Raw genomic sequence first — 53,975 nt, forward strand, 5'->3', positions numbered from 1 at the left:
GCCCGTAGCGGACGAGGACGGACGCGATGAGTGAGAACACGCTCTACGACAAGGTCTGGGACCGACACGAAGTGACCGAACTGCCGACCGGACAGTCCCAGCTGTTCGTCGGCCTCCACCTCATCCACGAGGTGACGAGCCCGCAGGCGTTCGGGATGCTCAAAGAGCGCGACCTCGACGTCGCGTACCCCGAGCGCACGTACGCGACCGTCGACCACATCGTGCCGACGGCCGACCAGTCGCGCCCGTACAGCGACGACGCGGCCGAGGAGATGATGAGCGAACTCGAAGAGAACGTGCACGCGGCGAACATCGACTTCGCCGACCCGACGACCGGCCGGCAGGGCATCGTGCACGTGGTCGGCCCGGAGCAGGGGCTCACCCAGCCCGGGATGACCATCGTCTGTGGGGACTCCCACACGGCGACCCACGGCGCGTTCGGCGCGCTCGCGTTCGGCATCGGGACGTCCCAGATTCGGGACGTGCTGGCGACCGGCTGCGTCGCCATGGAGAAACAGCAGGTGCGTCGCATCGAGGTCACCGGCGAACTCGACGACGGCGTGACGCCGAAGGACGTCATCCTCCAGGTCATCCGGAAGCTGGGCACCGACGGCGGCGTCGGCTACGTCTACGAGTACGGCGGCGAGGCCATCCGCGACATGGACATGGCGGGCCGCATGAGCATCTGCAACATGTCCATCGAGGGCGGTGCTCGCGCGGGCTACGTCAACCCCGACGAGACCACCTACGAGTACCTGGAAGGCCGCGACCGCGTCCCCGACGGCGAGGAGTTCGCGGAGCTCAAACGCTACTGGGAGTCCATCGCGTCGGACGCGGACGCCGAGTACGACGACGTCGTGGAAATCGACGGCGACGACCTCGAACCCACGGTCACGTGGGGGACGACGCCCGGCCAGGGCATCGGCATTTCCGAGGAAATTCCCGCGCCCGAGGACCTGCCCGCGGACAAGGAGGACAGCGCACGCGCCGCGCAGGAACACATGGACGTCGAGCCCGGCGACACGATGGCGGGCTACCCCATCGACGTGGCGTTCCTGGGGAGCTGTACGAACGCGCGCCTGCCGGACCTCCGGGAGGCCGCGGAGGTCGTGAAGGGCCACGAGGTCCACGACTCCGTGCGCGCGATGGTCGTCCCGGGCAGCCAGCGCGTCAAAGCCGCCGCCGAAGCCGAGGGCCTCGACGAAGTGTTCGAGGAAGCCGGCTTCGACTGGCGCAGCGCGGGCTGTTCGATGTGTCTGGGCATGAACGAGGACCAGTTGGTCGGCGACGAGCGGTGTGCGTCGTCGTCGAACCGGAACTTCGTCGGCCGGCAGGGCTCGAAGGACGGCCGCACCGTCCTGATGAGCCCGCCGATGGTCGCCGCAGCCGCCGTGACCGGCGAGGTCACGGACGTGCGTGAACTGGAGCGCTTCGAGGAGGTGCGCGCATGAGCGGCGATTCCGGGCCTGCCGATACCGTCAAGCACGTCTCCGGGACGGGCGTTCCCGTTCGCGGGAACGACATCGACACGGACCAGATTATCCCCGCGCGCTTCATGAAGGTCGTCACGTTCGACGGCCTCGGCGAGTTCGCGTTCTTCGACGTCAGGTTCGACAGCGCGACTCCGGAGGAGTCGCGAGACGGAGACGGCGGAGCCGTCGAAGCGGACAACCCCAAAGAGCACCCGTTCAACGAGGACCACTTCCAGGGCGCGTCCGTCCTGACGGTGAATTCGAACTTCGGCTGTGGCTCCTCCCGCGAGCACGCGCCGCAGGCGCTGATGCGCTGGGGCATCGACGCCATCGTCGGCGAGTCGTTCGCCGAGATTTTCGCGGGGAACTGCCTCGCGCTCGGCATCCCCACCGTCACCGCGTCTCAGGAGGACGTCGAAGCCCTCCAGGACTTCATCGACGAGCACCCCGACGAGGAAATCGAGGTCGACGTCGTGAACGAGGAAGTCCGGTACGGCGACACGGTCGTCGACGCGGAGGTCGACGACGCGCAGCGGCGCGCGCTCGTCGACGGCGTCTGGGACACGACCGCGCTGATGGGCGCGAACGCCGACACCGTGCGCGAAACCGCCGAAAGTCTCCCCTACACGGATGTCTGAGGAGATTGCGGTCATCCCCGGCGACGGTATCGGGCAGGAAGTCGTGCCCGTCGCCGTGGACGTCCTCGACGCAGTCGGGGACTTCGACTTCGTGCACGCCGACGCCGGCGACGCGGTGAAAGAGGAGACCGGGACCGCCCTCCCGGCGGAGACGCGAGCGGCCGTCGAAGCCGCGGACGCGACGCTGTTCGGCGCGGCCGGCGAGACGGCCGCGGACGTCATCCTGCCGCTGCGCTCGGCGGTCGAGTCGTTCGTCAACATCCGTCCCGCCCGCGCGTACCCCGGTGTGGACGCGCTCCGCCCGGAGACCGACGTGGTGTTCCTCCGGGAGAACACGGAGGGCGTCTACGCGGGCCACGAGGACGACCTCAACGACGACCTCTCGACGCTCACGCGCGTCGTCACGTCGTCGGCGTCCCGGCGGCTCGCGGAGTTCGCCTGCGACTTCGTCGAGGCGGGCCGCGGCCCCGACGGGACTGACGGTTTCACGGTCGTCCACAAGGCGAACGTGATGCGGAAGACGGACAGCCGCTTCCGCGACGGCGTGCTCTCCGTGGCCGACGAGCAGGGCGTCGCGACCGACGAGGAGCTGATGGACGCGTTCGCGACGCGGCTGCCGCTGTACCCCGACGACTACGACGTGGTCGTCTGTCCGAATCTCGCGGGCGACGTGCTCTCGGACCTCGCAGCCGGCCTCGTCGGCGGCCTCGGCCTGCTGCCCTCGGCGAACGTCGGCGAGGAGCGCGGGCTGTTCGAGCCCGTCCACGGCACCGCGCCGGACATCGCTGGCGAGGGCGTCGCCAACCCCGGCGCGACCGTGCTGTCGGCGGCGATGCTGCTGGAGTTCCTCGGCTACGACGCGGACGGCCAGCGCGTCCGCGACGCCGTCGAAGGCGTGCTCGCGGACGGTCCGCGGACGTCCGACCTCGGCGGCGACGCTACCACAGAACAGGTCGGCGACGCGATTCTCGACCGGCTGTAGCGGCTCCCTCTTTTCAGTAGACGAGTTCGCCGTCGATGAACTTCCGCGCGCGCTCGTCGCGGGGGTTCTCGAAGACGCGGTCGGTCGGCCCCGCCTCGATGACGCTGTCGTCGAGAAGGACGGCGACGCGGTCGGCGACGCGCTGGGCCTGATTCATGTCGTGCGTCGCCACGACGACGCCGATGTCGCGCTCGGCGGCCGCAGTCATGGCGTCCTCGATGACGGCAGTGTTCCGCGGGTCGAGGTCCGAGGTCGGCTCGTCGAGCAGCAGGAAGTCGGGGTCGTACGCCAGTGCGCGCGCGAACGCAACGCGCTGGGCCTCCCCGCCCGAGAGCGAGTCCACGTGCGTGTCCGCGTAGTCGGCGAGCCCGACCACGTCGAGCGCGTCGCGAACCGCGTCCGGCGGGTCGGTGGTGCCGACGAGCGCGCGGAGTTCGTCGCGGACGCGCTCGCGCCACGACCGCCGGACGCGCAGGCCGTACTCGACGTTGCGCGCGACCGAGGCGTCGAAGAGGCTCGCTTCCTGGAAGACGACGCCGACCCGTCGCCGGAGTGCGAGGCGCTCGTCGCCGGGCAGCGACCACGCGTCATCGCCGTCGACGGAGACGGTTCCCTCGTCGGGCGGCGTGAACAGCCCGAGCAGGCGCAGCAACGTCGACTTCCCGACGCCGGACGGTCCGATGACGGTGACGATGTCGCCCCGCGGGACGCGCAGGTCGACGTCCCGGAAGACCGCCGCGTCGTCCTCGTAGGCGTGCGTCACGCCGTCGGCGCGCAGCGTCATCGCATCTGCCCTCCGTCACCGAAGCGGACGACGACGGCGTTCACGGCGAGCACGAGCACGAGCAACACCGCGCCGAGCACGAGCGCGGTCTCGTAGCGGCCCTGCCGGGCTTCCAGTTGGACGGCGGTCGTGAGCGTGCGCGTCTTCGAGACGCCGTCCGAGCCGGCGATGTTCCCGCCGACGATGAGCACCGACCCGACCTCGCTGATGGCGCGCCCGAACCCCGCGAGCACGGCGGTGGCGATGCCGTAGCGGGCTTCCTTCACGACCGCGAGTGCGACGTCGACGCGCGTGCCGCCGAGCGCGAACGCGGCGTCCCGGACGTCCGCCTGGACGCCCGTGACGGCGGCGAGCGCGATGCCCGTGATGGGCGGCGTGGCGAGCACGAACTGCGACAGAATCATCGCTTCCTTGGTGAACACGAGTTCGAGTTCGCCGAGCGGCCCCTGGTTCGAGACCGCGAACAGCACGACTAGGCCGACGACAACGCTCGGGAACCCCATGCCGGTGTTGATGGCTGCCTTGACGAGGCGCTCGCCGGGGAAGTCGGTGAAGCCGACGACGAGCGCGACGGGGACGCTGAACAAAGTGCTGAGCGCGACTGCGGAGAGGCTGACGTACAGCGAGACGTAGATGATGCTGGTGACGTACTGGGATTCGAACGGGAACTCCACGAACAGCGGCCCGGCGGCCGCGTGCACGAACACGGAGAGGACGTCAGCCAGCGGCACGAGTCCAGCCAGCACCGCGACCATCTTCACTCGTTCGACTCGTCAGCGCTCCAGCCGTCGGGGACGTACTGCTGGAAGTTCGGGTCCTCGGAGAGCGCGCGCGGGAAGAACAGCTGTTCGCCGTTCGCGGTGTAGTCCGCGATGACTTGCTGGCCCTGCGGGCTCGTGATGTAGCCGATGTACGCCATCGCGAGGTCGTAGTTGGCGTCCTCGTGGCGCGCGGGGTTGGCGGCGAGCACGCCGTAGGGGTTCGCGAGCAGTTCCGGGCCGCCCTCGATGGGACCCTGGACGAGAATCGTGAGGTCGATTTCGGACTGCTGGGAGAGGTAGGTGCCGCGGTCAGCGAGCGTGTAGCCGCCCTGCTCGTTGGCGATGTTGAGCACCGCGCCCATCCCCTGGCCGGTCTCCTGATACCAGTCGCCGCCGGGCTCGACGCCCGCCGCCGACCAGATTGAGAGCTCTTTCGTGTGCGTCCCGGAGTTGTCCCCGCGGGAGACGAACTGGGCTTCGGATTCGGCGATGGTGGCGAACGCCTCGGTCGCGGAACTCATACCCTCGATGCCGGCGGGGTCCTCGGACGGGCCGACGATGACGAAGTCGTTGAACATCAGGTCGCGGCGGTTGACGCCGTGGCCCTGCCGCATGAACTCGTCTTCGAGCGAGCGCGCGTGGACCATGATGACGTCGGAGTTGCCGTTGCGCGCGGTCTCCAGCGCCGCCCCCGTCCCCTGCGCGACGGAGTCGACGGTGACGCCGTACATGTCCTCGAAGGGCGCGTTCAGCGCGTCCAGCAAGCCGGTGTCGTACGTGCTCGTGGTCGTGGTGAGCGTGAGCGTCTCGCCGACGACGCCCGCGCCGCCTTCGTCGCTGCCGAGCACGCTCGAACAGCCCGCGAGGCCGACTGTCGCCGCTGTGCCCACTGTCGCGAGGAACTTCCGTCGTTGTATTGGCATAGATACATCGCTGGACGCCACCCTCAAAAGTGTTGTCCGAACGGCGTGACGACTATTGGTTACGCTTCCGGACGAAGGTGAGTAGAAGTGAACGAGAGTCGGTACGCCAGCTCAGAAGATGGTCGCGCCGTCGCCGACGCGCGACCGGTACGCGGTCGCGTCGACGCCGTCGCGCTCGAAGCCGTCGACGAGCGCGCTGGCGACCTGTCGCTGGTCGTCGTCGCGGCAGACGGCGAGAATCGCCGGCCCCGCTCCACTGACCGTGACGCCCGTCGCGCCGGCCTCGCGGGCGGCCTCGCAGGCGGTGTCGTAGCCGTCGATGAGGTCCGCGCGAGCGGGCGTGACGAGGTGTTCTTCGAGGCCGCGGCCGACGCGCTCGGGGTCGTTGCGGCACATACCGATAGAGAGCGTCGCCGCCGACCCGACGGTGTCGACGAGGTCCTCGATGGCCGCCGACTCGGGGACGACGGCGCGGGCGTCCCGCGTCGAGACGACGATGTCCGGGAGGCAGACGACCAGCGAGAGGTCCGCGACGACGCGCTCGATGCCGTCGTCGCGGACGACCGTGAACCCGCCGAGGATGGCGGGGGCGACGTTGTCCGCGTGCGCGTCCCCGGAGACCGCAGCCTCCCCCTCCGCGGCGACCCGGACGAGTTCGCGCTGGCTGAGGTCGCGGTCGTACAGTTCCGCGAGCGCGACCGCGGCGCCCGCGGCGCTGGCGGCCGACGACCCGAGGCCCGACGACGGCCGGACGCCCTTGTCGATGGTGATGTGGGCGGGCGCGCCGAGCTCCGCGGCGACCACGCCGGCCGTGTTGTCCATCGGCTCCTCGGGGATGAAGTCCGCGCCCATTCCAGTCATCTCGATTGTCGTCTCCGATGCGCGCTCGACGTGGACGACGTCCGCGGGTCGGTCGAGCGCCACCCCGAAGACGTCGAAGCCGCTGCCGAGGTTCGCACTCGTCGCCGGCGCGCGGACGGTAACCATGCCCGTCCGTTACCGGGGGCCGCGCAAAAGCGTAGCGGACTCCGCACCCGGCGGGCGACCACAACGTTAACCCGGAGTCGCGCCCGACCTGCGTGCATGATTGCCATCGTTGGGGGCGGCATCGCGGGACTGGCGGCCGCGCGCCGACTCCAGGCCCACGGCCGCGACGTGCGCGTCTTCGAGGCGTCCGGGCAGGTCGGCGGCCTCGCGGCGACCACCGAGACGGCCGGCGACCCCATCGAGACGTTCTACCACCACCTCTCCGCCAGCGAGGAGACCATCGTCGAGTTGCTCGACGACCTCGGCCTTCGCGAGGACCTCCAGTGGCCCATCGGGAAGAACGCCTACTACGTCGACGGCACCGTCCACCCGATGGACAAGCCGTGGGAGATTCTGGCGTTCCCGCACTGGAGCCTCTACGACAAGTTCCGGCTCGGGATGCTCACGCTCGACGTCGACGTGCGCGGCGGCATCCCGTCCTTCGACACCTACGACGACCTCGAAGACTTCGAGGATATTCCGGTCAAGGAGTTTTGCATCGAGCACACCACCCGCAACGTCTACGAGACGTTCTTCGAACCCCTCCTCGAAGCGAAGTTCGGCGAGCGCATGGAGGACGTCTCGGCGGCGTGGCTACTCGGCCGCATCAAGTTCCGCGGCGAGCGCGACCTCCTCCGCGGGGAACCGCTGGGCTACCTCGACGGCGGCTTCGGCCGGCTGAACGACGCGCTCGTCGAGGACGTCGGCCGCGAGCACATCGACACGAACGCGCGCGTCACGAACGTCGGCACCGCCGACGGCGAACTCCAGACGGTGACCGTCGAGCACAGCGACCCCGCCGAGGACGGCTTCACGAACGTCGAGACCGTCGACGCGGACGCCGTCGTGGTCGCCGCGATGCCGAACGTCCTCGAAGCGCTCACCGGCTACGAGTGCGACATCACGTTCCAGGGGACGGTTTGCTCCATTATCAGCATGGACCGCCAGCTCACGGACACGTACTGGCTGAACATCGCCGACGACGCGCCGTTTGGTGCGCTCATCGAGCACACGAACTTCGTGCCGCCCGAGCGCTACGGCGGTCGCGAATCGGACGATTCGCGAGCACAGCAGAACAGTTCGGATTCTGCGGACGTTCACGGGACTCCTGGGGCGTCTCGTGCAGCCCATCAGGAATCTTCGATTCCTGAGGACGGCGAACACCTGCTGTACGTCCCGAAGTACATCCAGAGCCCCGACGACCCCGTCTGGCAGATGAGCGACGACGAGGTCGCCGACCACTGGCTCGACGGCATCGAGGCCCTCTTCCCCGAGTTCGACCGCGCGCACGTCAACTGGATTTCCACCGCGCGCAACCCCCGGACGGCACCCGTCTACGAGCGCGGCTACCTCGACATGGTGATTCCTTACCACCTCGACACCGAGGTCGCTGACGGCGTCTACTACGCGGGAATGGCCTCCCGCGCCCAGTACCCGGAGCGCTCGCTCAACGGCGGCATCGTCGCCGGATACGAGTGTGCCGACCGCATCGCCGGCGAGAAGTGAGTGCCACACCCGGTAGCCTGGTGGGCGCCGGGAGAGCTGTGCTCTCCCGAGACGCCGAACTCGCGGAGCGATTTTTCGGAAGAATCTCCGGGGGCGACGAGCGAGCGGAGCGAATTTCTACGGAATTGCCGGGAGAGACGAGCGGGCAAGAAGGTTTGTAGTCGGGGTCTACCCGCACCCGATTGTTTCACAGAGCGGAACAGTATTGGGTGTGTAGTGTTAGAACGGAACACGATGGACGAGCACGAGGCGGCCCAAGGGGACAGTCCGGTCGTCGACGCGACTGCGAAGTCGATGACAATCCTTCGGTCGTTAAAGACGGACGGGCCGGCGACGCTGACAGACCTGGCATCCCGGCTCGGGTACTCGAAGAGCACGGTCCACCGGCATCTGGCGACGCTGCAACGCGAGGGGTACGTCGCGGAGACCGACGGCGAGTACCGCGTGGGGTTGCTGTTTCTGGATTACGGGATTCACGCCAGAGAAGAGAGCGACCTCTTCCGGACCGCGAGAGAGCGCGTCGACGACCTATCCGACCGCCTCGACGAGAACGTCTGGCTGATGGTCGAGGAGAACGGGCACGGAGTGTTCATCTATCAGGGCGCGGGGAAGTCTCCGGTGCGGACGTTCACCCGGGAGGGGTACCGTGCGCACTTGCACACGTTCGCCGCTGGGAAGGTTGTACTGGCGCACATGGACGAGGAGCGCCGGGAGCAAGTGCTCGACCGCCACGGCCTCCCTGACCAGGCGCCGGAGTCGATTACGGACCGCGAGGAGCTGGCCGCGGAACTCGTGGATATTCGCGATCGGGGCGTCGGATTCAACCGCCAGGAATCGATTCGCGGCATCAACGCCGTCGCCGCGCCGGTGTTGGATGTCGACGGGCGACCGCTCGGTTCGATTTCGGTTGCGGGGCCAGCGAGCAGGCTCAAAGGCCAGTACCTCGAAGCAGAACTCCCCGAGCTGTTGTTGGGTGTGACGAACGAGATCGAAGTGAACCTGAGCTACGGATGACTAGTTCCGTTCTGTGAAACACGTCGCGAGCAGAGGCGGACCGGCAGACATCGATATTTTGATATGACCACATTTGGCCTAACGCCGCTCAGAGAGGTTCACGCGGCCCCTTGGAAGATATACGTGGTTCAACACGCAAACTGTTAATTATTTTGTGGGTTCTAAAGTCGGAGGCTTCCCCCCTTTCACTGATTAGAACATAACTTTTCCGATAGTTTAATTGTGGAGGATTTCTTGTGTAAGTCTGCCATGACACACGGTAGCAATCAAGTGTCCCGTCGGGGCGTGTTGAAAGCCAGCGGGGCGGCCGGACTGTTCGGGCTCGCTGGCTGCATCGATAGCGGGAGTAGCTCGGGAACAACGGTCGTCCACGGAACAACTCAGGGTGGAACGACCGGCGTCATCACGTCGGTGGTCGAGAACCAAGGATTCGACGCCGACCACGGCATCGACCTCGACCTCAAGCAGTTCACGGACCCACCACAGGTCCAGAATCAGCTCGCGTTGAGCGACGACGTCCCGACCGGCTACATGGGGTCGATTATCGCGACCCGGATGCACGCCGAGAACAACCCAATGAAACTCGTGGGGCCGTACATGTACTACCACGCGTACGTGCTCGCTCGCTCGGACAGCGACATCGACGGCCCGAGCGACCTCGCGGGCAAGAGAATCAGCTACGGGAACGAAGCCGCCGACGCGTGGCTGAAGTTCGCCGTGCTCCTCGCGGAGACGCACGGCATCACGCCCGACCAGTACGAGTTCGTCCAGTCGGCCCCACCCGCGGCACTCCCCCTGCTCGACCGCGGCGAGGTCGACGCAATCCTCTCCTTCGAGCCGATTCTCACCAAGGGCCTCACCCAGTACGACTTCGACGTCGTGTTCTCGCCGCGCGATGCATGGCGGGAGACCGAAGACCTCCCGTTGACTACCGTCGACCTCGCAGTCACGCAGTCCTGGTACGAGAACAACGCCGACACCACGTCCGACCTCGCGGCGACCCTACTGGACGCCCAGCGACACCTCTCCGAGAACATCGACTCCGTCATCGAGAACAACCCCAGCACCTTCGGCTTCGAGAGTGACGCCGCTATCAACCTCGGGAAGGAACGAATGGACCAAATCTACCCGACGGAGTGGAATGAAGATTCCTTCGTCGAATCGGAGCTACGGATGGTCGAGAAGGCCAACGAACTCGGGATGATAGACGCCGCACCGACCGAAGACATCTTCGAGTGGGTGATGTGACGTGGCGGAGAATGTGAGCGGTTCACGACTCGAACTGTCGGGTCGACTCTCCGGGCTCCTTCGGGAGTACCGACGATACGGATACTACACAGTTTCTCTGCTGTTGTTCCTGCTGGCGTGGGAGGTAGGGTCGCAGCTAATCCTTCAATCACTACTTCCCGGGGTGGTTCCTGTCGGCGAACGGATGGTCGCAATCGTCGCCAGCGGCGCGTTCTTCTCGCACCTCCTCGACACGCTCCGACGGGTCGCAGTTGGATTCCTGCTCGCGTACGGTGTCAGCGTTCCACTCGGTATCGCCATGGGTTTCGACGAGCGTTTCGAGTACTTCTTCGACATCCCCATCCTCATCGGCATCTCCGTTCCCGGGCTTGCAGTCGCCGTTATCGCTATCATCTGGTTCGGTCTCTCCGAGATGGCGGCGTTCGTCTCCGTGTTCATCCTCGCGACGCCGATGATCGTCTTCAACTTCTGGCAGGGCGCAAAGTCGATCGACGAGAACCTACTGCGGATGGGCGATTCCTTTGAGCTGTCGCGGACGGCGAAAGTCCGTCACATCGTCCTCCCGTCGCTGCTCCCGCAGTTGCTGGCGGCGGCGCGATTCGGGCTCGCGATGAGCTGGAAAATCGTCGTCATCGTGGAGCTACTTGGCTTGACCAGCGGCATCGGCTACATGATTAACAATCAGTTCCAGCTGTACTCCATCACGGGCGTACTGGCGTGGACGCTGACCTTCACGCTCGTGATGATGACTATTGAATTCGGCGTGCTGAAGAACGTTGAGCGCCGCGTCACGCAGTGGCGTGGCACCGGCAGTGTGAATGGAGGTCCAAGAGAATGACTCGAATAGACGTTAGCGGCGTCGAAAAGCAGTATCAACAGACGGACGCGGCGGCGCTCCGCGTGCTTGACGGCGTCCAATTCACGACCGACGAGAACGACTTCGTCTGCATCCTTGGGCCGTCCGGCTGTGGGAAGTCGACGCTGATGAACATCATCGCTGGATTGGAAACGCCGACGACGGGCGCCGTCACGGTCGGCGACGAAACCGAGAACACCGACGTCTGCTTCGTCTTTCAGGAGCCGCGGTTGCTCGACTGGCGCACCGTCAGGAAGAACGTCGAAATCGCCCTTGCCGGCAAGGGTGTCCCAGAGTCGGAGTGGGACGACCGCATCCAGCAGTACCTCGAACTCGTCGGCCTCGGCTCGTTCGCCGACGAGTACCCGCGTTCGCTATCCGGCGGGATGCAGCAGCGCGTGTCCATCGCTCGCGCGATGGCGGTCGAACCGGACGTCATCCTCATGGACGAACCGTTCTCCAGTGTGGACGAAATCACAGCGCGGCAGCTTCGGAGCGACCTCGTAGACATCTGGGAGGACCAGCAGCGGACCATCGTGTTCGTCACGCACGACGCGACCGAAGCGACGTACCTCGCAAACCGCGTGCTCGTGATGTCACACCGACCCTCGGAAGTGTTGGTGGACGAGAAGATCGATATCGACCGCCCACGGAGCGTCGACGACCCGACCCTCGTCGAACTCGCGGAGACGTTCGTCGGCGAACTCGAGACGCGAGCGGGTGCCCAGCACTGACCATGGAGGTGACGCTCCTCGGGACGGGCAGCCCCGTCCCAAACCTCGACCGTGCGGGGACCGCGTACACCGTCTCGGTGGATGGAACGACGTACATGATAGATTGTGGGCCGCGCGCGGTGTACGAGCTCATGGAGAACGGCATCGACCCGGCGTCGATTACGGACCTCCTGTTCACCCATCACCACGTCGACCACAACGCCGCATTCCCGCACTTCGCTATCGCGGGCTGGACGTCGGGACGCGAGTCGTTGACGGTCTACGGTCCAGATGGGACCGACAACCTCCTCGAAGCTCTCTACACAGTCTACGAGGACGACATCGCGTACCGGAAGGAGGTTGGGTATTCGGGGGAGGGAATCGAGGACATCGACTGCGTTCGCGTCGACGCCGGCTTCGAGCTCGAACGCGACGACCTGACCGTGACGGCAATGCCGGTCGACCACTCCATCGAGACGTACGCGTACCGGTTCGAACACGACGACTGCGCGGTCGTATTCTCGGGCGACACTCAACCGCTTGACCGCCTCGGAGAGTTTGCGAGCGGCGCGGACGTCCTGGTCCACGACGCACATCTCGCACCAGTCGGCGAACCGCCCGGAGACGGGTTCGTCTGGGAGCGGTACACGACCGCATACTCGGAGCAACTCAAGGACGGACTCCAGAAGACACACAGCACGCCGGAGCAAGCAGGGGAGGTCGCTGCAGCCGCCGGCGTCGAGGCGCTCGTCCTAACACACTTCCCGCCGTACCGCGATGAAGCGGAAGTCCGTGGAGCAGCGGCGGCGGAGTTCGACGGCACAGTCCACGTCGGTCGCGACGGACTGGCGCTCTCAATCGAGAAGTCGGCCGTTCGACACCGAGCGAACGTCTGAGTCTGGTCGCGCCGGGAGACAGCGTGGTCACGAACCCGTCAGACGGACCAGCGGGGACCACGTCGACGACGAGCAGGCCGCGGGGGTCGCTGAGGTCGTTCGCAGTGGCAATCTGCGGGGTGGCGTTCGCGAACGACGCGCCCACGCACGCGTGGTCGTAGTCACCGGACTGGACGAGTTCGGGGACGATGCGCTGGGTGAGCGCGGCGGAGGTGGCGAACGCGATGTTCTCGCCGCCGCCGAAGTTGCTGACCGCGAGCACCGACCCGGCGGGAGACATCAGCGGGCCGCCGCTGTTCCCGGGGTTGACGGCGGCGTCGGTCTGAATCGCGTCGGGAATCCGATACCCCGTCGGGAAGGGGATGAGACGGGCGACGCCGGTGGTCGCGGACCCGTTCAAGTTGTAGGGGTTGCCGATGGCGACGATCTCCTGCCCGACGACGGGGTTGGCGTCGGCGAACGGGAGCGGCGTCGCGGGGTCGGGGAGCGAGTCGATTTCGACGACAGCGAGGTCGCTGTGCGGGTCCGTACCGACGACGTCCCCGGTGCTCCAGTCGCCCTCGTTGAAGCGGATGGACGCCTCGCTCGCTCGGCCGACGACGTGGGCGTTCGTGACGACGTGCGAGGCGTCGTACACGAACCCGGTGCCCTGACTGTTACCCGCCCGCACCAGCACCACGGAGTCGATGGTCTCCCGGTAGATTTCCGCGTACGGGCTGTCTAGTCGGCTTCGGTCTGTTCGACTGTCGGCTGAGGCGCGTCGGTGGTCGTCGTAGCCCCGTCCTGTGGCGCGGACGACGAACAACCGGCGAGCGCTGCGAGTGTGCTCACGCCACACAGTTCGAGAAACCGACGGCGACCCACTGACGAGTCAGCCATGGCGTCCGAGAGAAGGGATTAGCAGCCTGTATGTTTGGTGGAGGCTACGTCCCGGGGCGCTTCGAAGGGTCGACGTCGTCGGGTTCCTCGACGTCGCCGCGCTGCACCTCGCCGTCCTCGGTCTCGACGTAGACGTCGTCGGCGTAGCCGCCTTCGGCGTGCTCGAAGTCGGCCTCGTCGAGGCGTTCCGGGGTCGCGGGGGCCTCCGCGACGCCGTCGGCGGGCCGGAACTCGCCGAGTGGGTCGTCGACGCTGATTCCGTGGGCGTCGAAGAACTCCGCGTAGCGCTCGTAGTGGTCGGTCAGCTCGCTCGGCGGGAACTCCATCATCTCCGCCCAGCCGTGGTTGTAGAAGTCGAAGTTCGCGACGATGTGCGTGGTCTCGCGGGCCTCGGCCTCCGAGTAGCCTTCCTGGAGGGCAGCGAGGTACATGTCCATCGTCGCGTCGAAGAAGTCTTCGAGGTGGTCGCGGCGCTCCTCGCGGCGGGCCTCGTCGGCTTTCCCCGAGAAGATGCGGACGTGGAGGTCGACCAAGCCCCTCTTGGCGACCGAGCGCACGCCGGGCAGTTCCAGCGCCTTCCGGGACGCGAAGTGCTTGGCGTTCTGGTGGAGTTTCACGTTCGCGGGTACGGACGCGGGCCTAAAGAACATCCCGACGCGGCACTGTCCGCGCTCGCTACGAATTCGGAAATCGCCTGCGTGCGCCGCGTTCGCGCGATGTTCTCGTCGCGCCGGAGAGATAGCAATCCACTTTAACCCGGAATGCCACAGTCCGACCATGAGCGAGTCCTACGTGATAATCGGCGACGGCATCGCGGGCAGCTCCGCCGCCGAAGCTATCCGCGAGGAGGCTCCCGACGCCGACGTCACCGTCGTCACAGACGAGGGCGAGGCCCTCTACAATCGAATTCTCATCAAGGAATTCGCGAAGGGGAAGCTCCCGGAAGCCCCCATCAGCATCCACGAACCGGACTGGTACGACGAGCGCGACATCGACCTCCAGTTGAACACGCTCGTCACGGGCGTCAACCCCGACGCCCACACCGTCGAAACCCACGAGGGCGAGGAAATTAGCTACGACAAGCTGCTGGTCGCGGCGGGCGGCACGCCCAACCAGCTCCCCGTCGAGAACTCCGACGCCGACGGCGTCCACCACTTCTGGACGTTCCAGGACGCGCGGAAGATTCGCGAGCACGCCGACGAAGCCGACACAGGCGTCGTCGTCGGCGCAGGCCTGCTCGGCATCGACCTCGCGGCCATCTGCGGCGGGCAGGGCGTCGACGCGAAGTACCTGATGCGCGGCGACCGCTGGTGGCGGTACGCGCTCAGCGCGGAGGGAGCCGAAATCATCCACGAGGGGCTCCGCGAGAAGGGCGTCGAGCCCGTCTTCGAGTCCGGCACGGACCACTTCGAGACGAACGACGACGGCGAAGTCGTCGCGACCATCGACGGGAACGGCGACCGCCACGACTCGGACTTCGTCGGGGTTGCCATCGGCCTCGACTTCAACGTCGAAATCCTCCAGGACACCGAAGCCACCATCGAGAACGGCGTCCACGTCGACGAGTACATGCGCACCGACGTCGAGGATGTCTACGCCGCCGGCGACATCACCCAGTACTGGGACACCATCATGGACGAGCGCGCGCAGAACGGCTCGTGGGGCTCCGCGAAACAGCAGGGCGCCCTCGCCGGGAAGACGATGCTCGCGGACGAAGGCTACGACGTCGACATCGAGCCGTTCCGCTGGGTGTCCTCGTACTCGATTACGCACTTCGACTTCCCGTTCCTCTCCTTCGGCTTCCCGACGATGGGCGACGAGTCCTGCGAGCGCAAGTACAGCGACACGGAGTGGCGTCGCCTGACGTTCAAGGACGGCAAGCTCATCGGCGGCGTGCTCATCGGGAACCTCGCGCCGCAGTCGAAGTACAAGAAGCTCATCAAGGACGAGGCCATCGTCGCCGACCAGCAGGACGTCCTCCTCCAGGACAACTTCGAAATCGACGAGCTCGCCATCCCGCAGGAACAGTAGCGCTCGCCTCTCGCTCTCGTTCGCCGCTCGTTTTAGATTCGTCACGTATCGCCCGTTCCCAGCCGACCTGCCGGTATCCTTATACCCCTTTGCGCCATACGTTGTCACGGCACACGGAACTGCCGGTGAGCACATGAACCCGATTCTGGAAGCAACCGAGACCGCGCCGACGACCGTCGAGGAGACCGTCCGCGACTACGACGAACTCCACGACCGAGCACAGGCCGCCCTCCCGGATGCCGTCGACGGCAACGGCGTAACAATCCCCGAGGAGGTCGCCGACGACCTCGCCGACGGCGAAGTCGTCCGCTTCACCGGCTACTATCGCCTCGACATCGCTCAGTAGCGCGGCCCGCGACCGAAGCCGTTTTTCCCGTTCGCGCCCGACGTTCCGCCATGAGCCAATCCGGCGGCAGCACGGACATGACCCTCGCGTTCGAGCTGTCCGCGCTCCAGGAACTCGCGAAACCCGGGACCGCGTTCGCGGGCGCGCGCCAGTGGACCGAGTACGTCGGCGTCGTCTCCGACGAACCCACGTACGTCGTCACCAACTTCACGCGCAAACGCCGCATCCGCCAGGACTTCTTCTCCGGCCCCAAGGGCCGCAAGGAGAGCCTCGAATCCGTCAAACGCCAGTTCGACACCGAACGCCACGTCTTCGTCGGCATCGACGACGACGACCGCGAGCTCGCCGAGGAAGTCGGCTGGGAGTACCTCCCGCTCGAAGACGCCGCCGAAAAGGCAGACTGGGAGCTCGCCAGCGAAACCGACGACGAACCCGACGAGGAAGCCGAAGTTCGCGACGACTGGCCCTAAGCAAGCACTTTTTGCGCTGCGTGAGGCGCGCTTCGCGCGCCTCACTCGGCAAAAACTTGCGGAAAAAGCACTCCTCCTTCGGTCCGTTCCGTCCCTCAGTCGTCGGCCCGAGCGCTCACTGCGTTCGCGCTCGGTGAACCGCGTCGCTCGGGCTTTTCAAGCCGCTCGCTCGCGGATGCTCGTCGGCGGTTGGTCGGTCTGCTGTCGTTAGTTCACGTCCTTCCGCCGGAAGTACAGTTGACTGCCAGCGACGAGCAGCAGTGTCGCGGCCACGAGGATGGCTGCACCGGCGACATCGTAGGTGCCGTCGACGAGAATCGCGGTCGGATCGAAGTACCGCATCGGCGCGACTGCGCCGGCCCACGCGTAGTCCGTACTCGTGAGCAGCGATTCGAGCAGGAACAACCCGAACACCGTCGCCATCGCCGCGCGCTGGGCGACGCTCTCGCGGTCCGCGAGGACGCTGAACGCCAGCCCGATTGCCGCGCACGCGAAGAGGTACGGGAGCGAGAGGAGGTGAACCGCGACGAGGTCGACGGTGCCGATTGGGTAGCCGATGGCGCGCGTCGCCACCCACGTCACCGCGGCGACGACGACGTTGATGAGGAGGACGCCGGGGACGAGGGAGAGGAATCGCTCGGCGACGAGGCGGGCGCGCGAGACGGGCAGCGAGAGCAACACGTCCATGCGGCCGCTTTCGACGTCGCCGGAGACGAGGGAGGCGGCGCTGTACGCGAGGTAGAGGCCGAGGAGGATGACCCACGCGAACTGGTAGAGTTCGGTCGCGAGGAACCCCTCGATGGTGTTGAACGCGCGCAGGCCGAACGCCTCCACGAACACCGGCGGGAGCGCCTCGATGTACTCCTCGAGGTCGAGGTTCCCGGTGAGCGACGGGAAGAACGCGGCGTACATCGCGCTGAATGCGGAGAGGCCGACCGAGAGCGCGAGCGCGCCCTTCACGCGCTTTCGAGCGCCGTAGGCAGCAATCTCAAACATCGTCGTCACCCCCGTAGAAGTCGAGGAAGACGTCTTCCAGTGGTGCCTCCTCGACGTCGAGTTCCTGCAGCGGATAACGGTCGAGTTCGTCCACGAGCGCGTCCACGTCGCCCGTGAACGTGAACGAGACGCGCGTCGCGCCAGCGAGAGGCCGGCGCGCGAGGTCCGAGACGCCGGGAATGTCGAAGGCCTCGGACGGCACGTCGCCGGCGACCCGAGTGCGGACGAGTTTGCCGCTGCGGTCGAGCAAGGTCTCGACGTCCTCGACGGCGACGAGTTCCCCGTCCCGGAGGACGGCCACGCGGTCACAGATGCGTCGCACCTCGCTGAGGACGTGACTGGAGAACAGGACGGTGACGCCGCGCTCGCGCTCGTCGCGCACGAGCTCGTTGAAGCGGTCCTGCAGGAGCGGGTCCAGTCCGGACGTCGGCTCGTCGAGGACGACGACGTCGGGGTCGTGCATGAACGCCTGTACGATGCCGAGCTTCTGGACGTTCCCCGTGGAGTACTCGCGCACGGGACGGTCCAGCGGCGGTTCGAACCGGTCGCGGAGGTCGGCGCGGCGGGAGCCTCCTTTCAGCGACTCGTGGAGGTCCAGCACTTCGCGTCCGGTCGCTTGCTCGTCGAATTGGGGGTTGCTCGGGAGGAAGCCCGTGTCCGCGAGCGCGTCGAGGCGCTGGCTCTCGACGGTGGTGTCGTGCCCGAGAATCGAGACGGTCCCCGAGGTGGGTGCCTGCATCCCGAGGAGCGTGCGGAGGGTCGTCGTCTTGCCGGCGCCGTTCGGCCCGAGGAAGCCGAACACTTCGCCGGCTTCGACCTCGAAGGAGACGTCGTCGACGGCGACGAGGTCCCCGTAGCGCTTGGTGAGGTCGCGGAGTTCGATGGCGGCCATAGCGGACAGACGCACACCCCGACCAAGAAGATTCGGCCCGAGAACAGCCAACAGCGACCCGACCAGCCGGCAACGGGTGGACTGAGCGAACGCTGCGCGTTCGCGAGGGTCGGAAGACGAACGCAGTGAGTCTTCCGGGACTGAAAGGGGCGGCTGGCTACGCGAACCCCGACGACGCAAGCACTGGACCGAACGAGTGTAGCGAGTGAGGGAAGCGCGCAGCGAGGCGCGGGAGCGTAGCCAGCCGGGGCTTTCTGGACGTTCCCGACGTGGAGCTCCGAGGAACGAACACGACGCCAATCCCCAGGCGGCGTTCGCGGGGCTTAACCGGTCGGCGGGCCAACCGCGTGGTAATGACCGAGCCGCGCGTACCGGGCGCCGAGGACGACGACGCGTGGGTGGACCTCCCGTGCGGGGAGCAGGCTCACGTGAAGGACTTCGACTTGGGGATGCGGGAGTACGAGTGCTCGTGCGGGGAGACGCACGCGGTCGTGATGGACATGCATCCGCCGTCGCGGTTCGTGCCCGAAGACATCGTCGCGGTGTTGAAGGAGGCAGTGACGCCCGCGCCCGACGACGAGTTCGAGGAGTTCGGCACGGCGCACTTGATGGGCGCGGTGATGGAGCAGCTCCCCGAGGACATCGTCGCCGTGGACGAGAGCGAGAACGGGAGCGTCGGCTACGCGCTGCTGTGGGTGACGGACCTCGAAGCGCGAGAACTCCACGAGGTCGTCGTGGAACTGGTCGTGGAACTGATGGACCACGCGGTGAGCCACGCCGACGACAGCGGCACCGAGAGCGAGTTCGAGCAGCAGATGCAGGAGTTCGACGTCAGCGAGTTCGTGGACGCCTACCGCGCACAACGGGACTTCGAGGACGAGTACGACACGCCCGCGTAAGTGTCGTCATCGAAGTCCCAGCGGGAGTCCCGCGAGTAACGCGAGCGGGACGTTGGCGGACTCGTCCGCCAGAACTTCGAGGACGAGTACGACACGCCCGCGTAGACAGCCATCGTCGGAGTCTCAGCAGTGTTCGCGTAGCGGATGTGGGCGTCGGTTTTGCTCTGTGTGTCCCGTAGCGACGTTCAACCGGTCGTGTCGCCGATGCGCCCGCAACGCTTCGATTTTCGCAATTCGACTTCGAACTTCTGTCCATTCCGCGGGGCTTATTACGATGGGCGAACTCCGAACGAGTAGAAATGAGCGAGCACGACGACCGCACGGTACTGCTCATCGGGAGCGGCCCCATCCAGATCGGACAAGCGGCTGAGTTCGACTACTCCGGCGCGCAGGCGTGCCGGGCACTGCAGGAGGAGGGCGTGCGAGTCGTGCTCGTCAACTCCAACCCCGCGACCATCATGACGGACCCCGAGATGGCCGACGCGGTGTACATCGAGCCCATCACGACCGACGCCATCTCCGAGGTCATCGCCCAGGAGAACCCCGACGGCGTCATCGCCGGACTGGGCGGCCAGACCGGGCTGAACGTCACCGCGGAACTCGCCGAGGAGGGCGTCCTCGACGAGTACGACGTCGACATCATGGGGACGCCGCTGGACACCATCTACGCGACCGAGGACCGCGACCTGTTCCGCCAGCGCATGGAGGACCTCGGCGAGCCCGTCCCGGCGTCGACGACCATCACGCTCGACGAGGGCGAGTCCGTCGAGGACTTCGACGAGGACGCGCTGCGCGAGCGCGTCGAGGCCGCCGCCGACGAAGTCGGCGGGCTGCCGGTCATCGCGCGCACGACGTACACGCTCGGCGGGAGCGGCTCCGGCGTCGTCGACGACATGGACGAACTCGTCGCTCGCGCGCGGAAGGGCCTGCGCCTCTCCCGGAACGACGAAGTGCTCGTCACCGAGTCCATCGAGGGCTGGGTCGAACTGGAGTACGAAGTCATGCGGGACGCCGACGATTCCTGCATCATCGTCTGCAACATGGAGAACATCGACCCGATGGGCATCCACACGGGCGAGTCCACCGTCGTCACGCCCAGCCAGGTCATCCCCGACGACGGCCACCAGGCGATGCGCGACGTCGCGCTCGAAGTCATCCGCGACCTCGGCATCCAGGGCGGCTGTAACATCCAGTTCGCGTGGCGCGACGACGGCACGCCCGGCGGCGAGTACCGCGTCGTCGAAGTGAACCCCCGCGTCTCGCGCTCGTCGGCGCTGGCGTCGAAGGCGACCGGCTACCCCATCGCGCGGGTCACCGCGAAGGTCGCGCTCGGCAAGCGCCTCCACGAAATCGAGAACGAGATCACGGGCGAGACCACCGCCGCCTTCGAGCCCGCAATCGACTACATCGTCACGAAGGTGCCGCGCTGGCCCAAGGACAAGTTCCCGGACGTGGACTTCGAACTCGGCACGGCGATGAAGTCCACGGGGGAGGCGATGGCCATCGGCCGGACGTTCGAGGAGAGCCTCCTGAAGGCGCTGCGCTCCTCGGAGTACGACCCCGACGTCGACTGGGGCGCGGTCAGCGACGAAGAGTTGGAAGCCGACTATCTGGAGACGCCGACACCCGACCGCCCGTACGCGGTGTTCGAGGCGTTCGACCGCGGCTACACCGTCGACGAGGTCAACGACTTCACGAATTTCCGCGAGTGGTACTTGGAGCGCTTCCAGAACGTCGCGGAAGCCGCGGAAGCCGCCAGCGAGGGCGACTTCACGGCCGCCGCCTCCGCGGGCTTCACGAACCACGAAATCTCGGCGCTGGCGGGCGGCGACTTCGACGACGCGAACGCGTCGTGGCTGCCCGGCGCGACCGACGAGGATGGGGAGGGGGAACTCGCACCTGATGGCGCCGGCGCGACAGTGACGGACGTCGAAGAGGCCGTCCCCGGCCGCTCGTACAAGCAAGTGGACACGTGTGCCGGCGAGTTCGCCGCGCAGACGCCGTACTACTACTCGTCGCGCCGCCCCGAGTGGTTCAACGGTCCGCTCAAGGGTGACGCGGCCGCGGGCGAACTCCGCGTGGACACGGACGTCGACTCCGTGGTCGTCGTCGGCGGCGGCCCCATCCGCATCGGGCAGGGCGTGGAGTTCGACTACTGTTCGGTGCACGCGGTGCGCGCGCTCCGCGAGGCCGGCATCGAAGCCCACGTCGTGAACAACAACCCCGAGACCGTCTCCACTGACTACGACACCAGCGACGGCCTGTTCTTCGAGCCGATTACGGCCGAGGAGGTCGCCGACGTGGTCGAGGCGACCGACGCGGACGGCGTGATGGTGCAGTTCGGCGGGCAGACCTCCGTGAACGTCGCGGACCCGCTGGAGGCCGAACTGGAGCGCCGCGACGGCGTGGACGCCGATATTCTCGGGACGAGCGTGGACGCGATGGACCTCGCGGAGGACCGCGACCGGTTCAACGTGCTGATGGACGAACTCGGCATCAGTCAGCCCGACGGCGGCTCCGCGACCAGCGAAGAGGAGGCCCTCGACCTCGCCCACGACATCGGCTACCCCGTGCTCGTCCGCCCGAGCTACGTGCTCGGCGGGCGCGCGATGGACGTCGTCCACGACGACGAGGAGCTCAAACACTACATGGAGGAGGCCGTCCGGGTGAGCCCGGACAAACCCATCCTCGTCGACGAGTTCCTCGCGGACGCGGTCGAACTCGACGTCGACGCCGTCGCTGACGGCGAGGACGTCCTCATCGGCGGCGTGATGGAGCACGTCGAGACCGCGGGTGTCCACTCCGGCGACTCGGCGTGTACGATTCCGCCGCGCTCGCTCGACGAGGAGACGCTCGGTCGCGTCCGCGAAGTCACCGAGGACATCGCCACCGCGCTGGACACGGTCGGCCTGCTGAACGTCCAGCTGGCGGTGCAGGACGACAAGGTGTACGTGCTCGAAGCGAACCCGCGCTCCTCGCGGACGGTGCCGTTCGTCTCGAAGGCGACCGGCGTCCCGATTGCGAAGCTCGCGGCGAAAGTGATGGCCGACTTCTCGCTCTCGGACCTCGACGTCAGCGAAGGCGTCCCCGAGCAGTACAGCGTCAAAGAGGTCGTGTTGCCGTTCGACCGGCTGCCGGGCTCGGACCCGCGCCTCGGCCCGGAGATGAAGTCCACGGGCGAAGTGATGGGTACCGCCGCGAAGCCGGGGCTGGCGTACTGGAAGGCCCAGCGCGCCGCGGGCAACGACCCCGAAATCGGCGGCACCGCGGTCGTGGATCTCCCGGTCAGCGGCTTCGAGGCGTACTTCGACGTGCAGACGTTCGACGACCTCTCGGAGGCGATTCGCCGCGGCGACGTCGACTTCGTGATTTCGGACGACCGCGACGCCCTCGAAACTGCCGTCGAGGAGGAAGTGCCGTACCTCTCGACGGTCGAGAGCGCGGAGGCGATGCTCGAAGGCGTCGCCCACCACGACGACGACCTCGACGTGTTGCCGGTCGGCGACCGTCCGATTCGCGACGAGCAGTGGGGCTAACTCAGGCGAGCGCGAACACGGCGGCCCCCGCGACGACGAACGCGGCGAGCGCGTACCACGGCTCCCGGCGGACGGTGCGGCCGGCGACGCTGCCGTAGCGCCGGAGGCCGAGCGCCGCCGCGACGAACACGACCGCGAGCGCGACGCCGAGGCTCGTGTAGTCGATGGCGTGGAGGTAGCTGGCGAACGCGCCGACGGCGGCACCGAGCACGCCGGCGTGCCACTCGCGGAACGTGAACGTGTTCCCGGAGAGGACCGAGTCGGACATTAGTTTCGGATTCGTCACTGGTGGATTTATAGTTTCGGTGCGCGGCACGCGTTCGTGTCAGCCCCTCGCCCAAACTGCTTAGTGACCGCGTCGAAAAGCGACGGACCAGCATGGCGCTGCCGACGTGGGCGACGAACATCACCGTCGCGCTCAACATTCTGACGCTCGTCGCGACCACCGTGGCGTGCACGTTCTCGATCATCGCAGCGGCGGGCTTCCGGGGGACGGAGTGGGGGCGCGCGCTCGCTCCGCTGCCCGTCGTGTTCGGCGCGATGACAGTCTCGTCGGGCGCGACGCTACACCCCGCGACGCCCGCGGACGGCGGCCAACTCGCGCTGGCGATGTGGGCGATAGCCATCGTCGCCATCACCATCTCGTGTTGGCGGTTCGTGACCCTGTTCACGGAACGGCGGGTGGTCGGCCGGTGACGTGGCTGGTCTGGCTCGCGGAGGTCGCGGTGCTCGTGGTGCTGTGCGCGGGCTTCACGTACCCCGCCGTGGCGTACTCGCGGAACGTCCTCTACCGGGGCGGCGTCCTGTTGCTGGTGGCGGCGCTGGGCTGTCTGATGGTCGGGTCGGTGCTGGAACTGCTCGTCGACATCACCGGTGCCAGCGCGCTCGTCGAGGTGTCGGCGTACGTCGCGTACGCGGCCAGCGGAGTAGTGAGCGTCGCCGCGACGTGGCGGTTCGCCCGCGAATTCGTGTACCTCGGGCGCGAGGGCGTCGAAATCGACGCTGGCGAATTTAGTGGAGGGTTCGAGCGTGACTCCTGAGTTCGAGCGGCCGCTCGGCGACCTGGCGGCCGGCGAGGTCGCGCTCTGCGTGCAGCCCAGCGGCCAACGCATCGTCGACGCGCTCCCCGAGTCAGCGTTCCAGAATCTGCTCGTCGTGACCACCGACGGCCACCTGCGGCAGCTCGAAGCGCGCATCGAGGAACGGGGCGGCGACCCGCGCCGCGTCGGCGTCGTCCCCGTGACGGGGACGGAGGTCAGCTACGACGGGCCGCTGTGGGTGGCCGACCGCGTCGCGCCGAGCGACCTGACGGGCGTGAGCATCCAGTTCTCGAAGGCGTTCGAGCACGTGGAGCCCGAGACCGGCTGGGTGGTCGTCGACGGCGTCGGCGTGCTCTCGATGTACGTCTCCGGCGAGCGGCTGTTCCGGCTGCTGGACACGCTCGTGAGCGCGATACGGGCGCGCAACGCCCACGGCGTCCTGACGACGGCAGAAGGCGTGCTCGGCGAACAGGCAGCGACGCAGCTCCGCGGACTCGCCGACGAAAAAGTACAGCTAGATTAGAGAAAATACAGGAGAAACCCCACAGCTTTAGCCGTGGGATGAATCCGTAAGCTCCGTTCCACAGACCACCAGACGTAGTCACTCTGACTCCTCCAACGCTCATAAACAACCGGGGCCACATCTAAGGCATGGAAGTGCGCCGTACTGTCCCCGTTACGCTTGACGTGGACAGTGGCGACGACGTACTTCTCGATACACCGTAGACGAGTTTCTGTTCGCGGCCCAATACGTGGTTGACTACGCCTTCCAAGGCGACTATGTCACCACAAGCAAGGGACAACTCCAAGACGAAACTTACGACGACGTGTGCGACCAGACACCTCTAAACACGGGACTGGTTCAGAACGCCCGGAACAAAGCTGCTGAAGCGTGTGAGAGCGTCGTTAAACGGTGGAAACAGGGCAAGAAAGCATCGAAGCCGCGTATGACTTCACCACACGTCGTCTACGACCATCGCACCGCCACGTTCTACGACGACTACGTATCCCTCGCTACTACTGACGGTCGTGTTGAAGCCGACTACGTGCTACCCGCTGAAGATAGTGATACACCTCACGCGCAATATATGTTCTCCGACGACTACGAGGTGACTGGAGCAGAGCTACATCGAAAGCACGGCGAGTGGCAACTTCACGTCCACTGCAAGAAGGAAGTGGAGTCTGACACGTCGGAACAGACAACACCCGAGAACGGAACGGTTCTCGGGGTTGATCTCGGCGTGAACAGCCTTGCCGTCACCTCGACGGGTACGTTCTGGACGGGCGACGAATTCGACCACTGGCGGCGGGAATATGAGAACCGCCGTGGCGACCTACAAGAGTGTGGGACGCGGTGGGCACACGAGAATATGCAGTCAGTTGGTCGGAAAGAGGAAGGCCGCAGAGTACGGTATCACGGTGGAACAGGTTGACTCGGAGAATACGTCACGTCGTTGCTCTACGTGTGGATTCACCCACCCGGATAACCGGGATAGTGAGGAGTTTGAGTGCCTGAAATGCGGCTACGAGAATCACGCCGACTACAATACCGCGAAGAACATCGGTTTGCGGTATCTTCGTCGTAACCAAACCGGGGACGACGAAGGCGCACCCTTGGGCGTGTGCTTGCACAGCGGGACGTTGAACGTGAACGGTGAGTATGATTCACCTGCCGAGGATTCGGCCAGAGCGGGAGTCCATGCTGAATCTCACCGCTTTAGCGGTGGGTAGCTCAATCGGCCGAGACCGTCGTGCGGCTTGAGGGCAGCGCGAGCACGTCGTCGAAGAAGTCGAGGCTGTCGTGGGGGCCGGGGTTGGCTTCGGGGTGGTACTGGCGCGTGATGACGTCCAGTTCCTCGGAGTCCAGACCCTCCGGCGTATCGTCGTTGACGTTGATTTGCGTGACGTCGAGGTCGCCGGGCTCGGCGACCGTGTAGCCGTGGTTCTGCGTGGTCATCACGACGCGCCCGGAGTCGTAGTCCAGCACGGGCTGGTTGACGCCGCGGTGGCCGAAGTCCATCTTCTCGGTGGTGCCGCCGAGCGCGCGGGCGACGACCTGCTGACCCAGACAGATGCCCGCAACCGGGAGGTCGCCGACGAACTCGGAGACGAGCGTTTCGGCGGCCTCGAAGTTCGCGGGGTCGCCGGGGCCGTTCGAGATGAACAGCACGTCCGGGTCCACGGCCGCGAGTTCGGCGGGCGTGGTGTCGTAGGGGAGGACGTGGACGGTCGCGCCGCGCTCGACGAGCTCGGAGACGATGGAGCCCTTGGCCCCGCAGTCGACGAGCGCGACGTCGGTGTCGCCGTCGCCGTGGACCTCGGGTTCGTCGACGCTGACGCGGCTGCCGATGTCCGTGAGGTCGCTCATGTGCGGGCAGTCCGCCAGTTGCGCGCGGGCGTCATCGGGAGTGGCGTCGGGGCCGGCGGCGATGCCGACCTTCATCGCGCCGCCCTCGCGGATGTCGAGGACGAGGTCGCGGGTGTCGAGGCCGTCGACGGCGGGGACGCCCTCCTCGGTGAGCCACTCGGCGACGTCGTCGGTGAGTTCGCGGGCGACGACGGCGCTGGGGTGGACGCGGTCCGACTCGAAGCGTTCCTCACGGACGCCGTAGTTCCCGATGAGGGGGTACGCGAAGGTGAGTACTTGGGCCTCGTAGGACGGGTCTGTGAGGCTCTCCTCGTATCCAGTGTAGGCGGTCGTGAACACGAGTTCGCCTCGCGCCTGGCCCGGGGAGCGGGCGTTGGCTTCGACCACGTCGCCGGTCTCTAACGCGAGGTAGGCGTCCGACATTACGAGATTCAAACGCATCCCCGGAGTATAAATCTTGCTTTCGTAGCGAAGTTGCGAAATTCGAAATTCTTTTTGTCCGGGGGACCAACGCTGGGACATGGACGACATCGACCGGCGCATCCTCGACGCGCTGCGACGGGACGCCCGCACCCCGTACACGGAAATCGCCGACGACATCGGCGTCAGCGAGGGCACCGTCCGCAACCGCGTCGACAGCCTCCTGGAGGAGGGCGTCATCGAGCGGTTCACCGTCGCCACCTCCACGGGCAACGTGAAGGCGATGATAGAAATCGGGGTGGCGATGGACGTCGACACCCACGAGGTCGGCGACCGCATGGTCGACTGGGAGCCCGTCGACTTCGTCTGGCAGGTCTCGGGCGAGGACGACATCGTGCTCGTCGTCGACGCCACGGACACCGGCGGCGTCAACGACCTCGTCTCGAAGGCCCGTGAACAGGAGGAAGTCGTCTCCACGAAGACCCGACTCATCCTCGACGAGAAGCTCGGCTAACCGTGGCGAGTCGAAGCGCTATTTACCCACGTGCCCGTCGGTGACGCCATGAGCGATTCAGGGCCCGACGTTCCCGTCCAGTCCGCGCGCACCAGCGAGACCGCGGAGAACGCCGAACAGGACGTCGTTGCCGTCGACGCCTACGACGAGAAGGAAGGCCTCGCGAACCGCCTCGACGCCCACACCGGCGACGGCATCCGCCACCGGGCGTTCACGTGCCTGCTGTTCGACGAGGACGGCCGCGTGCTGCTCGCCCAGCGCGCCGCCCGCAAGCGCCTCTGGGACACCCACTGGGACGGCACCGTCGCCAGCCACCCCGTCGAGGGCCAGACCCAGAAGGAAGCCACCCGCGAGCGCCTCGAAGAGGAACTGGGCATCACGCCCGACCAGTACGACGACCTCGAAGTCACGGACCGCTTCGAGTACAAGCGCCACTACCTCGACGAGGGCCTCGAATGGGAGGTTTGCGCGGTGCTGGTGGCGACGCTCTCGGACACGAGCCTCGACCCCGACCCCGACGAGGTCGGCGGCATTCTCTGGGCGGACTACGAGGACCTCTACGAGAACCCGCGCTACTACCGCCAGCTCCGCCTCTGCCCGTGGTTCGAAATCGCGATGCGCCGCGACTTCGAGGGCGACGCCGACTCGGTGCCGGACGGCACCCGCGAGTAGCGCGAGCCGTCGGGCGGATTTTTCCGGCCACGTCACGAAGCACAGTTGTGCTCGAACTCGGCCGCGCGGCCTACGACGCGGTGCTCGACCACGCGCGAGCGGACGCACCGCGCGAGGCCTGCGGCGCGCTGCTCGGCCGCCGTGAGGACGACCGCGTAATCGCGGAGGCCGTCCGGCGCGTCCCGAACGTCGCGGACGCGCCCCGCGTCACCTACGAACTCGACCCGGAAGCGACGCTGGCGGTCTTCGACGAAGCCGAGGCGACGGGCCGGGAGGTCGTCGGCTTCTACCACTCCCACCCCGCCGGGCCCGCGCACATGAGCGACACCGACCGCGAGCAGGCGTCGTGGCCGGGCTACGTCTACGTGCTCGCGTCGCTGGCCGCGCGCCCACCAATTCTGGACGCGTGGACGTGGACGGGCGAGCGCTTCGAGCGCGCGGACGTCGCGCTCGCCGATAAGTAGGTTGTACCACTAGATTATTTGTCGGTGGGCGACCCAGCCCTCGGCATGGCGTTCAGCGACACCCTCCTCGCGGAAGCCGAACCCGTCTGGGCCGCTCAGTACGACCACCCATTCGTCACCGAACTGGCGGCGGGCACGCTCGACGCCGACGCGTTCCGGCACTGGGTCGAACAGGACTACCGCTACCTGTTGGACTACGCGGACGTGTTCTCGCTGGCGGCCGCCAGCGCCGACGACGAGGAGACCGCTGCCCGACTCGCGGAGACCGCACACCGCATCCTCGCCGACGAGATGGACCTCCACCGGTCGTTCGCCGAGGAGTACGGGCTCACGCCCGCCGACCTCGAAGCCGTCGGGAAGGCGCCGACGTGTCAGGCGTACACCGACCACCTCGTCCGGACCGCGCGCGAGGGCGACCTCCCGACCATCGCGGCCGCGGTCTACCCCTGCGGGCAGGGCTACCTCGACGTCGCTGACTACATGGCCGAGATTTCGGACGGCGAGCACCGATACACGCCGTTCGTGGAGAAGTACACCAGCGACGCGTTCCGCGAGACGGTCGCGTGGATGCGCGACCTCGTCGACGAGCTCGCCGACGAGCATCCGGGCGCTCACGACCGGATGCGCGCGGCGTTCCACCGGAGCGCACGACTGGAACACGACTTCTGGGAGATGGCGTACGCGCGAGAACAGTGGGCAGTCGGCCCGCGCAAGCAGGTCGCCGTGGACGCCGACTAGCGGCCGCGGACGGCGGTCCAGACGCCGATTGCGCCGAGCAGTATCGCGGGCACCATCGGCACCGCGAGGTAGGTGTCCCGGAAGCCGAGCCCGAAGCTGCCGGGCCCGACGACGTAGAGGTACAGCGGCGCGAGCACGCCGGCGACGACCAGCGCCGCGACGACTAGCCACTGCGCTCGCTCGCTCATGCCGCCGGCGTCGTCGTGGTCCTCGCGGGGGTCGTGGGTCACCATTAGCGTTCGCTGTCGGGGATTACCACTACCTTCCCAAAGCCTTCCCGGTTCTCCAGGAGTTCGTGGGCGCGCGCCGTCTCGCTCATCGGAAGCACGTCCCGAATCCGTACGTCGAAGGTGCCGTCCCAGACCAGCGAGAGCGCGTCGTCTGCCTCCCCGAGCGTCGCCATCGTCGACCCGAGCACGGACAACTGGTTCCAGAACAGCCGCTGGACGTGGGTTTCGGGGCGGCCGCCCGTCGTCGCGCCGCAGGTCACGAGCCGACCGCCCTTCGCCAGCGAGCGCAGCGAGTCGCTCCACGTCGCCTCCCCGACGTGGTCGACGACCACGCCCGCGGCGTCGCTGCCCGGTACGTGGGGCATGTCGAGGTCGAGTTGCGGCATCCCGCGGCGCGTCCACACGTCGAGGTGGTTGAGCGAGCCCGCCTTCACGTCAACGAGCACCTCGTCGCGGCCGACCTCCGGGTCGGGGACCGCGCCGTACTCGACGACTTCGGTACCGCCGTGGCCCGCGAACTGGACTGCCTGCATGCGCGGGGCGTCGCGGCCCCCGAGCAAAACTGTGTGGTCCACGCTTTTCCCGTCGGCGCGCGAACCCGCGCCCATGGTCGATTTCCAATCCCGCGAGACCCGACGGGACGACGAGGACGAAGCGCCAGCAGAGGACGCGGCCGAGGAACCGGCCGACGACCCGCTGACCGAGGAGAGCGAACCCCACCAGCACGACGACGAGGCGGAGCACGACCACGACGAGCACGACCACCACCACCACGACGTCGAGCACGTCGGCGTCGCGATTCTCACGGTGTCGTCGTCGCGCTCGTTGGACGACGACCCCGCGGGCGACGCCATCGCGGCGGCGTTCGAGGCCGACGGCCACGAGGTCGTCACGCGCGAACTCGTCCGCGACAGTTACGACCGCGTGCAGGGCGGCATCGACAACCTCGCGGGCCGCGGCGACGTCGACGTCGTCGTCACCACCGGCGGCACGGGCGTCACGCCCGACGACGTCACCGTCGAGGCAGCCGAACCGCTGTTCGAGAAGACGCTGCCGGGGTTCGGCGAGCTGTTCCGGCGGCTCTCCTACGAGGAAATCGGCGAGAAGGTCGTCGCCACGCGCGCCACTGCGGGCGTTGCCGACGGCGTCCCCGTGTTCTGTCTGCCGGGCAGCGAGCACGCCGCCGAACTCGGCAGCGAGGCGGTCGTCGTCCCCGAAATCGGGCACCTCGTCGGGCTCGCGGGCCGCGAGGACGCGTAGCCCGCAGCTACGCAGCGAATCAGCCGAAAAAGAACGGCACGACGGCGTCAGAAAGCGTTACACGACGGGCGCGACGTTCGCGGACGTGGTCGTCTCGTTGTCGACCGTTTCGTTGTCGGCGGTTTCGTCGTCAGCGGTCTCGTTCTCGGCCGTCTCCTCCTCGCTCGCGTCGCCGTCGTCACCGAGGAGGTCGCTCAGCGCGTTCCCGAGGTGGTCGACGTCACCGCCGAGGAACGACTGAATCTGCTCGTGGATGGCCGAGACGTGGTCCGGGACCTGCTCGGGGAGGGCCGTCGGCGGGCCGCGCTCGCCGGCCGCGTCGGACGCGTTCTCGTCAGCGTGCTCGGAAGCGTTCGTGGCGTGCTCCGAAGCGTTCGCCGCGGGGCCGACGTCGCTAGGCGGGCCGGCGGACTCGGTCTCGTCCGCGTCCGTCTCGTTCGCGTCGGCCTCGTCCGCGTCCTCGCCGTCGGATTCAGCGTCGTCGGCGTCGGCGTCGCCGGCGTCGTCCGGCGCGTTCCCGTGCGCTTCGTCGGGTGCTTCGTCTGTCGGTGCGTTGCCGGGGGTCGCAGCGCCAGCCGCTGCGGCACCGCCGACGAGGACGGTCGCCGCGACGGCCAGCGTGAGCAGTTTGCGTGCGTTCATCGCAGTCGTCCCTCCGAGCCCATCCCACTTGAACCGGGGTAGCCGTGAAGTCGGATTTCCGGTTCGATAGCCCGTCTCAACCCCGATTAAGCCGAATTAAGCGTCAGTTTCCGGGCGAGCGAACTCGGGAACGGCTATCGCGAGGGCCGGGTCGGTTCGCGCGCGGCGAGCGACCGATTCACGTCCCACGGGCACCTCGTTCGCACATGGACAAGCAGGAGCTCCGCGAGCGCGTCTGGGACGACCTGGAGGCCAGCGGCGAAGCGCGCTTCCCGTTCCCGCCCCACGGCCGCATCCCGAACTTCGCGGGTGCCAGCGACGCCGCCGACCGACTCGCCGACACCGACGTGTGGGCGGACGCCGACGTGGTGAAGGCGAACCCGGACGCCCCACAGTTGCCGGTGCGCCGCGCGGCGCTGCACGCGGGGAAGACGGTGTACGTCGCCGTACCGCGGCTGCGCGACGAGGAGTGCTTCCTCCGGCTGGACCCCGCGGAAGTCGCGGACGTCGACGACGCCACGACGGTCAGCGGCATCAGCGAGCACGGCACACCAGTCGGCCCGGAGGACGTCGAGCCCGTCGATCTCATCGTCTCCGGGAGCGTCGCGGTCACGGAGCGCGGCGAGCGCGTCGGGAAGGGAGAGGGGTACAGCGACCTCGAATTCGCGCTGCTCCGGGAGTTCGACCGCGTCGACGACGACACGGCGACGGTGACGACGGTCCACGAGCGACAGGTCGTCGACGAGGCGATTCCGACCGGCGACCACGACGTGCCGATGGATTACGTCGTCACGCCCGAGCGCGTCGTCGACACCGACGCACCTGCGGCGAAACCCGAGGGTATCGAGTGGGACGCGCTCAACGAGGAACGCCGCACGGAGATTCCCGTGCTGGAGCGCCTCGCCCCCTGAACGGCCCACAGTTTAAACGGGAGAGTGCCGTACTCGACGCGTATGCCGGCTTCGAGCGGCGACGACCCGGACGCGAGCGCGGAGGCGGCGCTGTCGGCAGCCATCGACGCGGCCGACGGCGACCCCGAGTGCGTGCTCTGCTCGAAGCCCGCGGACTACTTCCTCTACGAGCCCGGCAGCGTCGAGAAGTTCGTCTGCTGGGAGCACGTCAGCCCGCACTCTGCGGCCGTCGACGGCGAAGGAGAGCGGCCGGGTCGGCCGGTCGCGCTCTCGCTATGACTCCATCGGTGCCATCGTCGCCGTGAACACCGCCACGTCGTCGCTCTCGTTGCGCGCGCCGTGGGCGACGCCGCGCTCGTGGACGACCACGCCCGGCGCTGCCACGGTCTCCTCGCTGTCGCCCTGCACGACGACGAGTTCGCCCTCCAGAACGTGGAAGCTGTTCGTCTGGTCGCCGTGCCCGTGCGGCTCGACTTCCGCACCCGGACCGAGCGCGAACGCCTTCACGAGTTCGTCCGGCGAGTAGTACAGCTCCTCCGTGACGACCTCGCCCGTCTCGGGCGCGAGGTCGGGATAGCAGTCGAGTGACACAGCAGAACGGAGACGGCGGAAGTCCTTATCTGTCGGGTTCGACGAGTTCCTCGGCGACCGTCTCGGAGCCCAGCAGCGCGGGGTCGACGGCGAGGTCGAGGACGCCCTTCACGAACTCGGGCATCGAGTCGGGCGTGTACGCGACGGTTTTCAGGCCCTCGTTCTGCTCGCGGGCGACCGGGATGGCAGTGGCTTCGGCCGCGTCCGTGATGACGAGCAGGTCGGCGTCCGCGACGCCGGCATCTTCGAGGCGCTGGCCGGACGCGACGTCCTCGATGCTGGTGACTTCCACGCCCTCGTTCCGGAGGGCGTCGACGATGCCGCGGTCGGGGCCGACGACGATAGCCTTCATTCGTACTCGATGGTCGCAGGTGGTTTGTGCGTGACGTCGTAGACGACGCGGGAGACGTTGTCGATGGTGCCGGCGATGCGGGACTGGAGGCGCTGGAGGGTCTCCCACTCCAGTTCCTGGGCGCGCGCGGTCATCCCGTCTCTCGATTCGACGGAGCGGACGGCGACGACGTAGCCGTGAACGCGGTTGTCGCCTTTCACGCCCGTCGCCTTCCCGAGGACGGCGGCGAACGCCTGCCACGGGTCGTACTCCTCCAGTTCCTCCTCGACGACTGCGGTCGCCTCGCGGCAGACCGCGACCTTCTCGGGGGTGACTTCGCCGAGCACGCGCACCGCGAGCCCGGGGCCGGGGAACGGCATGCGCTCGCTGATGATCTCTTCGAGGTCGAGGTGGCGGGCGACCTCCCGGACCTCGTCCTTGTAGAGGTCACGCATCGGCTCGACGATGCCCTCGAAGCCGACGCGCTCGGGGAGCCCGCCGACGTTGTGGTGGCTCTTGATGGTGCCCTCGCTCTCGATGCGGTCGGGGTAGATGGTGCCCTGCACGAGGTAGTCGGCGTCGACTTCCTCGGCGACCGTCTCGAACTCCCGGATGAACTGCTCGCCGATGACGTGGCGCTTCTCCTCGGGGTCCGTGACGCCCGCCAGTTCGTCGAAGAAGCGGTCCTGCGCTTCGACGATGCGGAGGCTGTCCATGTAGTCGAAGACTTCCCGAATCTCGTCGGTCTCGCCCTTCCGCATCAGGCCGGTGTCGACGTAGACGGGGACGAGCTGGTCGCCGACCGCCTCGTACGCCAGCGCGGCGGCGGTAGAGGAGTCGACGCCGCCGGAGAGCGCGATGATGGCGGTGCTGTCGCCGAGCTTCTCCTGAATCTCTGCTTTGGCGTCCACGACGAACTCCTCGACGTTCACCATCAGTTCACCACCTCCGCTTCCGTCTCGGTAGCCTCGAGGACGGCGTCCAGCAGCCCGACGAACGGCGGGCTCGCGCGCGTCGGCCGCGACCGGAACTCGGGGTGGAACTGCGTCCCGAAGAAGAACGGGTGGTCGCCGTACTCCAGAATCTCCATGCGGTTGCCGGCCTCCCCGGAGAACGTCAGGCCGTTCTCGGTGAGGTCGTCGATGTAGTCGGGGTTGACCTCGTATCGGTGGCGGTGGCGCTCCGTGCAGGAGGTGTCGCCGTACAGTTCGTGGGCGAGCGTCCCCGGCTCGATTTGGGTGTCGTGGGCGCCCAGGCGCATCGTCCCGCCGAGGTCTTCGAGGTCGTACTGCTCGGGCAGCAGGTCGATGACCGGGTGGGGCGTCTCCTCGTTGATCTCCGAGGAGTGGGCGTCCGCCATCCCGAGGACGTTGCGCGCGTACTCCACGACGGCGAGCTGGAAGCCCAGACAGAGCCCGAGGAAGGGGACGTCGTGTTCGCGGGCGTACTGAATCGCGCGAATCTTCCCCTCAGTGCCGCGGGAGCCGAAGCCGCCGGGGACGACGACGCCGTCGGCCTCTTGGAGGCGCTGTTCGTGGTCGTCGTTCATCTTCTCGGAGTCCACCCAGAGGACGTTCACGTCCACGCCGCGTTCGAGGCCGGCGTGCTTGAGCGCCTCGTGGATGCTCATGTACGCGTCTTCGAGGGCGTACTTCCCGACGAGCGCGATGTCGACTTCGCCCGTGCGCTCGCGGGTGACGAGGTCGCGCCACTCCGTCGAGCGCTCGGCCTTCGGGAGGGCGTCGTCGGCGATGTCGAACTCCTCCATCACGTACTCGTCGAGGCCCTCCTCCTCGACGACGAGGGGGACGTGGTAGACGTCCTCGACGTCCGGGTTCGAGAAGACGGCGTCGGTGGGAACGTCGCAGAACAGCGCGATTTTCTCCTTGACGTCGGGGTCGAGTTCGTCCTCACAGCGCCCCACGAGGACGTCCGGCTGGAGACCAATCGACCGGAGTTCCTTCACGGAGTGCTGGGTTGGCTTCGTCTTCTGCTCGCCCGTCTGGGAGTACGGCACGAGCGTGACGTGCGTGAACAGGATGTCCTCGTCGTCCTCCTCGTGGCTGAACTGGCGCAGCGCCTCGAGGAACGGCATTCCCTCGATGTCGCCCACGGTGCCGCCGACTTCGACGATGCAGACGTCGGAGCCCTCGGCGGCCTCGCGGACGCGCCGCTTGATGTCGTCGGTGACGTGGGGGATAATCTGGACGGTCTTCCCGAGGTAGTCGCCGGCGCGCTCGCGCTCGATGACGTGCTGGTAGACTTTCCCCGTGGTGACGTTGTGGTCGGAGGTCATGTCCACGTCGAGGAACCGCTCGTAGTTCCCGAGGTCGAGGTCGACCTCCCCGCCGTCCTTGAGCACGTACACCTCGCCGTGCTGGTAGGGGTTCATCGTCCCCGCGTCCACGTTGAGGTAGGGGTCGATTTTGACGGCCGTGACGTCGAATCCGGCGTTCGAGAGGAGGCGGCCCAGACTGGCGGCAGTGATGCCTTTCCCCAGCCCGGACATCACCCCGCCAGTAACGAACACGAACTTGCTTCCCAGTGTCGGGTCGTACCCGGTCTCCGTCGGCATACTGACTGTGCGGCGGGCGCGGCAAAAACGGTTTCGGGACGGGCGTCGTTCGCCAGCCGCTGGCACGCGACCTACCGTGAGGAGATGCCAAGGACGCCGGGTGCGCCGGCTCTGAAGACAAAGCGGCCGGGGACTCGGTTCGCCGCGAGATGACGGCGACGCGGACGACGTACGGGGTCAGCAACACCCACCGCGTGAACTGCGTCCCGCGACTCGTCATGCGCGCAGCGTGGACGCAGCGCCTGATAGCGGTTGTGTCGATGCCTAGCAGGCGTCCGCGAGGAACGGGCCGACCGCCTCCGCGACGTGGTGGGTGCGCCCGACGAAGAAGTGGTCGGCGTCTAGTTCCACGACCTCGCAGTCGAGGTTGCGGGCCGCCGCCACGACCGGCTCCCAGTCCGCGGTCGTGTCGCGGGTCGCGTAGACGACTTGCAGCGGCGCAGTCACGTCAGTGAGCGCGTCCGCGGCGTTCAGCCCGGCTTCGAGTTCGGCGGTCGGCGCGAGCAGCGACACCGCGCACAACTCGACGTCGACGCTCGCGGCAGCGAGCGCGGCGACGCTCCCGCCGAAACTGAACCCGAACAGCCCCACGTGCTCGTAGCGCTCGCTCGTCCACCGGACGGCGTTCCGGGCGTCCTCGCGCTCCCCGAGTCCCTCGTCCCAGTCGCCGTAGTCGAAGCGCAGCGACGCGACGCCGCGTTCGACGAGGAACTCCGCGACGGCGACGAGGCGGTCGTCGCCGCGGTGCCCGCGGTGCTGCGGGTGGGGCGGACACATGACGACGCACGCCGATGCCTCCCCTTCTGGCGAGTCGAGGGTCGCTTCCACGTCCCGCGCGCCCGGCACCAGCACGGTCTCCTGTTGCATGCGCGGTAGTTTGCGGGCTGGCGTCGTGTAGCCTGCGATCACGCGGCTCTTGTCCGGCCACGTGGCTCGCGGGTCACTACGTTCCCCGCTCGCTCTAACGTGGTCTCCCTGCGGTCGACCACGCGGCTCTTGTCCGGCCACGTGGCTCGCGGGTCACTACGTTCCCCGCTCGCTCTAACGTGGTCTCCCTGCGGTCGACCACGCGGCTCTTGTCCGGCCACGTGGCTCGCGGGTCACTACGTTCCCCGCTCGCTCTAACGTGGTCTCCCTGCGGTCGACCACGCCGGTGAAGACTATACGTCCAGAGCCCAAAGTCGTGTGTATGGGTATCGTGTCACGCCTCTCGTACGCGGTCCGGTCGAAACTGAACGCGCTCGTCAGTTCCGCCGAAGACCCGACGGAGACGCTGGACTACTCCTACCAGCGGCTGCGCGACGAACTGCGGGACGTCGAGAAGGGACTGGCGGACCTCACCGCCCAGAAGAAGCGCCTGGAGGTCCAGCGCGAGCGCCTCCAGCGGAACGCCGAGAAGCACGACGAGCAGGCCCGCGAGGCGGTCCGGCAGGACCGCGACGACCTCGCGCGGCGCGCGCTGGAGAAGAAACAACAGAAGCGCGACCAGGTCAACGAAATCGACGGCCAGATCGCGGACCTCGAAGAGACCCAGCGCGACCTCGAAGAGAAAAAGGAGGAACTGGAGGCGCGCGTCGAGGAGTTCCGCACGAAGAAGGAGACGATGAAGGCGCGCCACGAGGCCGCGCAGGCCCAGACGCGCGTCTCGGAGGCCGTCACGGGCGTCGGCGACGAGGCGACCGAGGTGACGCGCGCCATCGAGCGCGCGAAAGACCAGACCGAGGAGATGGAAGCGCGCGCCGCCGCGATGGACGAGCTCGACGAACGCGGCGTCCTCGACAGCCCGCTGGGCGACGACCGCGACCGCATCGACCGCGAACTCGACGCCGAGCGCGAGGACCGCGAGGTCGAAGCGGAACTGGACGAACTGCGCGCGGAGGTCCGCGGCGAGGAGGCCGTCGAGAGTGCCGCGGACGGCGACGAGGACGTGGAAGCGGAACTGGAAACCATCCGCGAGGAAGAGGAGGAGGTGTAGCTGGACTGACCGCCGCGGCGAGCGGGTCGTGGCGACTACCGTTTTCCGTGCGTGCGTCGAAGGCCGGGTATGGCCGACAGCGACGAGAGCAAACCGAGCGACCAGCTGCGCGAGCGCGTCCCGCGCAGCAGCCGGTGGGTCTGGGTCGTGTTGGACGCCGACCGGCGGGCGGTCGCGGCCGGCGTGCTCGCGGTGCTGTTCTGCTCGCTGGTCGCCGCCGGCACGCTGTTGCCGACGCCCGCCTACGAGCTGCTGACCGACGGCGACCCCCACGAGACGCTGTTCGACGCGCTCGTCGCGGCGACGATTACGGGCGTGACGCTCGTGCTCACGCTGAGCCAGCTCGTGCTCTCCCAGGAACTCGGCGCGGCGGGCGACCAGCGCGAGCGCATGGAGGGCGCGCTGTCGTTCCGCGAGGACGCCGCCGACGCCGCCGGGATGGACATCGCGCCCGCGGAGCCGTCGGCGTTCCTCCGCGGGCTCGTGGAGGCGACCCGCGAACAGGCGAACGCGCTCGGCGACGCCGCGCCCGACGGCGAAGCGGGCGAGGCGGTCGACGCCTACGTGGACAACCTCACGGAGAACGCGCGCGTGGTGGCGAACCAGCTCGACGGCGCCCAGTTCGGGGAGTTCGACGTGGTGTGGGCGGCGCTGAACTACAACTATTCGTGGAAGCTGTACGCGGGCGAACGCCTCCGCGCCGAACACGGCGACGCACTCGACGAGGACGCCGACGCGGCACTCGACGACCTCCTGGGGACGCTGGCGCTGTTCGGGCCGGCCCGCGAGCACTTCAAGACGCTGTACTTCCAGTGGGAGCTGTCGGACCTCTCGCGGACGCTGCTGTACGCCGCCGTCCCCGCGCTCGCGGTCGCCATCGCGTCGCTGCTGTTCCTCGACCCGGCGGCGTACCCCGGAAGCACGTTCGGCGTCAACCACGCGCTGCTCGTCGTGAGTGCGGCCGTAACCGTCACCGTGCTGCCGTTCGCGCTGCTGCTGTCGTACATCCTGCGCATCGTCACCGTCACGAAGCGCACGCTCTCCATCGGCCCGTTCGTGCTCCGGGAGACCGAGCGCAGCGGGAACGTCGACTGACGCCAGCGCACCCGACACTTACGTGCCCGTCTGTGCTATTTCGACGCATGTACGACGCGGTCCTCGTGCCGACGGACGGCAGCGACGCCGCCTCCGCGGGCGTCACGCACGGCCTCGACCTCGCCGCGGAGTTCGACGCGGTCGTCCACGCGCTCTACGTCGTGCCCGAGTCAGAACGCGCGAGCATCGTCGGCAGTTCGAGCAACCCCGGGGAGTCGAGCATCGCTGCGGCCGCCGAACGCGCCGTCGAAACCGTCGCCGCGGCCGCCGACGACCGCGGCCTCGACGCCGAAACCGAGATTCGGAGCGGGACGCCACACCGCGAGATTCTCGACCACGCCGACGAGGCGGCCGTCGACCTCGTCGTGATGGCGACGCACGGCCGTACGGGCGTCAGCAGGCTGCTCTCCGGGAGCGTCACCGAGCGCGTCGTCCGGAACGCCGACCGCCCCGTGCTCGTCGCGCGCCGGACGCCCTGACGGGAGCGCCGAACCGTAAGCCACGTCCCCGTCACGGGAGTCAGTGCGGCGTATGGACCAGCGTCGGTTCTCGAAACTGCTGGCGTGCGCCGCCGTGCTCGGCGTCACGGTCGGCCTCGTCGCCACGGGGTTCCGGGTGGCGTGGCTGGCCGCCAAGCACGCGCTCTGGCACACCTTCGAGGCGACCTACTGGCGCATCCCGGTCAGCGTGGCGGCCGGCGTCCTCATCGGCACCATCCTCTACAAGACGTACTACCCGGGCGCGCTCGCCGCACTCGTCCGCCAGTTCCACGACGAAGGCAGCGTCCCGCTCGCGGAGAACGTCCCCACCGTCCCGGTCGGCTTCATCGGGCTCATCGCGGGGCAGAACGCCGGCCCGGAGGGCGTGATGAGCGTCGTCGGCGGGAGCTTCGGCACGCAGGCCGCGGAGACGTTCGGGATGCCGAACGCCGAGAAACTCCTCACGCTCGCGGGCATGGGAGCGGGGTTCGGCGCCATCCTCGGCGCACCCATCGGCGGCGCGCTGCTGTGGCTGGAACTCCCCCACGAGCGCGGCCTCGAGTACTACGAGGCCATCATCCCGACGTTCGTCGCGAGCTTCGCGGGCTACCTCACGGAGGCGGCGCTCGGCGGCTTCCACCTGTTCCCGACGTGGCACGTCTCCGCCGTCGCGCCCATCTCGGGCGGCCAGTTGGTCGCCGCAGCCGCCGTCGCCGTCGTCACCATCCCGTTCGGCGCGCTCTACACGACCATCTTCGACACCGTGGGACGGCTGTTCAACCGGTGGTCGCCCGCCATCTACGTCCGGACGACCGTCGCCGGCCTCGGCATCGGCCTGCTCGGGTACGCGCTCCCCCTGACGTACTTCTACGGCGGCAGCAAGATGAATCAGCTCGTGGGCACCGACCTCGGGCTCGGGGTGCTGGTCGCGACGCTGCTCGGGACGATGGTCGCGGCCGCGTTCACCATCAACGGCAACTGGATTGGCGGGCTCATCGTCCCACACATGTTCATGGGTGCGGTGCTCGGGCTCGCGGCGTCGATGGTCGTCCCCGCGCTCCCGCCGATACTCTCGATGCTCGCGGGCATGGCCGCGTTCAACGCCGTCGTCACGGGGACGCCGCTGTCGTCGGCGCTCATCGCCATCGCGCTGACCGACGGCGCGAGCATCACGCCCGTCTTCCTCGCGGCGCTGGTCGGGTTCGTCGGCAGCCCGCTCGTCGGCTTCCTCCAGACCGCGGCGCCGCGCCGCGAACCGCCGAATTTCCACGTCGGCGACTGACCGCGAAAAACGAGTAGCGGGCTACTCCGCGAAGTCCGGTTCCGTGTGCTTCTCCGCGACCTCGCTGTCGAGGTGGTCGAGGAACGCGTCGAGGTCGACGTCGTTGCGCTCGCGCTCCTGGCGGTCGCGCACCGAGACCGTCCCTGCTTCTTCCTCGTCGTCGCCGAGGACGAGCATGTACGGGACGTTGTCGTCGTGGGCCTGCTGGATTTTCCGGCCGACCGTCCAGTCGCGGTCCTCGACTTCCACGCGGTAGCCCTCCAGTTCGTTCTTCACGCGGTGGGCGTAGCCGAGGTTGTCGTCCGTCACGGGGAGGATGCGGACCTGCTCGGGCGCGAGCCACGTCGGGAAGCGGCCGTTGTAGTGCTCGATGAGCACCATGAAGAACCGCTCGTAGCTCCCGTAGAGCGCGCGGTGAATCATCACCGGCTGGTGGGCTTCGTTGTCCGAGCCCGTGTACTCGAGGTCGAAGCGCTCGGGCATGTTGAAGTCCAGTTGGACGGTCGGGCCGTCCCACGTGCGCCCGAGCGCGTCCTCGAACGCGAAGTCGACCTTCGGCCCGTAGAACGCGCCGTCGCCGGGTTCGAGGTCGTAGTCGACGTTCTGCTGGTCGAGCACGTCGCGGAGCTGGCTCTCGGACTGCTCCCAGATTTCGTCGCTGCCGACGGACTTCTCGGGGCGGGTCGCGAGCGCGACCTCGTAGTCGAGGTCGAACGTGTCCAGGACCTCGAAGATGAGGTCCATGATGCGGCGGACCTCCTCCTCGATCTGGTCGGCGCGCGCGAACACGTGGCCGTCGTCGATGGTGAACGCCCACACCCGACTGAGCCCGGAGAGCTCGCCGCGCTGCTCGCGGCGGTACACCTTCCCGTCCTCGAAGTACCGGACCGGGAGGTCGCGGTAGCTCCACGAGGACTGGTCGAAGATGGTGGCGTGGCCCGGGCAGTTCATCGGCTTCAGGCCGTACTCCTCGTCGTCGACGTCCATGAGGAACATGTCGTCGACGTAGTTGTCGTAGTGGCCGGATTTCTTCCAGAGTTCCGTGCGGAAGAGGTGCGGCGTCTCGACCTCGTCGTAGCCCATGTCGCGGTTCAGGCCGTGAACGTAGTCCGAGAGTTCGCGCAGGACCGTCTTCCCATTAGGGTGGTACAGCGGGAGGCCGGGGCCGGTAACGTCCGGAATCGAGAAGAGGTCCATCTCGGAGCCGAGCTTGCGGTGGTCGCGCTCCTTGGCTTCCTCGCGTCGCTGGAGGTACGCCTCCAGCCCGTCCTCGGTGGGGAACGCCGTGCCGTACACCCGCGTCAGCGTCTCGCGCTCCTCGTCGCCGCGCCAGTACGCCGCGGAGGTCTCCAAGACCTCGAAGCCGCCGATTTCGCCCGTCGAGTCGACGTGCGGACCCTGGCAGAGGTCCTCGAAGCCGTCCTGTTCGTAGAAACTCACGGGGTCCTCGCCGGCCGCCTCGGTTTCGAGAATCTCGCGCTTGAACGGGTTGTCCTCGTACTTTTCGAAGGCCTCCTCGCGGTCGTACTCGACGCGCTCGACGTCGTAGTCGGCCTCGATGATGTCCTCGGCTTCTTCCTGAATCTCGTCGAGGTCGTCGGCGTCGAGTTCGACGTCCGCGATGTCGTAGTAGAACCCCTCGTCGGTGTACGGCCCGATGGTGAGTTTCGCGTCGGGGTGGTGGCGGACGAGGGCCTGCGCGAGCACGTGCGCGGCGGTGTGCCGGAGGACGTCGAGGTAGTCGTCGGAGCCCTCGGTGACGATTTCGATTTCGCGGTCCTCCGCAATCGGCTCCTCCTTCGCGACGAGTTCGCCGTCCAGCTTCCCGGCGACTGTGTCACGGCCGAGGCCGGGCCCGATTTCGTACGCTACGTCCTCGACCGTCGCCCCGGCTTCGACGTCCAGCGTGGCGCCGTCCGGGAGCGTCACAGTAACGGTGCTCATTCTGTCCGTTAGTTCGCCCGGAGGCACCCATAAGCCTGTTGAGACGGTGCGAGTGCGTGCCGAACCACCAGAAGCGTCGAGTCGCGCGTCAGACCTCTCGCGCGCCCGTCCCCGCCCGGTCGACGTCCTGCAAGTCGATGTGGCCGGCGGGCATCGGAACGCCGTCGAAGTCGTCCTCGGCGAGCAGCAGTGAGCCGTCGAGGTCCGCGTAGTCCAGGAGCGGCGCGAGGTGGCAGGCCGCCGCGATGCTGGCGTTGGACTCGATCATGCACCCGCACATGACTTCGAGGCCGTGCGCGCGGGCGGTGTGAATCAGGCGTTTGGCCTCGCGCAGCCCGCCCGTCTTCATCAGTTTCAGGTTCGCGATGTCACAGCGGTCCGCGATGGCCGGGATGTCGCTGGCGACGACGCAGGACTCGTCGGCGGCAATCGGGAGCGGCGAGCGCTCGTAGACGTACTTCAGGCCCTCACGGTTCTCTGCGGGCACGGGCTGCTCGACGAACTCCACGCCGTAGTCGGCGAGCCACTCGATGTTGCGGACGGCTTCCTTGGGCGTCCACGCTTCGTTGGCGTCGACGCGGATGGTGGCGTCGGGCGCGGTCTCCCGGACCGCCGAGAGGAGTGCTTCGTCGCGGCTCGTGCCGAGTTTCACCTTCAGCGTTCCGTAGCCCGCCTCGACCGCCTCGGCGGTCTTCCGGCGCATCGTCTCCTCGTCGTCGATGCCGACGGTGAAGGAGGTGTCGAGCGTGTTCGCGGCGTCCAGCCCCCAGTAGCGATAGAGGGGCAAACCCGCGCGCTTCGTGGCGAGGTCGTGGCAGGCGATACTGACCGCGCTGCGCGCCGCGGGGTTGTCCTCGACAACCCCGCGCAGCCCGGTCTCGATGCGCGCGAGGTCGTGCGGGTCGTCGACGCGCTCGACGACGGCCAGGAGCTCGGGCAGGACGGCTTCGACGGTCGCCGCCGTCTCCCCGTAGTGCGCGGAGGGCGCGGCACCGCCGACGCCGACGTTGCCCTCGTCGTCCTCGACGCGCACGACGACGTTCGCGGCAGTGTCCTGCGTGCCGCGCGCGATGGTGAAGGGGTGTTCGAGCGGGAACTCGGAGCGCTCGAACGCCGCCTTCACCGAATCACCTCGATGACCGAGTCGGGCCCGAACCGCACGGGGTCGTCGGCGGGCGCACCGATAGCCTCGGAGAAGTCCGCGACTGCGCCGCGGGCGGCCGTGTCGGTCTCGACGCTGCGCGTGTTCAGCATCCCACCGATTACGTCCGCGTCGGTGACGGGTTCGACGAACTCCTCGTAGCGCTCCACGAACGACTCGACGGGCGGGAGGGCCTGGTCGTAGCCGTGAATGGAGTCGCGGCCGTGCTCGTGGCAGAGCACGAGGTGGTCGGGCATCGAGCCGTGGACGATGCTCGCGGTGACCCCGGAGTACGCGGGGTGGACGATGCTCGCCTGCCCCTCCACGAAGACGTAGTCGTGGTCCGCGCCCGCCTCCAAGACCATGCGCTCGACCGCGCCCGCGGCGAAGTCCGAGACCACGCGGTCGACCGGAATGCCCTCGCCCTCGATGAGGATACCGGTCTGCCCGGTCGCGACGAACGCCGCGTCCATCCCCTGCTCGCGGGCGGTCTCGTAGAGCTCGCGGGTGGCGGTCATCTTCCCGACCGAGCAGTCCGTGCCCACGGTCGCGACGACCGTGGCGTCGACGCTGTCCGCGACGCCGTCCGCGACGCCCAAGTCGGCGGGCGGCTTCCGCACGTCCCAGAGTTCACAGCCGTACTCGGCGGCGAGATCCTCGAACTCCTCGTCGTCGCTGAGGAAGTAGTGGAGGCCCGAGTAGACGTCGCAGCCGCGTTCGAGGGCGTTGCGGACGTCCGGCCGCCACGACTGGTCGAACGCGCCGCCGATGGGCGAGATGCCGACGACGAGCGCGTCCACGTCGTCGGGCACGTCGCTCATCGACGCGACCACGGGCGCGTCCTGTACGTCCGGCAGGTGGTCGTTGACTCGGGTGCCGTCGTTGTCCCGGTCGAGCACCGCGACGACGTCGTAGTCGGCGTACCGGAGGACGCCCACCGCGGTCTTCGCGCGGCCGGGGAACTTCTCGTGCGCGAGGAGTGCGACTTTCATACGACGATGGAGGCCACCCGCCGTCTTAAACCTGAAGCCGAGGGCAACCCAGGCACCGTCAGGTCGACCGACAGGTCACAAAAGCGATAGCTGCACCGTCCAGAACGTGTCGTGGGCGTCGTCGAGCGCGGCTTCCGGCTTCCCGGTGGCGTCCACGGCGGCGGTGGCGTCGGCGTCGAACTCGTCCAGCAGGGTGCCCTCGCCGACGACGAACACGTGCTCGGCTTCGATGCCGTCGAGCGCGCGCTGGCACTTCTGGAGGTGTTCGGTAATCTGGCTCTCGCGGCGGCGCTCGAAGCGGTCCTGCGAGAACCCGCCCTTCGAGTGCTTGCCCTTCACGTCGCTCTCGAACCCCTCGAAGTGAACGCGCTCGGGCTGCGGCCCCTCGCCCATCTCGGCTTCGTAGACACCCAACGCGAACAGGTCCGCGCGCACGACGGCGAGCGCGTACCGCCCGGTCGGCGCGAGCCACTCGCGGTCGACCTGCACGGTCGAATCCCACGTCTCGAACGCCTCCGGCGGGTTCGGGGGGCGGAGCGCCGCGGAAAGCAACCCTTCGCGGTCACGGACGACGAGGCAGGGCGCGGCGCGCTCGACGAGCGGCGCGCGGTCGCCGAACGCCTCCCGCACGTCCTCGGGCGGGTCGTCTGGCACGTACGCCGTGAGCACGCCCTCCTCGGTGCTCTCGATGCTGTCGAGGAGCGCGACGACTCGCTCGCGGCGCTCCCCGCGGAGGTCCCGACGCCCTCTGAACTCGGGGCCGCCGTCCTCGCCGCGCAGCCGCTCGACGCGGTCCTCCAACTCGATAATCCTGTCCTCAAGTTCGTTGACGCGCTGCTCGGCCGCCTGTTTGTCACGGACGGCCTCGCTGCGGCGCTCGCCCTCCGCGTCCAGTTGCGCCTCTAGGGAGTCCTTCTCGGCTTCCAGGTCCTCGATGCGCTCCTTGAGTGCCGCGCGCCCGAGGAGTCTGTCCAGCATGGGCGAATGGCGACAGCCCGGCCGCTTAGGCGTTTCCCACCTACGGTCGGAGTGTTCGGACGGGCAGACGAAACTGGCTTGATGTGCTCGCCGATACACCCGGTAGGCCTGGTGGTCGCCGGGAGAGCAACGCTCTCCCGAGGCCTCGGAAATCGGAGATTTCCGGCGGATTGAAAGCGCGAGGCGCGCGTGGCGGCGAAGCCGCCACGTTTTGCAGCGGTTGGCGAAGCCGACCGCCCACTCGGCGAACCCCGGCGTTCGGAAGACGCTATGCGTCTTCCGCAGTCGACCGAGAGACGCCGACGGCGTCTCTCGGGATGACGAGAGGACTTCGTCCTCTCGAACCACCCATCAGAAACGCATAGCGTTTCTGAGGACGACGCAAGCACGAGAGCGAGCAACGCGAGCGAACGTGCGCAGCGAGCCGCGGGAGTGTCGTGAGTGCAACGAACGAGACCACGGAAGACGAGCACTGCGAGTCTCCCGACGGTCGAGACAGCCGAGGGCTTTCAGCTGTTCCCCCACAACTCTGCTGCTGGGAACTACTTATCTGACACTACCTTACGGCCGGGCAGTATTCAGACGGGCAGACGAAACTGCGGAGACGACTCGGCCTTGTGAAAGCCCTCGGCGCGCTCGCGGTCGTTCGCTCGCTGCGCTCCTCGTCACTCGCGACGCTCGTTCCTGTGGTGCTTACGTCGCGAAGCGACCACGCAAGCGCGAGCGCGCCTCGCCCTTTCAATCCGCCAGGAACCGGCTGGCCCGCCGGCTAAAGCTATCGTCGTCCTATGGCCGAAGCACACGAACCGCTACTCCGGGGCGCAGCAGCGCGGTCGGCGGAACCTCCATGCTGAGCACGCGGCCGTACGTGGAAGACACCTCGCCGTCCTCGTGCGCGGTGTCGACCACGCGGGAGGCGTAGCGGTCGAACAGGCGCGTCGGGAGCGAGCGCGAGCCCTCCGTGTCGTCGAACGCGAGGTCCGCGGTCGTGGCGAGCAGCCACGCGACGTCGACGACGTCGCTGGCGCTGTCGAAGAAGCGGCGTGGGAGGTCGTCGGTGCCGTCGGCGAGCGCGTGGCCGAGCAGGACGGCTTCGAGGCACGCGACGGACATCCCCTGCCCGTAGACGGGGTTGAAGCTCGCGACGGCGTCGCCGAGCACGACGAGGCCGTCAGGAAACTCGTCGAGGGCCTCGTAGCGCCGCCGGCGGTTCGACGGGAACGGGTAGTGCGCGATGTCGCCGACGACCGGTCGCGTCTCGAGAAGCTCCGCAAAGTCGTCGATAGGGAGCGTGCGCGCGAACTCGCGGAGCGCGTCGATGTCCGTCGGCGGGTCGTCGCCGTGGACGCCCTGGAGCATGACGAGCCAGCGGTCGCCCTCCACGGGAAACACGCCGCCACCGCGAGGCTGCTGGGGCGACGGTGGCACGAAGTACGCGCGCCGGTCGTCGGGCGGGCGCTCGACGACGGCGGTGGTGTACGCCACGTCCACGGTGAGTTCGTCGACCGGCGGCGCGTCGTAGCCGTGGGCTTCGAGCCACGACGGCGTCGAACTCGTGCGGCCCGTAGCGTCCACTACGAGGTCTGCTCGAAGTGATTCTGTACCGTCGCCCTCACGGATTTCGACGCCCGCCACGTCGTTCGTGCCGTCCGCGAGGTAGTCCACGAACTGCGTCTCGCCGCGGAACGTGATGCCGTCGCGGGCGGCGAGTCGCTGGCGAATCGCGTGCTCGAACAGCGGCCGGCTCGCCGAGTACAGGACTTTCGGCTGCGGCCCCGTGGCGAGCACGCCGCCCTGCTGGTAATACGTGAGGTCGGTCGTCCAGTCGAGCATCAGCCCGCCGGACTCGACGAGCATCTCGCCGTAGCCCGGGAAGAGGTCTTCGAGGGTCGCGCGCCCGGCTTCGAGGAGGACGTGGGGCTGGCGGGACTGCGGGACGCCGCGGCGCGCGCTGGCATCGTCGGGCAGCGGGTCGCGGTCGAGGACGGTCACGCGGTCGAACGCGTCGTCGAGCACACGCGCCGCGACCATGCCGGCGACGCTCGCGCCGACGACGACCGCGTGGTCGCCGACGGCGGGAATCGCGTCGGGGTCGTAGCGTGGGACGGACGCCAGCGTCACTGGTCGAGTGGTGCGTGGCGCGAGTGTTAAACGTTCCCTGTTGGCCTCAACGCTTTTGCGTTTTGTGAGGAAAGGTAACGCATAGCAATAGCACTCACGGACTGGGTCGGCGTCGACGACGCCTCGCCCGCCGAGCGGCTGGTCGTCGAGTCCGTCGTCGCGCCCGGCCCGCGGGTGTCGGCGGGCCCGGTCTCGGTGCGGGAGCTCGTGGAGCCGCACGTCCCGACGGCCGAACTCGCGTGGGAGAACGAGGAGTGAGCTTAGACCGCGCCCATGTCGAACAGGCGCGCGGCGTGGTCGCGTTTCGCGAGCAGGACTGCCTCCAGCGACGGTGGGTTCTCGACGGCTACGGTTTCGAGGACGTCCTCGGGGACGGCGAGCGTGCGCTCGGGCACGTCGTCCTCGCCGTGGACCGAGAAGTGTGCGGGGCCGATTTTCATCACGAGCGGGAGGTCTGTCCGGGAGATGCCCTCGTCGTCGGCGTAGAGCTGCTCGTTGACCCGTTCGTGGTGCCGGCTGTTGATGGCGGCGCGGTCGCCGCGCGCCGGTTCGACGTACAACCGTCCGAGGTAGTAACCGCTGGAGAACGCCTCGAACATGTATGCTAACGTTTGGCACGGGAACACATAAGCGCTCCGGCGGCCCCCGAAGTCGTCGCGCAATCCCACCGAGAGCAGACACCCTTATCCGGGCTCGCCGCTAACTCAGGGTGAAGATGGACTCGGGGGCACTGCTCGACATACTCGGCAACGAGAACCGGCGACGCATCCTCCGGCTGCTCGCGCGAAAACCCTGTTACGTCACGGAAATCTCGGAGTACCTCGGGGTCAGCCCGAAGGCGGTCATCGACCACCTCCGCCGGCTGGAGGACGCCGGCCTCGTCGAATCGGAGGTTGACGACCAGCGCCGCAAGTACTTCCACATCGCCGAGAACCTCCGGCTGGAGGTGCGGCTGTCGCCGTTCGACTTCGGCGCGAAGTCCGCCTACCCCGCGAGCGCGGACCTCGACCTGACGCGGTGCCAGCACGTCTCTATTCGCATCCGCCAGGACCGCAACGACGACGTCGCGGACCTCGCGGGGAAGCTCCAGGAGCTCAAGGACCTCGAACGCGAGCTGTCGCTGGCCCAGCGCTGGGTACAGGGCCGGCTCGCGGACGTCCAAGACCAACTCGGGGAAGCCGTCGGCGACGGGAGCGAACGCCTCTACGCGGACGTGCTCGCGGCGCTGGCGTCCGGCGAGCGCTCCGCGAGCGCGGTCGCCGCCGCCCTCGACGCCCCCGAGCCGCTCGTGGAGGGCGTCCTCGAAACGCTGCGCGAGCAGGACGTCGTCGAGCGCGCGGACGGCGAGTGGCGCATCGCCGAGTAGCACGCGAGTAGCAACCTTTTCGTCGGCGCGCCCGGAACCGTCTCGACATGAACCAAGGGGACCGCGTGCGCGTCGACCGCGACGGCACGACCCACGAGGGCGTGCTGTTGCCGTCGGCCGAACCCGACCACCTCGTCGTGAAACTCGACTCCGGCTACAACGTCGGCATCGAGCGCGACGCGGCCGACGTCGAAGTACTGGAGCGAGACGTCTACGACGTCGAGAGCGAATCCGAGGAGGAGGCCGCCTCCGAGGTCGAGTTCGACGACGACCTACCGACGATTGCGCTCATCTCCACGGGCGGCACCATCGCCTCCACCGTGGACTACCGCACGGGCGCCGTCACCGCGCAGTTCGACGCCGAGGACGTGCTGCGGGCGGTGCCGGACCTCGCGGGCCGCGCGAACTACCGCGGCCGCGTCGTGGCGAACATCCTCTCGGAGAACATGGAGCCGCCCATCTGGCAGGAGCTCGCCGACGCCGTCCGCGAGGAAATCGAGGCGGGTGCGGACGGCGTCGTCGTGATGCACGGCACGGACACCATGCAGTACTCCGCGAGCGCGCTCTCGTTCATGCTCGACACGCCCGTCCCCATCGTCTTCACGGGCAGCCAGCGCTCCGCGGACCGCCCGTCCTCGGACAACGTGATGAACGCGGTCTGCGCGGTGGAGGCCGCGAAGGCCGACGCCGCCGAAGTGATGGTCTGCATGCACGCCTCGGAGAGCGACGACCGGTGCGCGCTCCACCGCGGCACGCGCGTCCGGAAGAACCACACGAGCCGCCGGGACGCCTTCGAGACCGTCGGCGCGGAGCCGCTCGGCTACGTCGACTACGACGAGGCCAGCGAGGACGCGACCGCCGAATCCCGCGGCGTCCAATTCACGAAGGAGTACGCCGAACGCGGCGAAACCGACCTCGACAGCAGCCCCGACCTCGACTCGGACGTAGAACTCGTGAAGTTCACGCCTGGGATGGACGACGCCTTCTTCGACCTCTGCGAGGGCAAGTCCGGCGTGATTATCGAGGGGACGGGCCTCGGCCACGTGCACACGGACTTCATCGACCGCATCGAGGAACTCGTCGAGGACGGCACGACGGTCGTGATGACCAGCCAGTGTCTGGACGGCCGGGTCTGCGACCGCGTCTACGACACGGGCCGGGACCTCCTCGACGCCGGCGTCGTCGAGGGCGAAGACATGCTCCCCGGCACCGCGAAGGTGAAGCTGATGTGGGCACTGGCGAACACCGAGAGCGTCGCGGAGACGATGCGGACGCCGCTCGCGGGCGAAATTACGGACCGCTCGGTCCCGTGGGAATGACCGGAGACGTCGAGATTCGGCCCGCTGAGCTCGCGGACTACGACGACGTGGTGGCGTTCGCCAGTGACACGTGGGCCGACCGCCGTGAGGACGGCGACTACATCCCGCAGGTCTTCGAGGACTGGGTGGCCAGCGACGGCCCGCGCCAGCGAACGCTCGTCACGGACACCGGCGACGACGTCGCCGCAATCGCCCAGTTCGTCCTGCTCTCCGAGCACGAGGCGTGGGCGCAGGGGATGCGCACGAACCCCGAGTACCGCGGCCGGGGCGTCGGCTCGACACTCGTCCACGAAGGCTTCGACTGGGCGCGCAAGCAGGGCGCGACGGTCGCGCGCAACATGGTGTTCTCGTGGAACGTGATGGGGCTCGGGCACTCGCGCGCCACCGGCTTCGAACCCGCGACGGAGTTCCGCTGGGTCCACCCCGAACCCGACGCCGACGCCACCCCGAACCACGAACGCACGGCGGACGCGCACGCCGCGTGGCAGTTCTGGCAGGACAGCGTGGCCCGCGACCACCTCCGGGGGCTGACGCTCCACCCCGAGGAGTCGTGGGCGCTCTCGGAACTCACGCGCGACCGCCTTGCCGCGGCCGCCGACCGCGACGCCCTCCAGGTCGTGCAGGACGACGGGGGTACGCGAGGGTTCGCGTCCCGCTCGCGTACCTACGAACGCGAGGAGGACGGAGAAGCGCAGACGTACGCGGAGTACGGCGTCGCGGCATGGGCCGACCAATCTGCCTGTGACTCGCTGCTCGACGCGATTGCGGCGGACGCCGCGAGCGTCGACGCGGACCGCACGCGCGTGCTGATTCCCGAGACCGCGGCGGCGGTCAGCGACGTCGCGGTCACGCGCACCGAGATCGACGACGAGCCGGACTTCGTGCTGGCCGCCGACCTCACCGCCGACTACCGGGCGTAAGCGGCGACGGCAGAACGTTCTTCCGCGAGTTCAGGCGAGCCGCGCCGGGTCGCCGGCGTAGTCGACGATGCCAGGGTAGTCAGCGATGACGCCGTCCACACCCGCATCGCTGCACGTGACGGCGTCCTGCCAGTCCGTGACGGTCCACGCGTTGACGGTGCGGCCGTCGCGGTGCGCGTGCTCGACGAAGTCGGCGCTGAGGCCGTCGACGGGCGCGTGGAGCGCGCGGCAGTCGAACTCGCTGGCGCGCGTGAGCCCGCGGTCGGTGTCGAGACACAGCGCCGCCCGCGGCGTGTCCGGCAGCACTTCGGTGGCGGCTTCGAGCGCGCCGTCGAAGAAGGAGGAGAGCACGACCGGCGCGTCGCAGTCCGCGAGAGCGTCCGCGACGGATTCGACGAACGGCCGCCAGGTCGCCGCGTCCGGCCCGGAGAGGCCGAGGCGGGCGTCCTCGCTGCCGGGATTCTTCAGTTCGACGTGGAACTCCACGCCAGCAGGCACGAGGTCCGCGACGTCGGCCAGCGTCGGCACGGGTTCGCCACTATCGAGCACGTCCGCTGCTGCGAGCGTCTCGGGGTTGGCGTCCCAGACGAAGCCCTCGGCGTCGGTGACGCCGCGCGAGTCGCCGTCGCCGTCGAGGCGCTGGTCGTGGAAGACGACCGGCGTACCGTCGGCTACGGGCTGAACGTCCACTTCGATGCCGTCCGCGCGTTCGCGGGCCGCGCGGACCGCCGCCGCGGTGTTCTCGGGCGCGACGCCGGCGAATCCGCGGTGGGCGATGGTGAACATCAGCCGCCGCTCACCGGCGGGAACAGCGCGAGCTCGTCGTCCGGGTCGAGTTCCGTGTCGAGGCCGTCCGCGTGGGCGACGTTCTCGCCGTTGCGCAGGACGTTGATGTGCTCGCGAATGTCGCCGTCGTCGGTCAGCACGCGGTCCCGGAGCGCGGGGCGGTCGGCGAGCAGGGCGTCGAGGGCGTCCCCGACCGTCTCCGCCGACTCGTCGACGGTGATTCGGCGGTCGCCGCCGACCTCCGCGAGGTCCGCGAACAGCTTCCACTCCATGCACGACCCTCGGCGGCGGCGACGCATAGGTGCTACGGGGTCGGCAGCGCGTGCGGCGGGTTACTGGCTCGGCGACTCGTCGGCCGGTTCCTCGTCGGCGGCCGCGGCGGCGTCCACGCGGCGCGCGACATCGGGCCGCGCGACCACGTACAGCGTGTCGCCGGCGGCGAGCGGCCGCGACGCGCTCGGGATGGCGGAGACGCCCGCTTCGCCGCGGAATGCGACGACGGTCCCCTCCACTGTCGCGACGGTCGCGCCGTCGAGGTCGCTGCCGGCTTCGACAGTGACGACGACCATCGTCTCGTCGGCGGCCCGCAACAGGGACGCGAACTGGCGGTCCGCGCCCGGCTCGTACGGCAGCGTGAGCAGGCGGTAGTCGCCGCCCGCGAGCCTGCGGGCGTCGTACTCGTCCAGCGACAGCGTCACGGTGTCCTCGCGGGTCGCACGAATCTCGGCCGTGGCGACGCGTTCGGCGGGCTGCGTCTCCGTGCTCGGCTGCCACACCTGTACGAGGTCGCCCGGGCCGGCGGCGTTCGGCGGGTCCGCGTGCACCCCGACGGCCGCAGTTCCGGGCGGGAGCGTCGGCCCGATGCCGGCGGTGCGGCTGCCGAGCGCGAGGTAGGTCGCGGTGCCGTCGTCGGCGAGTTCGACGTCGACGTAGCCCACGTCGTAGTCGTCTTTCAGTCGCGTGACGACGCGCTCGCGGAGCTCCTCGACGGTGAGCCGGCGCGGGAAGATGAGCGTCTTCCCCGCCAGCTCGGCTTTGACGTCGTCGGCGACCGGGTCGTAGCCCTCGATGTCCGCGATTTCCTCGGGGAGTTCGACCGCGACCGCGCGCCCCACGGCTTTCACGAGCCGGCCGACGTCGCCCTCGAGTTCGCGGACGCCGGTCGCGGCCAGAATCTGGACGCCGACGCGGTCGCCACCGCGGCGGGCGGCCGGCGCGACCAGCAGCGCGGCCCCGAACACGGCGAGGTTGAACACGACGGCGTCGAGGGAGAGCACGTCCGTGCGGCCGGCGATGGCCTGCCCGAGCGCGACCCGCGTGTTGAGGTAGAACGCGACCACGGAGACGTTCACGAGCAGCGCCACGCCCGAGGGGAGTTCCTGCCGGAAGTACCACCGGAACGCGGCCGCGAGCACGGCGACCGCGACCCCGGCCGCGAGGATGACGCCGCCGCCCTGCGCGAGTTCGGTCGTCGACACCGGCATCACTTCGCCACCTCCTCGAAGGCGTCGAGTTCACGGCGCGGCCCGGCGACGAACAGCTCGTCGCCGGCCGACAGCGCGACGTCGCCGGTCGGAGCGACCGTCCACGAGCCGTCGTGGCGGCCCGCCAGCACCGTGACGCCGTACGTCTCCCGCACGTTCGCTTCGCCGAGCGTGGTGTCCACGACGGGAGTGTCCGCGCGGAGCGTGAGCCGGCGGACGCGCTGGCCGCCGCGGCGCAACAGTCCGAGAAGTTCGTACTCGCGGCGGGTACCGCGAGCGCGCACGACGATGCGCGTGCGGTCGGCGGCGAGCAGGGACTCTGCGTCCGGCCGCTGCACGGCGACGGTGACGCGGCCCTCACCACCAGTCGTCGTCGGCGCGGGCGTCGCCGCGGGTTCGGTCTCCGCCGACTCCTCTGCCGCGGGTGTGGTCGGGTCCGCTGCGGGTTTCCCGCCGGACTTCGCGGAGA

General features: G+C 68.1%; 61 protein-coding genes and 2 pseudogenes (2 of these 63 running past the window's edge). 34 read left to right on the forward strand and 29 right to left on the reverse strand.

Translation table 11 applies throughout. From position 1 onward, the window contains the following. The 4 genes in view from LT974_RS12400 to LT974_RS12415 are tightly spaced (each overlapping or abutting the next) and all read left to right on the forward strand, a layout consistent with a single transcriptional unit that may run on beyond the window. Positions 1–34: the 3' end of a hypothetical protein gene (locus LT974_RS12400; protein ID WP_232587949.1), read on the forward strand. The gene continues 200 nt to the left of window position 1, outside the view; the window shows 34 of its 234 coding nt (coding positions 201–234); its start codon lies off the left edge, out of view; it ends in the stop codon at positions 32–34. After that, a complete protein-coding gene (leuC, locus tag LT974_RS12405) occupies positions 27–1,451 on the forward strand; it encodes a 3-isopropylmalate dehydratase large subunit (RefSeq protein ID WP_232587950.1) in 1,425 nt (474 codons plus the stop codon). The genes LT974_RS12400 and leuC overlap by 8 nt, the downstream gene beginning before the upstream one ends. Beyond that, the gene (leuD, locus tag LT974_RS12410; RefSeq protein ID WP_232587951.1) at positions 1,448–2,110 is read left to right on the forward strand and encodes a 3-isopropylmalate dehydratase small subunit; all 663 of its coding nucleotides are present in this window, start codon (positions 1,448–1,450) and stop codon (positions 2,108–2,110) included. Before leuC ends, leuD begins: the two co-directional genes overlap by 4 nt. Continuing rightward, complete coding sequence (locus LT974_RS12415; RefSeq protein ID WP_232587952.1) at positions 2,103–3,092, forward strand: isocitrate/isopropylmalate family dehydrogenase; 990 nt, start codon at positions 2,103–2,105, stop codon at positions 3,090–3,092. Before leuD ends, LT974_RS12415 begins: the two co-directional genes overlap by 8 nt. A gap of 13 nt (positions 3,093–3,105) precedes the next feature. Here LT974_RS12415 and LT974_RS12420 read toward each other — a convergent pair whose 3' ends face one another. From LT974_RS12420 to LT974_RS12435, 4 genes are all read right to left on the reverse strand, one after another. Beyond that, positions 3,106–3,876 carry an amino acid ABC transporter ATP-binding protein gene (locus LT974_RS12420; RefSeq protein ID WP_232587953.1) on the reverse strand — a complete coding sequence of 257 codons (771 nt, stop codon included), beginning with the start codon at positions 3,874–3,876 and terminating at the stop codon, positions 3,106–3,108. Further along, positions 3,873–4,631 carry an ABC transporter permease gene (locus tag LT974_RS12425; RefSeq protein WP_232587954.1) on the reverse strand — a complete coding sequence of 253 codons (759 nt, stop codon included), beginning with the start codon at positions 4,629–4,631 and terminating at the stop codon, positions 3,873–3,875. Before LT974_RS12425 ends, LT974_RS12420 begins: the two co-directional genes overlap by 4 nt. A gap of 2 nt (positions 4,632–4,633) precedes the next feature. Next, positions 4,634–5,560: a substrate-binding domain-containing protein gene (locus LT974_RS12430; RefSeq protein ID WP_232587955.1), complete on the reverse strand. Its 927-nt coding sequence runs from the start codon at positions 5,558–5,560 to the stop codon at positions 4,634–4,636. A 111-nt stretch (positions 5,561–5,671) separates the two neighbouring features. Beyond that, positions 5,672–6,547 (reverse strand): homoserine kinase, encoded by an 876-nt coding sequence (locus LT974_RS12435; RefSeq protein ID WP_232587956.1) that lies wholly within the window; start codon positions 6,545–6,547, stop codon positions 5,672–5,674. Between the two features lie 96 nt (positions 6,548–6,643). Here LT974_RS12435 and LT974_RS12440 point away from each other — a divergent pair, with 96 nt between their 5' ends. The 7 genes from LT974_RS12440 to LT974_RS12470 all read left to right on the forward strand — a co-directional run bounded on the left by LT974_RS12440 (position 6,644) and on the right by LT974_RS12470 (position 13,145). Then, positions 6,644–8,092, forward strand: a complete 1,449-nt coding sequence (locus LT974_RS12440; protein WP_232587957.1) for an NAD(P)/FAD-dependent oxidoreductase — start codon at positions 6,644–6,646, stop codon at positions 8,090–8,092. 234 nt (positions 8,093–8,326) lie between these two features. Next, positions 8,327–9,106, forward strand: coding sequence for an IclR family transcriptional regulator (locus LT974_RS12445; RefSeq protein WP_232587958.1), 780 nt, complete (start codon positions 8,327–8,329; stop codon positions 9,104–9,106). Between the two features lie 249 nt (positions 9,107–9,355). Continuing rightward, entirely contained in the window at positions 9,356–10,354 is a 999-nt protein-coding gene (locus tag LT974_RS12450) for an ABC transporter substrate-binding protein (protein WP_232587959.1), read from the forward strand. A gap of 13 nt (positions 10,355–10,367) precedes the next feature. Continuing rightward, a complete protein-coding gene (locus LT974_RS12455) occupies positions 10,368–11,192 on the forward strand; it encodes an ABC transporter permease (RefSeq protein WP_232587960.1) in 825 nt (274 codons plus the stop codon). Further along, positions 11,189–11,944 (forward strand): ABC transporter ATP-binding protein, encoded by a 756-nt coding sequence (locus LT974_RS12460; protein ID WP_232587961.1) that lies wholly within the window; start codon positions 11,189–11,191, stop codon positions 11,942–11,944. Before LT974_RS12455 ends, LT974_RS12460 begins: the two co-directional genes overlap by 4 nt. 2 nt (positions 11,945–11,946) lie before the next feature. Next, a complete protein-coding gene (locus tag LT974_RS12465) occupies positions 11,947–12,819 on the forward strand; it encodes an MBL fold metallo-hydrolase (protein WP_232587962.1) in 873 nt (290 codons plus the stop codon). Positions 12,820–13,007: 188 nt separating this feature from the next. Next, positions 13,008–13,145 (forward strand): hypothetical protein, encoded by a 138-nt coding sequence (locus tag LT974_RS12470; protein WP_232587963.1) that lies wholly within the window; start codon positions 13,008–13,010, stop codon positions 13,143–13,145. On the opposite strand, the pseudogene LT974_RS17975 reads toward LT974_RS12470, so the two are convergent. The 3 genes and pseudogenes from LT974_RS17975 to LT974_RS12485 all read right to left on the reverse strand — a co-directional run. Then, a pseudogene (locus LT974_RS17975) lies at positions 13,100–13,498 on the reverse strand (S1C family serine protease); the annotation flags it as partial. The gene LT974_RS12470 and the pseudogene LT974_RS17975 sit on opposite strands and share 46 nt — an antisense overlap. A 41-nt stretch (positions 13,499–13,539) precedes the next feature. Further along, positions 13,540–13,698: a hypothetical protein gene (locus tag LT974_RS12480; protein ID WP_232587965.1), complete on the reverse strand. Its 159-nt coding sequence runs from the start codon at positions 13,696–13,698 to the stop codon at positions 13,540–13,542. A gap of 44 nt (positions 13,699–13,742) precedes the next feature. After that, positions 13,743–14,315: a DUF6149 family protein gene (locus tag LT974_RS12485; protein WP_232587966.1), complete on the reverse strand. Its 573-nt coding sequence runs from the start codon at positions 14,313–14,315 to the stop codon at positions 13,743–13,745. Positions 14,316–14,475: 160 nt separating this feature from the next. On the opposite strand from LT974_RS12485, the gene LT974_RS12490 reads away from it, so the two are divergent. The 3 genes from LT974_RS12490 (at position 14,476) to LT974_RS12500 (ending at position 16,545) form a co-directional block, all read left to right on the forward strand. Continuing rightward, positions 14,476–15,729 (forward strand): NAD(P)/FAD-dependent oxidoreductase, encoded by a 1,254-nt coding sequence (locus LT974_RS12490; protein ID WP_232587967.1) that lies wholly within the window; start codon positions 14,476–14,478, stop codon positions 15,727–15,729. Between the two features lie 133 nt (positions 15,730–15,862). Continuing rightward, a complete protein-coding gene (locus LT974_RS12495; RefSeq protein ID WP_232587968.1) occupies positions 15,863–16,075 on the forward strand; it encodes a hypothetical protein in 213 nt (70 codons plus the stop codon). Positions 16,076–16,125: 50 nt separating this feature from the next. Beyond that, on the forward strand, positions 16,126–16,545 hold the full coding sequence (locus LT974_RS12500) for a DUF7124 domain-containing protein (protein ID WP_232587969.1): 420 nt from the start codon (positions 16,126–16,128) through the stop codon (positions 16,543–16,545). 207 nt (positions 16,546–16,752) lie between these two features. Here the strand turns inward: LT974_RS12500 and LT974_RS12505 are convergent, their stop codons facing one another. Further along, positions 16,753–17,541 carry an ABC transporter permease subunit gene (locus tag LT974_RS12505; RefSeq protein ID WP_232587970.1) on the reverse strand — a complete coding sequence of 263 codons (789 nt, stop codon included), beginning with the start codon at positions 17,539–17,541 and terminating at the stop codon, positions 16,753–16,755. After that, complete coding sequence (locus LT974_RS12510) at positions 17,534–18,433, reverse strand: ABC transporter ATP-binding protein (protein ID WP_232587971.1); 900 nt, start codon at positions 18,431–18,433, stop codon at positions 17,534–17,536. The genes LT974_RS12505 and LT974_RS12510 overlap by 8 nt, the downstream gene beginning before the upstream one ends. A gap of 353 nt (positions 18,434–18,786) precedes the next feature. Between LT974_RS12510 and LT974_RS12515 the strand changes: the two genes are divergently transcribed. After that, entirely contained in the window at positions 18,787–19,332 is a 546-nt protein-coding gene (locus LT974_RS12515) for a DUF5815 family protein (RefSeq protein WP_058983916.1), read from the forward strand. 299 nt (positions 19,333–19,631) lie between these two features. After that, positions 19,632–22,868, forward strand: a complete 3,237-nt coding sequence (gene carB / locus LT974_RS12520) for a carbamoyl-phosphate synthase large subunit (protein WP_232587972.1) — start codon at positions 19,632–19,634, stop codon at positions 22,866–22,868. A gap of 1 nt (position 22,869) precedes the next feature. Here the strand turns inward: carB and LT974_RS12525 are convergent, their stop codons facing one another. Beyond that, the gene (locus LT974_RS12525) at positions 22,870–23,136 is read right to left on the reverse strand and encodes a hypothetical protein (protein ID WP_232587973.1); all 267 of its coding nucleotides are present in this window, start codon (positions 23,134–23,136) and stop codon (positions 22,870–22,872) included. A gap of 110 nt (positions 23,137–23,246) precedes the next feature. Here LT974_RS12525 and LT974_RS12530 point away from each other — a divergent pair, with 110 nt between their 5' ends. The 4 genes and pseudogenes from LT974_RS12530 to LT974_RS12545 all read left to right on the forward strand — a co-directional run bounded on the left by LT974_RS12530 (position 23,247) and on the right by LT974_RS12545 (position 25,639). Then, on the forward strand, positions 23,247–23,564 hold the full coding sequence (locus tag LT974_RS12530; protein WP_232587974.1) for a hypothetical protein: 318 nt from the start codon (positions 23,247–23,249) through the stop codon (positions 23,562–23,564). Beyond that, positions 23,561–23,908, forward strand: coding sequence for a hypothetical protein (locus tag LT974_RS12535; RefSeq protein WP_232587975.1), 348 nt, complete (start codon positions 23,561–23,563; stop codon positions 23,906–23,908). The genes LT974_RS12530 and LT974_RS12535 overlap by 4 nt, the downstream gene beginning before the upstream one ends. Then, positions 23,898–24,431, forward strand: a complete 534-nt coding sequence (locus LT974_RS12540) for a DUF7504 family protein (RefSeq protein WP_232587976.1) — start codon at positions 23,898–23,900, stop codon at positions 24,429–24,431. Before LT974_RS12535 ends, LT974_RS12540 begins: the two co-directional genes overlap by 11 nt. A gap of 128 nt (positions 24,432–24,559) precedes the next feature. Next, a pseudogene (locus tag LT974_RS12545) lies at positions 24,560–25,639 on the forward strand (RNA-guided endonuclease InsQ/TnpB family protein). A gap of 1 nt (position 25,640) precedes the next feature. Here LT974_RS12545 and carA read toward each other — a convergent pair. Continuing rightward, positions 25,641–26,699, reverse strand: coding sequence for a glutamine-hydrolyzing carbamoyl-phosphate synthase small subunit (gene carA, locus LT974_RS12550; RefSeq protein ID WP_232587977.1), 1,059 nt, complete (start codon positions 26,697–26,699; stop codon positions 25,641–25,643). Between the two features lie 97 nt (positions 26,700–26,796). Between carA and LT974_RS12555 the strand changes: the two genes are divergently transcribed. The 4 genes from LT974_RS12555 to tenA are packed head-to-tail and all read left to right on the forward strand — an operon-like array spanning position 26,797 to position 29,084. Next, positions 26,797–27,210 (forward strand): Lrp/AsnC family transcriptional regulator, encoded by a 414-nt coding sequence (locus LT974_RS12555; RefSeq protein WP_232587978.1) that lies wholly within the window; start codon positions 26,797–26,799, stop codon positions 27,208–27,210. A 48-nt stretch (positions 27,211–27,258) separates the two neighbouring features. Further along, entirely contained in the window at positions 27,259–27,882 is a 624-nt protein-coding gene (idi, locus tag LT974_RS12560; RefSeq protein ID WP_232587979.1) for an isopentenyl-diphosphate Delta-isomerase, read from the forward strand. A gap of 47 nt (positions 27,883–27,929) precedes the next feature. Next, complete coding sequence (locus LT974_RS12565) at positions 27,930–28,346, forward strand: desampylase (protein WP_232587980.1); 417 nt, start codon at positions 27,930–27,932, stop codon at positions 28,344–28,346. A 45-nt stretch (positions 28,347–28,391) separates the two neighbouring features. After that, a complete protein-coding gene (gene tenA, locus LT974_RS12570) occupies positions 28,392–29,084 on the forward strand; it encodes a thiaminase II (protein WP_232587981.1) in 693 nt (230 codons plus the stop codon). Here the strand turns inward: tenA and LT974_RS12575 are convergent. Then, positions 29,081–29,317 (reverse strand): hypothetical protein, encoded by a 237-nt coding sequence (locus LT974_RS12575; protein ID WP_232587982.1) that lies wholly within the window; start codon positions 29,315–29,317, stop codon positions 29,081–29,083. The two genes, tenA and LT974_RS12575, sit on opposite strands and share 4 nt — an antisense overlap. After that, positions 29,317–29,847, reverse strand: a complete 531-nt coding sequence (locus LT974_RS12580) for a zinc-binding dehydrogenase (RefSeq protein ID WP_232587983.1) — start codon at positions 29,845–29,847, stop codon at positions 29,317–29,319. Before LT974_RS12580 ends, LT974_RS12575 begins: the two co-directional genes overlap by 1 nt. Positions 29,848–29,920: 73 nt before the next feature. Here LT974_RS12580 and LT974_RS12585 point away from each other — a divergent pair, with 73 nt between their 5' ends. Next, positions 29,921–30,574 (forward strand): MogA/MoaB family molybdenum cofactor biosynthesis protein, encoded by a 654-nt coding sequence (locus LT974_RS12585; protein WP_232587984.1) that lies wholly within the window; start codon positions 29,921–29,923, stop codon positions 30,572–30,574. 57 nt (positions 30,575–30,631) lie between these two features. Here LT974_RS12585 and LT974_RS12590 read toward each other — a convergent pair whose 3' ends face one another. Next, positions 30,632–31,216 (reverse strand): hypothetical protein, encoded by a 585-nt coding sequence (locus tag LT974_RS12590; protein ID WP_232587985.1) that lies wholly within the window; start codon positions 31,214–31,216, stop codon positions 30,632–30,634. A 206-nt stretch (positions 31,217–31,422) separates the two neighbouring features. On the opposite strand from LT974_RS12590, the gene LT974_RS12595 reads away from it, so the two are divergent. Then, positions 31,423–32,127, forward strand: a complete 705-nt coding sequence (locus tag LT974_RS12595; protein WP_232587986.1) for a 5-formyltetrahydrofolate cyclo-ligase — start codon at positions 31,423–31,425, stop codon at positions 32,125–32,127. Positions 32,128–32,169: 42 nt separating this feature from the next. Beyond that, positions 32,170–32,406, forward strand: coding sequence for a hypothetical protein (locus LT974_RS12600; protein ID WP_232587987.1), 237 nt, complete (start codon positions 32,170–32,172; stop codon positions 32,404–32,406). Here LT974_RS12600 and LT974_RS12605 read toward each other — a convergent pair. The 5 genes from LT974_RS12605 to LT974_RS12625 all read right to left on the reverse strand — a co-directional run bounded on the left by LT974_RS12605 (position 32,401) and on the right by LT974_RS12625 (position 36,491). Further along, on the reverse strand, positions 32,401–32,718 hold the full coding sequence (locus LT974_RS12605) for a cupin domain-containing protein (RefSeq protein ID WP_232587988.1): 318 nt from the start codon (positions 32,716–32,718) through the stop codon (positions 32,401–32,403). The genes LT974_RS12600 and LT974_RS12605 overlap by 6 nt on opposite strands. A 25-nt stretch (positions 32,719–32,743) precedes the next feature. Beyond that, positions 32,744–33,070, reverse strand: coding sequence for a DUF7126 family protein (locus tag LT974_RS12610; RefSeq protein ID WP_232587989.1), 327 nt, complete (start codon positions 33,068–33,070; stop codon positions 32,744–32,746). Then, the gene (guaA, locus tag LT974_RS12615; protein WP_232587990.1) at positions 33,067–33,984 is read right to left on the reverse strand and encodes a glutamine-hydrolyzing GMP synthase; all 918 of its coding nucleotides are present in this window, start codon (positions 33,982–33,984) and stop codon (positions 33,067–33,069) included. The genes LT974_RS12610 and guaA overlap by 4 nt, the downstream gene beginning before the upstream one ends. Next, the gene (locus LT974_RS12620) at positions 33,984–35,624 is read right to left on the reverse strand and encodes a CTP synthase (protein ID WP_232587991.1); all 1,641 of its coding nucleotides are present in this window, start codon (positions 35,622–35,624) and stop codon (positions 33,984–33,986) included. Before LT974_RS12620 ends, guaA begins: the two co-directional genes overlap by 1 nt. A gap of 264 nt (positions 35,625–35,888) precedes the next feature. Next, complete coding sequence (locus tag LT974_RS12625; protein WP_232587992.1) at positions 35,889–36,491, reverse strand: alpha/beta hydrolase; 603 nt, start codon at positions 36,489–36,491, stop codon at positions 35,889–35,891. 322 nt (positions 36,492–36,813) lie between these two features. Between LT974_RS12625 and LT974_RS12630 the strand changes: the two genes are divergently transcribed. The 4 genes from LT974_RS12630 (at position 36,814) to LT974_RS12645 (ending at position 40,455) form a co-directional block, all read left to right on the forward strand. Beyond that, positions 36,814–37,599, forward strand: a complete 786-nt coding sequence (locus tag LT974_RS12630; protein WP_232587993.1) for a PspA/IM30 family protein — start codon at positions 36,814–36,816, stop codon at positions 37,597–37,599. Positions 37,600–37,668: 69 nt separating this feature from the next. Further along, positions 37,669–38,694, forward strand: coding sequence for a hypothetical protein (locus LT974_RS12635; protein WP_232587994.1), 1,026 nt, complete (start codon positions 37,669–37,671; stop codon positions 38,692–38,694). 47 nt (positions 38,695–38,741) lie between these two features. Continuing rightward, positions 38,742–39,173 (forward strand): universal stress protein, encoded by a 432-nt coding sequence (locus LT974_RS12640; protein WP_232587995.1) that lies wholly within the window; start codon positions 38,742–38,744, stop codon positions 39,171–39,173. 52 nt (positions 39,174–39,225) lie between these two features. Then, the gene (locus tag LT974_RS12645; protein WP_232587996.1) at positions 39,226–40,455 is read left to right on the forward strand and encodes a chloride channel protein; all 1,230 of its coding nucleotides are present in this window, start codon (positions 39,226–39,228) and stop codon (positions 40,453–40,455) included. A 21-nt stretch (positions 40,456–40,476) separates the two neighbouring features. Here LT974_RS12645 and thrS read toward each other — a convergent pair whose 3' ends face one another. The 6 genes from thrS to LT974_RS12675 form a co-directional block, all read right to left on the reverse strand. Next, positions 40,477–42,399 carry a threonine--tRNA ligase gene (gene thrS, locus LT974_RS12650; protein WP_232587997.1) on the reverse strand — a complete coding sequence of 641 codons (1,923 nt, stop codon included), beginning with the start codon at positions 42,397–42,399 and terminating at the stop codon, positions 40,477–40,479. 88 nt (positions 42,400–42,487) lie between these two features. Then, positions 42,488–43,522, reverse strand: coding sequence for a dipeptide epimerase (locus LT974_RS12655; RefSeq protein ID WP_232587998.1), 1,035 nt, complete (start codon positions 43,520–43,522; stop codon positions 42,488–42,490). Beyond that, positions 43,519–44,532, reverse strand: coding sequence for a DUF1611 domain-containing protein (locus LT974_RS12660; protein ID WP_232587999.1), 1,014 nt, complete (start codon positions 44,530–44,532; stop codon positions 43,519–43,521). The genes LT974_RS12655 and LT974_RS12660 overlap by 4 nt, the downstream gene beginning before the upstream one ends. Positions 44,533–44,607: 75 nt before the next feature. After that, entirely contained in the window at positions 44,608–45,510 is a 903-nt protein-coding gene (locus LT974_RS12665; RefSeq protein ID WP_232588000.1) for a Vms1/Ankzf1 family peptidyl-tRNA hydrolase, read from the reverse strand. Positions 45,511–46,296: 786 nt separating this feature from the next. Continuing rightward, positions 46,297–47,631: an FAD-dependent oxidoreductase gene (locus LT974_RS12670; RefSeq protein WP_232588001.1), complete on the reverse strand. Its 1,335-nt coding sequence runs from the start codon at positions 47,629–47,631 to the stop codon at positions 46,297–46,299. Positions 47,632–47,891: 260 nt separating this feature from the next. Further along, positions 47,892–48,230: a DUF5802 family protein gene (locus LT974_RS12675; protein WP_232588002.1), complete on the reverse strand. Its 339-nt coding sequence runs from the start codon at positions 48,228–48,230 to the stop codon at positions 47,892–47,894. 116 nt (positions 48,231–48,346) lie between these two features. Between LT974_RS12675 and LT974_RS12680 the strand changes: the two genes are divergently transcribed. The 3 genes from LT974_RS12680 to LT974_RS12690 are packed head-to-tail and all read left to right on the forward strand — an operon-like array spanning position 48,347 to position 51,236. Continuing rightward, positions 48,347–48,997 carry an ArsR/SmtB family transcription factor gene (locus tag LT974_RS12680; protein WP_232588003.1) on the forward strand — a complete coding sequence of 217 codons (651 nt, stop codon included), beginning with the start codon at positions 48,347–48,349 and terminating at the stop codon, positions 48,995–48,997. Between the two features lie 47 nt (positions 48,998–49,044). Next, positions 49,045–50,316: a Glu-tRNA(Gln) amidotransferase subunit GatD gene (gene gatD, locus LT974_RS12685; protein ID WP_232588004.1), complete on the forward strand. Its 1,272-nt coding sequence runs from the start codon at positions 49,045–49,047 to the stop codon at positions 50,314–50,316. Continuing rightward, positions 50,313–51,236, forward strand: coding sequence for a GNAT family N-acetyltransferase (locus LT974_RS12690; RefSeq protein WP_232588005.1), 924 nt, complete (start codon positions 50,313–50,315; stop codon positions 51,234–51,236). Before gatD ends, LT974_RS12690 begins: the two co-directional genes overlap by 4 nt. A 30-nt stretch (positions 51,237–51,266) precedes the next feature. Here LT974_RS12690 and LT974_RS12695 read toward each other — a convergent pair whose 3' ends face one another. The 4 genes in view from LT974_RS12695 to LT974_RS12710 are tightly spaced (at most 60 nt apart) and all read right to left on the reverse strand, a layout consistent with a single transcriptional unit that may run on beyond the window. After that, positions 51,267–52,022: a glycerophosphodiester phosphodiesterase gene (locus LT974_RS12695; RefSeq protein ID WP_232588006.1), complete on the reverse strand. Its 756-nt coding sequence runs from the start codon at positions 52,020–52,022 to the stop codon at positions 51,267–51,269. Next, the gene (locus LT974_RS12700) at positions 52,022–52,294 is read right to left on the reverse strand and encodes a ubiquitin-like small modifier protein 1 (RefSeq protein ID WP_232588007.1); all 273 of its coding nucleotides are present in this window, start codon (positions 52,292–52,294) and stop codon (positions 52,022–52,024) included. Before LT974_RS12700 ends, LT974_RS12695 begins: the two co-directional genes overlap by 1 nt. A 60-nt stretch (positions 52,295–52,354) precedes the next feature. After that, positions 52,355–53,506 (reverse strand): potassium transporter TrkA, encoded by a 1,152-nt coding sequence (locus LT974_RS12705; RefSeq protein ID WP_232588008.1) that lies wholly within the window; start codon positions 53,504–53,506, stop codon positions 52,355–52,357. Continuing rightward, on the reverse strand, positions 53,506–53,975 hold the 3' portion of the coding sequence (locus LT974_RS12710; RefSeq protein WP_232588009.1) for a potassium channel family protein. Its footprint extends 748 nt past the window's final position; the window shows 470 of its 1,218 coding nt (coding positions 749–1,218); the start codon falls outside the window, past its right edge; it ends in the stop codon at positions 53,506–53,508. The genes LT974_RS12705 and LT974_RS12710 overlap by 1 nt, the downstream gene beginning before the upstream one ends.

It is taken from the genome of Halobacterium noricense (assembly GCF_021233435.1).
GTDB lineage: Archaea > Halobacteriota > Halobacteria > Halobacteriales > Halobacteriaceae > Halobacterium > Halobacterium noricense.

What these genes read in the sequence shown, in the direction of transcription:
- LT974_RS12625 (WP_232587992.1), bottom strand. Translation starts at nt 36,491, where the DNA reads ATGCAACAGGAGACCGTGCTGGTGCCGGGCGCGCGGGACGTGGAAGCG.
- LT974_RS12440 (WP_232587957.1), top strand. Translation starts at nt 6,644, where the DNA reads ATGATTGCCATCGTTGGGGGCGGCATCGCGGGACTGGCGGCCGCGCGC.
- LT974_RS12430 (WP_232587955.1), bottom strand. Translation starts at nt 5,560, where the DNA reads ATGCCAATACAACGACGGAAGTTCCTCGCGACAGTGGGCACAGCGGCG.
- LT974_RS12445 (WP_232587958.1), top strand. Translation starts at nt 8,327, where the DNA reads ATGGACGAGCACGAGGCGGCCCAAGGGGACAGTCCGGTCGTCGACGCG.
- guaA (WP_232587990.1), bottom strand. Translation starts at nt 33,984, where the DNA reads ATGGTGAACGTCGAGGAGTTCGTCGTGGACGCCAAAGCAGAGATTCAG.
- LT974_RS12595 (WP_232587986.1), top strand. Translation starts at nt 31,423, where the DNA reads ATGGACAAGCAGGAGCTCCGCGAGCGCGTCTGGGACGACCTGGAGGCC.
- LT974_RS12530 (WP_232587974.1), top strand. Translation starts at nt 23,247, where the DNA reads ATGGCGCTGCCGACGTGGGCGACGAACATCACCGTCGCGCTCAACATT.
- gatD (WP_232588004.1), top strand. Translation starts at nt 49,045, where the DNA reads ATGAACCAAGGGGACCGCGTGCGCGTCGACCGCGACGGCACGACCCAC.
- LT974_RS12600 (WP_232587987.1), top strand. Translation starts at nt 32,170, where the DNA reads ATGCCGGCTTCGAGCGGCGACGACCCGGACGCGAGCGCGGAGGCGGCG.
- LT974_RS12690 (WP_232588005.1), top strand. Translation starts at nt 50,313, where the DNA reads ATGACCGGAGACGTCGAGATTCGGCCCGCTGAGCTCGCGGACTACGAC.
- LT974_RS12495 (WP_232587968.1), top strand. Translation starts at nt 15,863, where the DNA reads ATGAACCCGATTCTGGAAGCAACCGAGACCGCGCCGACGACCGTCGAG.
- LT974_RS12415 (WP_232587952.1), top strand. Translation starts at nt 2,103, where the DNA reads ATGTCTGAGGAGATTGCGGTCATCCCCGGCGACGGTATCGGGCAGGAA.
- tenA (WP_232587981.1), top strand. Translation starts at nt 28,392, where the DNA reads ATGGCGTTCAGCGACACCCTCCTCGCGGAAGCCGAACCCGTCTGGGCC.
- leuC (WP_232587950.1), top strand. Translation starts at nt 27, where the DNA reads ATGAGTGAGAACACGCTCTACGACAAGGTCTGGGACCGACACGAAGTG.
- carA (WP_232587977.1), bottom strand. Translation starts at nt 26,699, where the DNA reads ATGTCGGACGCCTACCTCGCGTTAGAGACCGGCGACGTGGTCGAAGCC.
- leuD (WP_232587951.1), top strand. Translation starts at nt 1,448, where the DNA reads ATGAGCGGCGATTCCGGGCCTGCCGATACCGTCAAGCACGTCTCCGGG.
- LT974_RS12700 (WP_232588007.1), bottom strand. Translation starts at nt 52,294, where the DNA reads ATGGAGTGGAAGCTGTTCGCGGACCTCGCGGAGGTCGGCGGCGACCGC.
- LT974_RS12580 (WP_232587983.1), bottom strand. Translation starts at nt 29,847, where the DNA reads ATGCAGGCAGTCCAGTTCGCGGGCCACGGCGGTACCGAAGTCGTCGAG.
- LT974_RS12705 (WP_232588008.1), bottom strand. Translation starts at nt 53,506, where the DNA reads ATGCCGGTGTCGACGACCGAACTCGCGCAGGGCGGCGGCGTCATCCTC.
- LT974_RS12665 (WP_232588000.1), bottom strand. Translation starts at nt 45,510, where the DNA reads ATGCTGGACAGACTCCTCGGGCGCGCGGCACTCAAGGAGCGCATCGAG.
- LT974_RS12470 (WP_232587963.1), top strand. Translation starts at nt 13,008, where the DNA reads ATGCGCTGGGTGAGCGCGGCGGAGGTGGCGAACGCGATGTTCTCGCCG.
- LT974_RS12575 (WP_232587982.1), bottom strand. Translation starts at nt 29,317, where the DNA reads ATGGTGACCCACGACCCCCGCGAGGACCACGACGACGCCGGCGGCATG.
- LT974_RS12510 (WP_232587971.1), bottom strand. Translation starts at nt 18,433, where the DNA reads ATGGCCGCCATCGAACTCCGCGACCTCACCAAGCGCTACGGGGACCTC.
- LT974_RS12675 (WP_232588002.1), bottom strand. Translation starts at nt 48,230, where the DNA reads ATGTTCGAGGCGTTCTCCAGCGGTTACTACCTCGGACGGTTGTACGTC.
- idi (WP_232587979.1), top strand. Translation starts at nt 27,259, where the DNA reads ATGAGCGATTCAGGGCCCGACGTTCCCGTCCAGTCCGCGCGCACCAGC.
- LT974_RS12555 (WP_232587978.1), top strand. Translation starts at nt 26,797, where the DNA reads ATGGACGACATCGACCGGCGCATCCTCGACGCGCTGCGACGGGACGCC.
- LT974_RS12695 (WP_232588006.1), bottom strand. Translation starts at nt 52,022, where the DNA reads ATGTTCACCATCGCCCACCGCGGATTCGCCGGCGTCGCGCCCGAGAAC.
- LT974_RS12645 (WP_232587996.1), top strand. Translation starts at nt 39,226, where the DNA reads ATGGACCAGCGTCGGTTCTCGAAACTGCTGGCGTGCGCCGCCGTGCTC.
- LT974_RS12660 (WP_232587999.1), bottom strand. Translation starts at nt 44,532, where the DNA reads ATGAAAGTCGCACTCCTCGCGCACGAGAAGTTCCCCGGCCGCGCGAAG.
- LT974_RS12590 (WP_232587985.1), bottom strand. Translation starts at nt 31,216, where the DNA reads ATGAACGCACGCAAACTGCTCACGCTGGCCGTCGCGGCGACCGTCCTC.
- thrS (WP_232587997.1), bottom strand. Translation starts at nt 42,399, where the DNA reads ATGAGCACCGTTACTGTGACGCTCCCGGACGGCGCCACGCTGGACGTC.
- LT974_RS12460 (WP_232587961.1), top strand. Translation starts at nt 11,189, where the DNA reads ATGACTCGAATAGACGTTAGCGGCGTCGAAAAGCAGTATCAACAGACG.
- LT974_RS12435 (WP_232587956.1), bottom strand. Translation starts at nt 6,547, where the DNA reads ATGGTTACCGTCCGCGCGCCGGCGACGAGTGCGAACCTCGGCAGCGGC.
- LT974_RS12480 (WP_232587965.1), bottom strand. Translation starts at nt 13,698, where the DNA reads ATGGCTGACTCGTCAGTGGGTCGCCGTCGGTTTCTCGAACTGTGTGGC.
- LT974_RS12425 (WP_232587954.1), bottom strand. Translation starts at nt 4,631, where the DNA reads ATGGTCGCGGTGCTGGCTGGACTCGTGCCGCTGGCTGACGTCCTCTCC.
- LT974_RS12585 (WP_232587984.1), top strand. Translation starts at nt 29,921, where the DNA reads ATGGTCGATTTCCAATCCCGCGAGACCCGACGGGACGACGAGGACGAA.
- LT974_RS12630 (WP_232587993.1), top strand. Translation starts at nt 36,814, where the DNA reads ATGGGTATCGTGTCACGCCTCTCGTACGCGGTCCGGTCGAAACTGAAC.
- LT974_RS12505 (WP_232587970.1), bottom strand. Translation starts at nt 17,541, where the DNA reads ATGTTTGAGATTGCTGCCTACGGCGCTCGAAAGCGCGTGAAGGGCGCG.
- LT974_RS12450 (WP_232587959.1), top strand. Translation starts at nt 9,356, where the DNA reads ATGACACACGGTAGCAATCAAGTGTCCCGTCGGGGCGTGTTGAAAGCC.
- LT974_RS12515 (WP_058983916.1), top strand. Translation starts at nt 18,787, where the DNA reads ATGACCGAGCCGCGCGTACCGGGCGCCGAGGACGACGACGCGTGGGTG.
- LT974_RS12635 (WP_232587994.1), top strand. Translation starts at nt 37,669, where the DNA reads ATGGCCGACAGCGACGAGAGCAAACCGAGCGACCAGCTGCGCGAGCGC.
- LT974_RS12490 (WP_232587967.1), top strand. Translation starts at nt 14,476, where the DNA reads ATGAGCGAGTCCTACGTGATAATCGGCGACGGCATCGCGGGCAGCTCC.
- LT974_RS12525 (WP_232587973.1), bottom strand. Translation starts at nt 23,136, where the DNA reads ATGTCCGACTCGGTCCTCTCCGGGAACACGTTCACGTTCCGCGAGTGG.
- LT974_RS12620 (WP_232587991.1), bottom strand. Translation starts at nt 35,624, where the DNA reads ATGCCGACGGAGACCGGGTACGACCCGACACTGGGAAGCAAGTTCGTG.
- carB (WP_232587972.1), top strand. Translation starts at nt 19,632, where the DNA reads ATGAGCGAGCACGACGACCGCACGGTACTGCTCATCGGGAGCGGCCCC.
- LT974_RS12465 (WP_232587962.1), top strand. Translation starts at nt 11,947, where the DNA reads ATGGAGGTGACGCTCCTCGGGACGGGCAGCCCCGTCCCAAACCTCGAC.
- LT974_RS12680 (WP_232588003.1), top strand. Translation starts at nt 48,347, where the DNA reads ATGGACTCGGGGGCACTGCTCGACATACTCGGCAACGAGAACCGGCGA.
- LT974_RS12420 (WP_232587953.1), bottom strand. Translation starts at nt 3,876, where the DNA reads ATGACGCTGCGCGCCGACGGCGTGACGCACGCCTACGAGGACGACGCG.
- LT974_RS12500 (WP_232587969.1), top strand. Translation starts at nt 16,126, where the DNA reads ATGAGCCAATCCGGCGGCAGCACGGACATGACCCTCGCGTTCGAGCTG.
- LT974_RS12640 (WP_232587995.1), top strand. Translation starts at nt 38,742, where the DNA reads ATGTACGACGCGGTCCTCGTGCCGACGGACGGCAGCGACGCCGCCTCC.
- LT974_RS12610 (WP_232587989.1), bottom strand. Translation starts at nt 33,070, where the DNA reads ATGAAGGCTATCGTCGTCGGCCCCGACCGCGGCATCGTCGACGCCCTC.